This is a genomic window from Bacteroides sp. 519, from assembly GCF_010500955.1.
Classification (GTDB): Bacteria; Bacteroidota; Bacteroidia; order Bacteroidales; family Bacteroidaceae; genus Bacteroides.
On sequence record NZ_QVMJ01000017.1, the window covers coordinates 1 to 57671 of the forward strand.

50 protein-coding genes (1 of these 50 running past the window's edge) are annotated in these 57671 nt (G+C 39.4%); 27 read left to right on the top strand and 23 right to left on the bottom strand.

Annotation, left to right across the window (positions count from 1 at the left end; translation table 11 throughout):
• Positions 1-256 precede the first annotated feature (256 nt).
• The 8 genes from D0T85_RS14575 (at position 257) to D0T85_RS14610 (ending at position 11015) form a co-directional block, all read left to right on the top strand.
• Positions 257-2089 carry a hypothetical protein gene (locus D0T85_RS14575; protein ID WP_163214258.1) on the top strand — a complete coding sequence of 611 codons (1833 nt, stop codon included), beginning with the start codon at positions 257-259 and terminating at the stop codon, positions 2087-2089.
• Positions 2086-2790, top strand: a complete 705-nt coding sequence (locus tag D0T85_RS14580; protein ID WP_163214259.1) for a hypothetical protein — start codon at positions 2086-2088, stop codon at positions 2788-2790. Before D0T85_RS14575 ends, D0T85_RS14580 begins: the two co-directional genes overlap by 4 nt.
• A gap of 220 nt (positions 2791-3010) precedes the next feature.
• Positions 3011-7321 (top strand): CusA/CzcA family heavy metal efflux RND transporter, encoded by a 4311-nt coding sequence (locus D0T85_RS14585; protein WP_163214260.1) that lies wholly within the window; start codon positions 3011-3013, stop codon positions 7319-7321.
• Positions 7322-7328: 7 nt separating this feature from the next.
• Positions 7329-8216: an efflux RND transporter periplasmic adaptor subunit gene (locus D0T85_RS14590; RefSeq protein WP_163214261.1), complete on the top strand. Its 888-nt coding sequence runs from the start codon at positions 7329-7331 to the stop codon at positions 8214-8216.
• Between the two features lie 62 nt (positions 8217-8278).
• On the top strand, positions 8279-8587 hold the full coding sequence (locus D0T85_RS14595; protein WP_163214262.1) for a hypothetical protein: 309 nt from the start codon (positions 8279-8281) through the stop codon (positions 8585-8587).
• The gene (locus D0T85_RS14600; RefSeq protein WP_163214263.1) at positions 8542-9162 is read left to right on the top strand and encodes a nucleotidyl transferase AbiEii/AbiGii toxin family protein; all 621 of its coding nucleotides are present in this window, start codon (positions 8542-8544) and stop codon (positions 9160-9162) included. The genes D0T85_RS14595 and D0T85_RS14600 overlap by 46 nt, the downstream gene beginning before the upstream one ends.
• Positions 9163-9168: 6 nt before the next feature.
• Positions 9169-10230 (top strand): sensor histidine kinase, encoded by a 1062-nt coding sequence (locus D0T85_RS14605; RefSeq protein ID WP_163214264.1) that lies wholly within the window; start codon positions 9169-9171, stop codon positions 10228-10230.
• On the top strand, positions 10227-11015 hold the full coding sequence (locus D0T85_RS14610; RefSeq protein ID WP_163214265.1) for a LytTR family DNA-binding domain-containing protein: 789 nt from the start codon (positions 10227-10229) through the stop codon (positions 11013-11015). The genes D0T85_RS14605 and D0T85_RS14610 overlap by 4 nt, the downstream gene beginning before the upstream one ends.
• A 96-nt stretch (positions 11016-11111) precedes the next feature.
• Here the strand turns inward: D0T85_RS14610 and D0T85_RS14615 are convergent, their stop codons facing one another.
• Positions 11112-12176, bottom strand: a complete 1065-nt coding sequence (locus D0T85_RS14615) for a winged helix DNA-binding domain-containing protein (RefSeq protein WP_163214266.1) — start codon at positions 12174-12176, stop codon at positions 11112-11114.
• A 116-nt stretch (positions 12177-12292) separates the two neighbouring features.
• On the opposite strand from D0T85_RS14615, the gene D0T85_RS14620 reads away from it, so the two are divergent.
• Complete coding sequence (locus tag D0T85_RS14620; RefSeq protein WP_203558491.1) at positions 12293-13852, top strand: ATP-binding protein; 1560 nt, start codon at positions 12293-12295, stop codon at positions 13850-13852.
• A gap of 6 nt (positions 13853-13858) precedes the next feature.
• Here the strand turns inward: D0T85_RS14620 and xpt are convergent, their stop codons facing one another.
• From xpt to D0T85_RS14640, 4 genes are read right to left on the bottom strand one after another with little or no spacing between them, the layout of a single operon-like run.
• On the bottom strand, positions 13859-14428 hold the full coding sequence (gene xpt, locus D0T85_RS14625) for a xanthine phosphoribosyltransferase (protein WP_163214267.1): 570 nt from the start codon (positions 14426-14428) through the stop codon (positions 13859-13861).
• Positions 14429-14441: 13 nt separating this feature from the next.
• On the bottom strand, positions 14442-15836 hold the full coding sequence (locus D0T85_RS14630) for a nucleobase:cation symporter-2 family protein (RefSeq protein ID WP_163214268.1): 1395 nt from the start codon (positions 15834-15836) through the stop codon (positions 14442-14444).
• 59 nt (positions 15837-15895) lie between these two features.
• Positions 15896-16552: a hypothetical protein gene (locus D0T85_RS14635; protein ID WP_163214269.1), complete on the bottom strand. Its 657-nt coding sequence runs from the start codon at positions 16550-16552 to the stop codon at positions 15896-15898.
• 16 nt (positions 16553-16568) lie between these two features.
• Positions 16569-17279, bottom strand: a complete 711-nt coding sequence (locus D0T85_RS14640; protein WP_163214270.1) for a hypothetical protein — start codon at positions 17277-17279, stop codon at positions 16569-16571.
• A gap of 504 nt (positions 17280-17783) precedes the next feature.
• Between D0T85_RS14640 and D0T85_RS14645 the strand changes: the two genes are divergently transcribed.
• The 5 genes from D0T85_RS14645 to D0T85_RS14665 are packed head-to-tail and all read left to right on the top strand — an operon-like array spanning position 17784 to position 20857.
• Positions 17784-18089, top strand: a complete 306-nt coding sequence (locus D0T85_RS14645) for a helix-turn-helix transcriptional regulator (RefSeq protein WP_163214271.1) — start codon at positions 17784-17786, stop codon at positions 18087-18089.
• A 10-nt stretch (positions 18090-18099) separates the two neighbouring features.
• Positions 18100-18528 (top strand): nitrophenyl compound nitroreductase subunit ArsF family protein, encoded by a 429-nt coding sequence (locus tag D0T85_RS14650; RefSeq protein WP_163214272.1) that lies wholly within the window; start codon positions 18100-18102, stop codon positions 18526-18528.
• Positions 18528-19226 (top strand): aromatic aminobenezylarsenical efflux permease ArsG family transporter, encoded by a 699-nt coding sequence (locus tag D0T85_RS14655; protein WP_163214308.1) that lies wholly within the window; start codon positions 18528-18530, stop codon positions 19224-19226. The genes D0T85_RS14650 and D0T85_RS14655 overlap by 1 nt, the downstream gene beginning before the upstream one ends.
• Before the next feature lie 21 nt (positions 19227-19247).
• Positions 19248-19481, top strand: coding sequence for a thioredoxin family protein (locus tag D0T85_RS14660; protein WP_163214273.1), 234 nt, complete (start codon positions 19248-19250; stop codon positions 19479-19481).
• A gap of 26 nt (positions 19482-19507) precedes the next feature.
• Complete coding sequence (locus D0T85_RS14665; RefSeq protein WP_163214274.1) at positions 19508-20857, top strand: permease; 1350 nt, start codon at positions 19508-19510, stop codon at positions 20855-20857.
• Between the two features lie 58 nt (positions 20858-20915).
• On the opposite strand, the gene D0T85_RS14670 is transcribed toward D0T85_RS14665, so the two are convergent.
• Genes D0T85_RS14670 through D0T85_RS14685 form a run of 4 tightly spaced genes read right to left on the bottom strand, consistent with a single transcriptional unit; the run spans position 20916 to position 24239 of the window.
• Entirely contained in the window at positions 20916-21908 is a 993-nt protein-coding gene (locus tag D0T85_RS14670; RefSeq protein WP_163214275.1) for an ABC transporter ATP-binding protein, read from the bottom strand.
• Positions 21901-23247 carry a cell envelope integrity protein CreD gene (gene creD, locus D0T85_RS14675; RefSeq protein ID WP_163214276.1) on the bottom strand — a complete coding sequence of 449 codons (1347 nt, stop codon included), beginning with the start codon at positions 23245-23247 and terminating at the stop codon, positions 21901-21903. Before creD ends, D0T85_RS14670 begins: the two co-directional genes overlap by 8 nt.
• Positions 23248-23306: 59 nt before the next feature.
• Positions 23307-23612, bottom strand: a complete 306-nt coding sequence (locus D0T85_RS14680) for a transcriptional regulator (RefSeq protein WP_163214277.1) — start codon at positions 23610-23612, stop codon at positions 23307-23309.
• Positions 23613-24239, bottom strand: a complete 627-nt coding sequence (locus D0T85_RS14685; RefSeq protein ID WP_163214278.1) for a hypothetical protein — start codon at positions 24237-24239, stop codon at positions 23613-23615.
• A gap of 401 nt (positions 24240-24640) precedes the next feature.
• Between D0T85_RS14685 and D0T85_RS14690 the strand changes: the two genes are divergently transcribed.
• Positions 24641-25717: a nitronate monooxygenase family protein gene (locus D0T85_RS14690; protein WP_163214279.1), complete on the top strand. Its 1077-nt coding sequence runs from the start codon at positions 24641-24643 to the stop codon at positions 25715-25717.
• Positions 25717-26451, top strand: coding sequence for a 1-acyl-sn-glycerol-3-phosphate acyltransferase (locus D0T85_RS14695; RefSeq protein WP_163214280.1), 735 nt, complete (start codon positions 25717-25719; stop codon positions 26449-26451). The genes D0T85_RS14690 and D0T85_RS14695 overlap by 1 nt, the downstream gene beginning before the upstream one ends.
• Positions 26452-26570: 119 nt before the next feature.
• On the opposite strand, the gene D0T85_RS14700 is transcribed toward D0T85_RS14695, so the two are convergent.
• The 3 genes from D0T85_RS14700 to D0T85_RS14710 form a co-directional block, all read right to left on the bottom strand.
• On the bottom strand, positions 26571-27779 hold the full coding sequence (locus tag D0T85_RS14700) for an MFS transporter (protein ID WP_163214281.1): 1209 nt from the start codon (positions 27777-27779) through the stop codon (positions 26571-26573).
• A 64-nt stretch (positions 27780-27843) separates the two neighbouring features.
• Entirely contained in the window at positions 27844-29040 is a 1197-nt protein-coding gene (locus D0T85_RS14705; RefSeq protein WP_163214282.1) for a glycoside hydrolase family 88 protein, read from the bottom strand.
• A gap of 14 nt (positions 29041-29054) precedes the next feature.
• Complete coding sequence (locus D0T85_RS14710) at positions 29055-30668, bottom strand: glycoside hydrolase 43 family protein (RefSeq protein ID WP_163214283.1); 1614 nt, start codon at positions 30666-30668, stop codon at positions 29055-29057.
• A 462-nt stretch (positions 30669-31130) separates the two neighbouring features.
• On the opposite strand from D0T85_RS14710, the gene D0T85_RS14715 reads away from it, so the two are divergent.
• Entirely contained in the window at positions 31131-34895 is a 3765-nt protein-coding gene (locus D0T85_RS14715) for a TIM-barrel domain-containing protein (RefSeq protein WP_239060734.1), read from the top strand.
• A gap of 184 nt (positions 34896-35079) precedes the next feature.
• Here the strand turns inward: D0T85_RS14715 and D0T85_RS14720 are convergent, their stop codons facing one another.
• The 3 genes from D0T85_RS14720 to D0T85_RS14730 form a co-directional block, all read right to left on the bottom strand.
• On the bottom strand, positions 35080-35835 hold the full coding sequence (locus D0T85_RS14720) for a LytTR family DNA-binding domain-containing protein (protein ID WP_163214285.1): 756 nt from the start codon (positions 35833-35835) through the stop codon (positions 35080-35082).
• Between the two features lie 134 nt (positions 35836-35969).
• Positions 35970-38588: a sensor histidine kinase gene (locus D0T85_RS14725; protein WP_163214286.1), complete on the bottom strand. Its 2619-nt coding sequence runs from the start codon at positions 38586-38588 to the stop codon at positions 35970-35972.
• 245 nt (positions 38589-38833) lie between these two features.
• A complete protein-coding gene (locus D0T85_RS14730) occupies positions 38834-39847 on the bottom strand; it encodes an N-acetylmuramoyl-L-alanine amidase (protein ID WP_163214287.1) in 1014 nt (337 codons plus the stop codon).
• 172 nt (positions 39848-40019) lie between these two features.
• On the opposite strand from D0T85_RS14730, the gene D0T85_RS14735 reads away from it, so the two are divergent.
• The 7 genes from D0T85_RS14735 (at position 40020) to D0T85_RS14765 (ending at position 43623) form a co-directional block, all read left to right on the top strand.
• Entirely contained in the window at positions 40020-40541 is a 522-nt protein-coding gene (locus D0T85_RS14735) for an RNA polymerase sigma factor (RefSeq protein ID WP_163214288.1), read from the top strand.
• Positions 40538-40948 (top strand): hypothetical protein, encoded by a 411-nt coding sequence (locus D0T85_RS14740; protein ID WP_163214289.1) that lies wholly within the window; start codon positions 40538-40540, stop codon positions 40946-40948. The genes D0T85_RS14735 and D0T85_RS14740 overlap by 4 nt, the downstream gene beginning before the upstream one ends.
• 42 nt (positions 40949-40990) lie before the next feature.
• Complete coding sequence (locus tag D0T85_RS14745; protein WP_163214290.1) at positions 40991-41440, top strand: DUF6108 family protein; 450 nt, start codon at positions 40991-40993, stop codon at positions 41438-41440.
• A 26-nt stretch (positions 41441-41466) separates the two neighbouring features.
• Positions 41467-42357, top strand: coding sequence for an outer membrane beta-barrel protein (locus D0T85_RS14750; protein WP_163214291.1), 891 nt, complete (start codon positions 41467-41469; stop codon positions 42355-42357).
• A 135-nt stretch (positions 42358-42492) separates the two neighbouring features.
• The gene (locus D0T85_RS14755) at positions 42493-42837 is read left to right on the top strand and encodes a hypothetical protein (protein ID WP_163214292.1); all 345 of its coding nucleotides are present in this window, start codon (positions 42493-42495) and stop codon (positions 42835-42837) included.
• A gap of 18 nt (positions 42838-42855) precedes the next feature.
• Positions 42856-43155, top strand: coding sequence for a Txe/YoeB family addiction module toxin (locus D0T85_RS14760; RefSeq protein WP_239060733.1), 300 nt, complete (start codon positions 42856-42858; stop codon positions 43153-43155).
• A complete protein-coding gene (locus D0T85_RS14765; RefSeq protein ID WP_163214293.1) occupies positions 43156-43623 on the top strand; it encodes a nucleoside deaminase in 468 nt (155 codons plus the stop codon). It abuts the gene before it with no gap.
• Positions 43624-43693: 70 nt separating this feature from the next.
• On the opposite strand, the gene D0T85_RS14770 is transcribed toward D0T85_RS14765, so the two are convergent.
• The 3 genes from D0T85_RS14770 to D0T85_RS22540 form a co-directional block, all read right to left on the bottom strand.
• The gene (locus D0T85_RS14770) at positions 43694-45307 is read right to left on the bottom strand and encodes an OmpP1/FadL family transporter (RefSeq protein ID WP_163214294.1); all 1614 of its coding nucleotides are present in this window, start codon (positions 45305-45307) and stop codon (positions 43694-43696) included.
• 45 nt (positions 45308-45352) lie between these two features.
• Entirely contained in the window at positions 45353-46813 is a 1461-nt protein-coding gene (locus D0T85_RS14775) for a hypothetical protein (RefSeq protein ID WP_163214295.1), read from the bottom strand.
• A 324-nt stretch (positions 46814-47137) separates the two neighbouring features.
• Positions 47138-47302, bottom strand: coding sequence for a hypothetical protein (locus tag D0T85_RS22540; RefSeq protein ID WP_203558492.1), 165 nt, complete (start codon positions 47300-47302; stop codon positions 47138-47140).
• 383 nt (positions 47303-47685) lie between these two features.
• On the opposite strand from D0T85_RS22540, the gene prmA reads away from it, so the two are divergent.
• Positions 47686-48531, top strand: coding sequence for a 50S ribosomal protein L11 methyltransferase (gene prmA / locus D0T85_RS14780; protein WP_163214296.1), 846 nt, complete (start codon positions 47686-47688; stop codon positions 48529-48531).
• Positions 48532-48702: 171 nt separating this feature from the next.
• Here prmA and D0T85_RS14785 read toward each other — a convergent pair whose 3' ends face one another.
• From D0T85_RS14785 to D0T85_RS14795, 3 genes are all read right to left on the bottom strand, one after another.
• Positions 48703-49560 (bottom strand): glycoside hydrolase family 25 protein, encoded by an 858-nt coding sequence (locus tag D0T85_RS14785; RefSeq protein WP_163214297.1) that lies wholly within the window; start codon positions 49558-49560, stop codon positions 48703-48705.
• Between the two features lie 96 nt (positions 49561-49656).
• Positions 49657-51300: a diphosphate--fructose-6-phosphate 1-phosphotransferase gene (locus tag D0T85_RS14790; RefSeq protein ID WP_163214298.1), complete on the bottom strand. Its 1644-nt coding sequence runs from the start codon at positions 51298-51300 to the stop codon at positions 49657-49659.
• A gap of 166 nt (positions 51301-51466) precedes the next feature.
• A complete protein-coding gene (locus tag D0T85_RS14795; protein WP_163214299.1) occupies positions 51467-55507 on the bottom strand; it encodes a hybrid sensor histidine kinase/response regulator transcription factor in 4041 nt (1346 codons plus the stop codon).
• Between the two features lie 200 nt (positions 55508-55707).
• On the opposite strand from D0T85_RS14795, the gene D0T85_RS14800 reads away from it, so the two are divergent.
• Positions 55708-55974, top strand: coding sequence for a hypothetical protein (locus tag D0T85_RS14800; RefSeq protein ID WP_163214300.1), 267 nt, complete (start codon positions 55708-55710; stop codon positions 55972-55974).
• The gene (locus D0T85_RS14805) at positions 55971-56372 is read left to right on the top strand and encodes a type II toxin-antitoxin system VapC family toxin (RefSeq protein ID WP_163214301.1); all 402 of its coding nucleotides are present in this window, start codon (positions 55971-55973) and stop codon (positions 56370-56372) included. The genes D0T85_RS14800 and D0T85_RS14805 overlap by 4 nt, the downstream gene beginning before the upstream one ends.
• 373 nt (positions 56373-56745) lie before the next feature.
• Here the strand turns inward: D0T85_RS14805 and D0T85_RS14810 are convergent, their stop codons facing one another.
• Both D0T85_RS14810 and D0T85_RS14815 read right to left on the bottom strand, forming a co-directional pair.
• Positions 56746-57378 (bottom strand): RloB family protein, encoded by a 633-nt coding sequence (locus D0T85_RS14810; protein ID WP_163214302.1) that lies wholly within the window; start codon positions 57376-57378, stop codon positions 56746-56748.
• Between the two features lie 2 nt (positions 57379-57380).
• Positions 57381-57671, bottom strand: the 3' portion of a protein-coding gene (locus D0T85_RS14815) for an ATP/GTP-binding protein (protein WP_163214303.1). The gene runs 933 nt beyond the window's last position; only the last 291 of its 1224 coding nucleotides appear in the window; its start codon lies beyond the right edge, outside the window; the stop codon is at positions 57381-57383.

Here is a 57671-nt window from a genome sequence, read left to right on the forward strand (position 1 = left end):
GGCACAATTGAGAGACTATTCTTTTCCGTATTAACTACGAATATACAACACTCGGAGAAATAACGGATCATTAATGATGCAAATATACGAGACACAGAGGCACAGAGATTTAGTTCAACCTGTGTAAGAGTTTAATTTAAAACTCTGTGCCTCTGTACCTCTGTGTTCCAAAAAACAATAAACTTATTGCAAGTTGGTACTTATTATATTAAAATACTTTTCTATTTTTGCAGATAAACGCAAAAACCACAATCGTATGAAAAAAAGACTTAGTTATTTAGTAGCTTATATTCCGCTTTTACTACTCTTTGCGGGATGTGAGTTCGACAGTGACAAAACCTACTTTATTGATGTTGACAAGCCGCACGAAAACGCGGAAATGTACATCAACCTGAATGGCATTGAACCGGGAAGCACTATTTTTGTGGTTAACGGCAATTGTTTTTCTTTCAACATAGATACAAAAGGAAAGAAGATTCTCAAAATTATTATTACACATAACGACAATAATTGGGAAGTATATACTACCGAAAATGGAAGAGGGGAATTTTGTATACCTAACTACAGCATGGATGGAAAAGAAACACCATTAACTATGGAGATAGCAGTATCTTCGGGAAGTGGCAGTTTAGCCGATTTAATGGGATATGAAGGTTACCTTGGCAAAGTAGAATACAAAGTTAGATACATTACTGATTTTCAGGAATTCATTAATATAAACCACCGCAAAAACGAAGAAGGATTTCTTGAACTTTACTGGAACGACTTGAAAAAAGAAGGTATGAATGTAAAAGAATACATCATAAAAAACTCTTCCGATGTTGTATTGGGCACCACAGAAGGTACTTCTTTTGTTGATAAAAGCTTCTTTATTGGCGGACGAGACTATCATATAGAAGTAAAACTCAACAATTCTTCATCTTATTACACCTATACGTCTGTTTATGCGTATACACAATCGGAAGTCCAAACAAAGCGAAATAACAAATTTATTACTGTATCCTGGCAACAACCAGAGTATAGAGGCAGGTATCTTGTTAAATGGAGCGATGATCAGGGAGAGCATTCGTCGGAATTGCTTCCTTACGAAACATTAAGTTATGATATTCCATTTAACCTATTCGGCAGCAACATATCCGGAACGGTGAATTATGTCCCTTATGAAAATGAGGAGATGTACTTTACCTATACAAATTTCTATTATAACGATTATCAAACCGAAATAGGTTCTTTTATTAACCACGCCTATAATAAAAAGGATAATATATTTTACCTATACAACGGAGATATACGTGGAATAAACCTACATGATATGTCGGTAGCCGCTACCCGGAATCACGACAATGAAGGCTTTTATGCTATGAGTACTTCACCTGTTAACAGCAAAACAGCAGTCGCCGGATACAATCGTATTTTTATCTTCCCCGATAAATCATTATCAGGACCGGTTGTTATCCAAAACGAAGCATCAAAAAACGGATTGCATTTAACATCAAAAGATCATCTGGCACTATACACCAGAGAAGACTATTACGATGACGAAAAGGGCTATACTTACCGCAACATGATTCGTATATATAATGTCCTCACAGGAGAGGAGTTATATACTTTCTATACAAACAATTCGTCCGATATAGAACATATCACAAGTACTTATAATGGAGAATATCTGGTACTGGCTTCTAAAAATGGTATCGAAATATATCAGTTAACCACAACCAAAGCCATTCTGGTTTACAAGGATAACAAATACTACAAAGGAGCCCAAAGTTTACCTAACCAACCGGAGAATATTTTATTAAAAGAGGATGATTATGTTATTGTTTGCCGGGCTAGTGATTGCACACGGTTAACACAGAGCAAAGCATATCCAAATATGACTCTGGGAAATGTTGATCCGGTTACTGGTGTAACGTTTTTATACACAAAAAACTATACCCAAAGTAACAACATTGTTTTTTTAGATACCAATACGCTCAACGAGGTTTACAACCATTCATACAACACATTTGATGACTACTATTTATACAATGGTATCCTAATAAAATCTAATGGTAATTACTACAACATTAACGACGAAATTAAATGAAAAAGATTATAATAGCCATTTTATTCTTTACACTAACAATTAGTGTAAATGCTCAATTTTCAATTGGATACTCAGTAGGTTACGGAACATACGACATGGGTGATATGAAAGATATGCTTAAAGATATGCAAAAGGTACCTATTCAAACTCCAGATTTTCAAACAACAGAACTCCAACTGTATATTGTTGATAAATTCCCCGGATATATCACCCATCAAATTGAAGCGGGATACAAGCTCAAGCGTCACGAGTTTGGGTTGAAATTCATGTATATGACTACAGGTGGTAAACTATCTTTGGCCGATTATTCGGGCGAATACAATATCAAAGCAATAATGAACGGTTTTAAGCAAGAGGCCTTCTATCGCTATTACTTATTATCAGATAATCAGCCTTTTAATTTCTATCTGGATGTGGTTCCCGGCATTGTTATCAATAACTTTAAACTGAAAGAAAATATTAAGTTATATGATGGTGATAGTGCCTCGGATAATATAAATATGCATGGCGTTAACTTTTCTGTTACTCCTGCAATAGGGGCAAGCTACAGAATCAATTCCCTGTTAGCAGTCAGGGCATCGGCTGGTTATGAGATCAACTTCCCGAATGCCGAACTGGAAAAAGATGACTATAAACTATACTACAAAAGTAACTGGAGTGGATTACGGTTATCGGCAGGGGTTAGTTTGTATTTTAAATAGAGGAGGTAAAGGAGGTAAAGTGAGGTAAAGTAGTTGAGTAGTGGGATGCCTACTTTACCTCCTCTACCTCACTTTACCTCCTTTACCTCACTTTACAACTAGATGTTTCACCCTTGCAAATTTCTGCTTCACCTTTCATTTATTCCGCTTCACCCGTTTTAATCTTTTCCAGCCATAAACTCTTTTTACCTTTGCTTACATACTATAATACTTATAATGTATGTTTAAAGCAATTGTACGTTTCTCGCTCCGTAAGAAACTATTTGTAGGTTTAATGACCCTTGCTTTGCTGGTAGGAGGCATATATGCCATGCTTACATTGCCCATTGATGCAGTGCCCGATATAACCAACAATCAGGTACAGATAGTTACCGTATCCCCTACCCTTGCCCCACAGGAAGTTGAACAACTGATAACCTTTCCTATAGAGGTAGCCATGAGCAACATTATGAATGTGGTGGAAATACGTTCTGTATCGCGCTTCGGACTTTCTGTAGTGACAGTGGTTTTCAAGGAAAATGTACCCACACTAGATGCCCGCCAACTTATTAATGAGCAGATACAGACTGTTGCCGGAGAAATACCACCCGAGTTGGGATCTCCCGAATTAATGCCTATCACTACCGGATTGGGCGAAATATACCAGTATGTGCTTACCGTTGCTCCCGGTTACGAGGATAAATATGATGCTATGGAACTACGCACCATACAAGACTGGATTGTAAAACGGCAACTATCCGGCATTCCCGGTATTGTAGAGATTAACAGCTTTGGCGGATATATGAAACAATACGAGGTAGCGGTAGACCCGGATGCGCTTTATTCGCTCAATATAACCATAGGCGAAGTTTTCGAAGCACTTCACCGCAATAACGAGAATACCGGAGGTAGTTATATTGAGAAAGGAAACAGGGCATATTATATCCGTTCCGAGGGGATGATTACCCAAATATCGGATATTGAACAGATAGTAGTAACCAACCGCAATGGGATACCTGTACATATAAACGATGTGGGAACTGTTCGCTTTGGTGCCCCCAAACGGTTCGGCGCCATGACCATGGATGGCAAAGGCGAATGTGTAGGCGGTATTGCCATGATGCTGAAAGGTGCCAATGCCAATATCGTTACCCGCGAACTGGAATCACGGGTAGAAAAAGTACAGGCCATGTTGCCCGAGGGTGTACGTATTGAACCGTATCTTAACCGTTCGGAACTGGTTAACCGCAATATATCAACAGTTATTTTCAATCTGGTAGAAGGAGCCCTCATTGTATTCCTTGTATTGATAATCTTCCTCGGAAACTTCCGTGCAGGACTGATTGTAGCATCTGTTATCCCCCTCTCCATGCTCTTTGGGTTTATTATGATGCGGATATTCAATGTATCGGCCAACTTGATGAGTCTGGGAGCAATAGACTTTGGTATTGTTGTAGATGGTTCCATTGTTATTGTAGAAGGCATACTAGCACATCTTTACTCTAAAAAGTTCAAAGGGAAAACACTCACCAAAGAGCAGATGGATCAGGAAGTAGAAGCAGGAGCCGCTGGTGTAGTACGTTCGGCTACATTCGCCGTGTTTATTATACTAATTGTATTTTTCCCTATCCTTACGCTTACTGGGATTGAGGGCAAATATTTCACCCCAATGGCCCAAACACTGGTGTTCTGTATTATAGGTGCGCTGATATTGTCACTTACATACGTGCCTATGATGAGTTCGCTTTTCCTGAAACATCACATTGACTCCAAACCCACCATTGCCGATCGTTTCTTCTCAGGCCTCAACAGGATTTACCAACGTGTATTAAACTTCTGCATACGCTTTAAATGGGGTACTATTGCTACAGCTTTTATTGCACTTGGTTTCTCACTTTTCCTGTTTACCCGGTTGGGGGCCGAGTTTATCCCTACACTGGACGAGGGTGACTTCGCCATGCAGATGACCCTTCCCGCGGGTAGTTCCTTGTCGAAAAGTATTGAAGTATCCAACGAAGCCGAACGGGTGCTCATGGAAAAATTCCCGGAGATTAAGCATGTGGTTGCCAAAATCGGTACGGCCGAAGTTCCTACCGATCCAATGGCAGTAGAGGATGCAGACATCATGATTGTTATGAAACCTTTTAAGGAATGGACCAGCGCATCGAGCCGTGCCGGGATGGTAGAGAAGATGAAAGAAGCACTTGACCCTATTCAGGATGTAGAGTTCAACTTCAGTCAGCCTATACAGTTACGTTTCAATGAGTTGATGACAGGTGCTAAAGCAGATATAGCAGTAAAACTTTTTGGAGAAGATACGCAGGAACTTTTCGACCGGGCAAACGAGGCTGCCGGATACATAGCCCGGATACCGGGAGCATCCGATGTATTGGTGGAGCAAACCATGGGACTTCCTCAGTTGGTTGTTACATATCATCGCGATAAGATTGCCCGCTACGGAATTAATATCGAAGAGTTAAATACCATTATACGTACTGCTTATGCAGGAGAGGCCAGCGGGGTTGTGTTTGAAAACGAACGCCGTTTCGATCTGGTAGTACGACTTGATCAGGAAAAGGTGGCCGACCTGAATCTTGACCGTTTCTTTGTACGCACCTTGGAAGGCATCCAGATTCCGGTGAGCGAGGTGGCATCTATCGACCTAGTTAGCGGACCACTGCAAATAAACCGGGATGAAACTAAAAGACGCATTGTTATCGGTGTAAATGTACGGAATGCAGATATACAAAAGGTGGTTAATGACATACAGGAAACACTAAATAAGAACATTAACCTGCAACCCGGGTATTATTTTGAGTATGGCGGACAGTTCGAGAATCTCCAGAATGCCATCAGTACCCTTACTGTGGTTATTCCGGTTGCCCTGTTACTTATACTTCTGATTCTGTTCTTTGCATTTAAAAGCATTACCTATACACTTGTTGTTTTTTCAACAGTACCATTATCGCTTATAGGAGGCATCCTTGCCTTGTGGCTGCGCGGTCTACCGTTCAGCATATCGGCAGGTGTAGGATTTATTGCACTCTTCGGGGTGGCGGTTCTTAACGGTATCCTGATGATAAACCATTTTAATGATATTCGTAAACGCACCATGTACTCACTTTCTACTAACCGGATTATCAAACAGGGTACTCCGCATTTGTTACGTCCCGTATTCCTTACCGGGCTGGTTGCATCACTGGGATTTGTTCCAATGGCCATTGCTACCTCTGCCGGAGCCGAAGTTCAGCGTCCGCTGGCTACTGTTGTTATTGGCGGACTGCTTGTTTCTACAGTGCTAACGCTACTTATTATCCCAATATTCTATCGTTTGGTTAATTCGTTCCGGGTTTGGAATCGTCCCAAACATTCGCGGGCAGTTATAACAATTGTACTTATCGCGCTAGCGCTTCCTGCCGGATTACATGCCCAGCAACCTGTTACGCTGGACGAAGCTTTGGATATTGCACGGCAAAATCATCCCAGACTAAAAACAGCCGGGGCCTCCATCCGTCAGGCCAAAGCCAGCCGTGGAGAAATTATGGAACTGGCTCCTACTTCCTTCAACTATTCGTGGGGACAGCTTAACGGTGAACTGAAAAAAGATAAAGAGATTGAAATCAATCAGAGTCTGGGCTCGTTACTCACCCCTTTTTACAAGAACACATTGGTAAACAGGCAGATACAAACTGGCGATTATTACCTGCAAATGGTTGATAAGGAGGTTGTTGCAGAGGTAAAACGTGCATGGGCATATTATCAGTTTGCATACAACATTTATTCAATGTATCAGGATTACGACAAGATGGCCGGTCAGTTAAAAAGGATTGGTGAGTTACGGTATGAGCAGGGCGACATCACTTTGCTGGAAAAGAACATGAGTACAACCATGGCAGCTGATTTACAAAACCGGTTGTATCAGGCACAGGAAGAGTTAAACGTTGCCCGTAACCGCTTTATCTGGAGTTGTTATGCTGATTCTCAGATTGTTCCGGCAGATACTACTTTAGCTTTGTTTTATACGGATGCGATGAACGAAAACATTTCATCGGCTCATACAGGCTACTTTAACAGTCAGGCAGCAGAAATGAAAGCAGCTGTAAATGTGGAGCGCAGCCGTTTCTTTCCCGAAATCTCGGTAGGTTATGTGCGGCAGAATATCCTCCCACTCAAAAATCTTAATTCGTGGATGGTGGGTGTATCTTTCCCTGTTTTCTTTATGCCGCAACAAAGTAAAGTGAAGCAGGCCAAGATAGCTGCATTCACCGCGCAAACAGAGGCAGAGGCCAATATAAAGGAACTTCAAAACCGTATGAATGAGCTACGTGCTTCCCTGCGACGGTACGATAAGAGTCTTCGATTTTATTCTACCTCGCTTGCGGAAGCGGATGAGTTGATTAAATCGGCAACGCTTCAACTGCAATACAGTGAAACGGATATTCCGGAGTTTATTCAGGCTATTAATACAGCCAGAGAAATTAAACGGGGGTATATTGAAACTGTTTATCAGTATAATGTGGCTGCGCTGGAATATGAACTTTATACTAAATAATTGAACAATGAAAAAGATAATCACTATTTTGCTGGTAGTCGCCCTCTATGCCTGTAGCAACAAACCACAGGAGTCCGAACCTATAACAGACACTCCTGCCCCGGTGCAGAAAGAAGAGCCGGTAGCAAACGATACGGATGCAACTACAGGAGCTACATCCAAACAGAATGAAGCATCCTTCAATGGTACAATTGTTACCCCACCTCAAAAGATAGCCAGTGTAACATTGACATTGGGCGGAGTGGTAAAAAACACTTCCCTCCTACCCGGCCAATATGTACAACGTGGACATATTGTTGCAACATTGGAAAACCCGGAATTTATTGAACTTCAACAATTATGGCTGGAAAGCAAAGCCCAGTCGGAGTTTCTCGAAGCCGAATACAAGCGTCAGCAGGTACTTGCCGAAGAGCAGGCAGCCTCACAAAAGAAATTTCAGCAAAGTAAAGCCGAATATCTCTCTATGAAAAGCCGTTTGGAGTCGGCCGCTGCGCAATTATCGCTTCTCGGAGTATCAGTTGATGAGCTTGAAAAAAACGGTATTCAACCTCTGTTGAAGGTAAAAGCACCTATCAGTGGATATATCAGCGATGTAAATATGAATATCGGCAAATACATCAATGCCGGCGAAGCACTCTGTGAAATTATTGATAAGAGTCAACCCATGCTGAAACTTACCACTTACGAAAAAAACATAATAGGACTTAAAACCAATATGCCGGTTGAATTTTATGTAAATGGAGTAAGCAACAAGAGTTTCAAGGCCACCATAACATCAATCGGACAAAAAGTAGATGCCGTTAGCCGTTCACTCGAAGTGTATGCCAGTATTGAAGAGAGCGATACGGAATTCCGACCGGGTATGTATGTAACGGCGCGAATAAAAAATAAGTAATTAACACTACTTATTTGTAATTTAACTGCCAAGAAGTATCTTTGTAAAGTAAAGGATCAAATATGAAACAAACCCCAGACATAAAGTCTCTATTCAGTTCTTCTCTATTTTGGGATACTGATTTGAATGATTTGGACATGCAAAAGCATAAGTCTTTTATTATAGGACGTGTACTAAATTATGGTACATGGAATGACTGGAAGCTTATCCGGAATTATTATTCTGAGGAAGTAATTAAAGAAACTGTTATTTCATTACGTGATTTATTTCCTCAATCTCTTTCGTTCATTTCAGCAGCTACACATACTCCAATAGAAGAATTCAGATGTTACAAACAAAAACAGTCCACCCCACAACACTGGAACTTTTAAAGAAATTGCAGTCAATTCCCCTCTTCAAACAATTAAGATTGGTTGGAGGGACTTCTCTTGCTTTACAAATAGGCCACCGAATTTCTGTTGATCTGGATTTATTTGGAAACTTGACAGCAGACTTGCAGGAAATAAAACAGGTATTAGAAAAAGAGCAGTTACAATTTATGCTTCTTCATAATACACCCTCTATTCATGTGTTTACAATAAATGGCATCAAAGTTGACATTGTGAACTATCCTTATCCATGGTTAGAAATGCCCTTTGTTGTAGATAATCTTTCATTAGCAAATATGAAAGATATTGCTGCTATGAAATTAAGTGCAATTACCAACAGAGGAACAAAAAAGGACTTCATTGATTTGTATTTTTTATTGCAACATTTCACTTTACAACAAATGTTGGACTTTTATATCGCCAGATTCGATGATAGTACTCTTTTTCCTGTTATTAAAAGTCTGAGTTATTTTGATGATGCTGACTCCGAACCAATGCCCAAAATGTTTATTCCAACTACTTGGGAGGAAGTAAAATTAAAACTGACAAAAGTTGTTGCCAACATTGCCGGACTTTAATATACTATGAACAAACAGAAATCAATTTGGAAAAACAGATACCTGCTCTCCGGCATCCTTATCTCGGTGGCGGTAGCTATACTTATTCACTTTCCCGAATTAATTTCCCTGTTCGACCGCTTCGAGAGTCGCCAGCTATTTCCGGATATGCAGATAAGTGAAGTAGTTAGTGAAGTACTTTTTACTTTTATTTCGCTTCTTATTCTGTTTGCTGCCAATACCGCTGTGTTCCACTTCAACAAACCAGAAGTGAAGATAAGCCGCAAACAGGTACTTTTATCGTTTCTGTTCACTGTGGTATTAAGTACATTACTGGCCAAAGGATTTGTTTATTTGCACCATGCGTTGCATTTACCTGCAATAGAATCAATGGTACATCATTACCTGCATCCTTTCCGCGATTTCCTTATCAGTTGTGTGGTTACTGGTGGATGCTATATTATATACCTTGTACACCGCCAGCAACAAGTTATTATTGAGAACCAGCAGTTACAGGCCGAAAATATCCTTGGGCAATACGAAGTCTTAAAGAATCAGCTTAACCCACACATGTTATTCAACTCGCTGAATACATTGCAATCGCTTACGCGGGAAGATACACAAAAGGCTCAGGAATATATACGGGAGCTTTCGCGGGTACTGCGCTACACATTGCAGGGAAATGAAGAAAAAACCGTAACGCTGTATGATGAGATGCAATTTCTATCGGCTTACTCCTTCTTGTTAAAGATGCGATACGAAAACAACCTGCATTTTGTGTTGCAGATAGATAAGTCACTGGAAGCATACTTTCTGCCTCCTATGTCGTTACAAGTATTGATTGAGAATGCTGTTAAACATAACGAGATCAGTGACCGGAATCCCCTTACCATCCATATTTATACCGATGATGGACCTGTGGTTTGTGTATCGAATGCCATACAACCCAGACTAACACATTCATCGGGCACAGGCATCGGGCTGGCTAATCTGGCTAAACGTTATCAGCTATTATTCGGTCAGGACATCAGTATTACAGAAGATATCAATTTTACTGTTCGTATACCTTTAATACGCCGCCCATTATGAAAGCAATTATAATAGAAGATGAAAAAGCTGCTGTTCGTAATCTGGTAGCTTTAATACACGAAATCCGTCCGGAAGCCGAAGTTATTGCCACGCTGGATAGTATTAACAGTACAATTGAATGGTTTAACTCTTCGTCTGTTATCCCCGATGTTATATTTATGGATATACATCTGGCAGACGGATCGGCCTTCGAAATCTTCGAACATATTAAAATTACCACTCCTGTTATCTTTACCACTGCTTACGATGAATATGCCCTGCGTGCCTTCAAGGTAAACAGCATTGACTACCTGCTTAAACCCATAGACCGGGAAGATATGGAAAAAGCCCTCGAACAGTTCGACGACTTATATACCGACCATGCACATACTTTCCATGATAGCACTCTTGAACAACTTATGCACTCGTTGCGGCAAAAGGAAAGTTACAAAACGCATTTCCTTATTCCCTTGCGAGGCGATAAACTTCTGCCTGTAGCTGTAAGCAGCATTTTGTTTTTCTACATACGCGATAGTCGCGTGAAAGCAGTTATGGCCGACGGTAACGAGTTACCTTTTACGCATACCATGGACGAACTGACTGATTGTCTGGACCCTTCGGTCTTTTTCCGGGTAAACCGCCAGTTTCTTATTTCGCGAGATGCAATAAAAGATATTGATTTATGGTTCAATAACCGTTTATCGATTAACTTAAAAATCACTTCTGTTGATGAGCATATAATTGTTAGCAAAACCCGGGTTAGAGAGTTCAAAGATTGGTTTTCGGGGAATTATTTATCCCGGTAGGATGAAGGCTTTCTCCCGGTAGGATAAACGGTTTGTCCCGGTAGGATAAAGGCTTCATCCTACCGGGAGAAAAGCGTTATCCTACCGGGAGAAAATTCAGGGAAAAATATTAAACTTATTATATGCTTTTACAGCCTTATCGAATGCACTGTGCACCTTCTCGGGAGTTGTTTCGAAGAAAGACAATTCGGCCTCAGCTCCTTTTTTCTTTACTACCCGTTTCCATGTCCCCACTATTTTTCCATTGTAATGTACGGTTGGGCTAAAAATACCATTTATGGTAAGTACTTTCCGGTAATAGGCCTCGTCGATAATTTCTTCCCGGTATTTATAGCTAACCACATATTCATCGAATGCAGGTAACAGTACTGTACTTTTCTTTCCGGCTGGTGTTTGGATGTTGTTTGGCATCCAATAGGTCTTTCCATTGATTTCTTCACAAACGAAATCATGTTTAATTGCTTCTATCCCTTTGCGAACATCTGTTTTTGTAAGTCCCGACCACCATAGAAAATCATCAAGTGTTGCCGGCCCGTGACTAGAGAAATACTTACGTGCTAATCGTTCCAAAGCTTCTTCTTTGGATAGAGAATAAGTTTTAGGAACACGTTGGTGCAATAAAGCATACGTTTGTTTATTTTCACGTATCTCTCCGTTGCATACAATACCTTCGAGTTCGGCACGCGAAAGAATATTTTTCACATTGTGATTCTCTACAAAGCGTAGTCCGTGGCTGGTAGTAAGATGCTCTGCAATTTCCTCCCGGGTGAGGTGTCCGTATTTGTCGAGTATTCCGGGTAGTGCCTTCAATCCTTTCTGAATAAAGTCTTCTTCCATACCACGCATTTTATCATAAGATACAAATGTGGGTTTAAGGCGTGGAGCTGATAATTCGTGCATCCAGTGAATATCCTCGGCAGCTACAAAATGCCAGGTGGGACGCAGTATGTGGGTACGAATTATTTCGCCTGTACTCACTGCCTCCTCAACCTGTTTATTGGTTACCCCCGGAAGACGTGCGCCGATTCCCCATTTAGCCATTTCGTAGTTTTGCGATTGCATAGCTCCAAGCCATGACACAATTTCGGCAGGGCGGGTAAGCTGGTTGCCAGCCAGTAACTGGTTGTAGAGACGGATTTTGAGGATGTCGGCTGTCTTCATTTGTTGTTTGTTTATTGAATGCTGTACAAATATCAGTAATATTTTCCTGAATTATTATATCTTTCCTCTATAAATCGAACATTTTTCTTTAAGTTTGTATTCTAAATTTGGAAATTATGGCCACAGATCGCAAACTTCCTATTGGGATACAGACTTTTGAGAAAATCCGAACAGAAGATTTCTTGTATGTAGACAAAACGGCTATGGTATGGAACTTGGTTCAAACCAATACCCCCTACTTCCTTAGTCGCCCCCGCCGTTTCGGTAAAAGCCTGTTGATTTCCACTTTCGAATCCTATTTCGAAGGACGTAAAGATCTTTTTGAAGGGCTTGCCATTTACAATCTGGAAAAAGAATGGAAGAAGCATCCTGTATTACATCTGGATTTAAATGCCGAAAAATACGACTCGCCCGAGCGACTGAATGCCATACTCAATCGCCACCTCGTATTGTGGGAAGACACATGGGGTAAAGAAGAACGCGAAACCACACTTTCCGATCGCTTTGCAGGCGTTATTCGCCGAGCTGCCGAGCAAACAACAGGCACCAATGTCGTTGTATTGATTGATGAATATGATAAACCCCTGTTGCAAGTGATGCCCAACGAGGCACTGATGGATGAATACCGAAAGATACTGAAATCTTTTTACGGTGTACTGAAAAGTTCAGACCGTTACCTGCGATTTGTGTTTCTGACGGGAGTAACCAAGTTTGCACAAGTAAGCGTGTTCAGCGATTTGAATCAGTTGAATGATATCAGCATGGATATGGCATACGCCTCACTTTGTGGGATAACTTCGGATGAATTAGTAAAAGTATTCGCCCCCGAAATAGAGCAAATAGGGTTGTACAATAAGTTGAGTTTTGAAGAAGCAGTAACAACTATGACAGTACAGTATGACGGTTACCATTTTTGCGAAAATTCTGTTGGCATTTTCAATCCTTTTAGTGTATTGAACGCTTTTCAGAAAAAGAAATTCGACAACTACTGGTTCCACACAGGCACTCCCACCTTTTTGGTTGATCTGCTAAAAGAAACCGATTATGACCTTCGCACCCTCATAGACGGTGTAGAAGCCGAGCAGGAATCTTTCTCCGAATACCGGGTGGAAACCAATAATCCCATCCCATTGATTTATCAAAGCGGTTACCTCACTATTAAAGCTTACGATCCTGAGTTTAAACTCTATACCCTTCGTTTTCCTAACGATGAAGTAAAATATGCTTTTATTAAATTCCTGCAACCTTCTTACTCATCAGTAGAAGACATTAACCGTGCTTTTCATATCCAGCATTTCGTGCGAGAACTTCGTTGTGGCAATGTACCTTCCTTTATGGAGCGTTTGAAAGCTTTCTTCGCCGATTTCCCCTACGAGCTGAACGACAAAACTGAGCGACATTATCAGGTTGTATTCTATATCGTATTCAAACTGATTGGCGAATTTATTGAAGCCGAAGTACACAGTGCCCGTGGACGAGCCGACGCGGTGGTAAAAACAAAGGACTATATTTATGTTTTCGAATTTAAACTAAATGGCAGCGCCCGTCAGGCAATGGAGCAAATAAACGATAAAGGATATTTGATTCCTTATACTGTGGACGGACGCAAATTGGTTAAAGTAGGGGTGGACTTTAGTGCCGAAGAAAGAAATATTAATGAATATTTGATTGACTAGGTCTTACTATTCTTCAAATAAAATCTTATTGTCTCCAAGTTCTTTTATCCGGGCAAGAGATTCTACACGTATTCCCATTTCACGCAGTTTGCGGCCACCTTCCTGAAAACATTTCTCAATAATAAAACCCATTCCATAAAGTTCGGCTCCCGATTGCTTTACCAGTTCATAGATACCCATTGCAGCGTTGCCGTTGGCTAGGAAATCATCAATAAAAACAACTTTATCATCGGATGTTAAGAAATCACCACTCACCGATACCGTATAATTTCTGTCTTTAGTAAAAGAATAAACTGTTGTCGACAGCATGTTATCCATTGTTTTGGGTATTGCCTTCTTTACAAAAACAACTGGAAGTTCAAGTAAATAGCCTAACATTATAGCCGGAGCAATACCACTGGCTTCGATTGTTATAATTTTGTTGATAGGTAAATTACCAAAACGACGCACAAATTCTACACCAATGGATTTCATCAATATGGGGTCCATCTGATGATTGATAAAGTTATCAACTTTCAGGATTCCGCCTTCATAACTTTTCCCATCTTTCAGTATTCTATTTTTTAGTAGTTTCATGTTTCTTGTTTGTTTATTCTTTGATACGGATGGCTACATTGGCTATAATAGCTACTACTCCACCTGTTGTTATCCCTGAAGAGAATATTCGGCTGATAGTATCGGGCATACGCGATAGTATATCCGGTACCAGTTCTACACCCAAACCGCAGGCAAAGCTAACTGCCAATACCAGGATGGCTTTTCTATCAATATTTTGTGATGCAATTATTCGTATTCCCGATGCTGCTACTGTTCCAAACATCAACAGGGTAGCCCCACCAAGCACAGGTTCGGGCATAATAGAAAATACTCCGCCAACAAAAGGAAAAGCACTCAGAATAATTAATAAAGCGGCAATGTAATAACCTATATAACGGCTGGCTACTCCGGTTAATTGAATTAATCCGTTGTTTTGTGCAAAGATTGAATTGGGAAATGAATTAAAAATTCCTGCAATTGCCGAGTTTATACCATCGGCCAGAATACCTCCCTGCACCCGTTTCATAAACTTAGGTCCTTCTATGGGTTCGCCCCCAATCATAGAGTTTGCTGTAATATCGCCATAGGCCTCGATTGAGGTGATAAAATAAATCAAGGCTACTGCTATAAAAGCAGAAAAGTCAAAGTCTAACCCATATTTCAAAGGTTGAGGTATGGTTATGGAACCAAAATCTCCCATTTGCGAAAAATCTACCCATCCCATTAACCAGGCAGCTACATAACCAATAATCAAACCGATAATAATGGAACTCATGCGGATATATTTATTCTTTATACTATTCAAAATTAGAATAGAGATAAGAACAAGTGCAGCCAAGCCAAGGTTTTGCATGCTTCCGAATGAACGGGCTGCATCCTGAGCGGGATCAATAGCCATAGACCCAAATCCTCCGCCACACGACACGATGGCAACTTTAACCAGCGAAAGGCCTATCATTGTAACAACAATTCCAGACACAAGTGGGGTGATAATAGACCGGGTGTATTTCAGCAGGCGGCTAACAATCATTTCAACGGGAGAGGCTGCAATACATACTCCGAAAATACAGGCCAGAATGGCTGTTTCGGCCATATCGCCACGTGAAGCAAAACTGGCTGTCAGCGCTCCAATAAAAGAAAAACTGGTTCCTTGCACACACAATAATCCGCATCCTACCGGTCCAATGCGCTTACATTGTATAAATGTGGAAATACCAGATGCCAACAGAGCCATCGAAACAAGGAATCCGGTAGTTTCGGCAGTGAAGTTTAAAGCTTTCGAAATAATGAGTGGCGGGGTGATAATAGCCACAAATATGGCCAATAAATGTTGTAATGCCGCGAATATTGATTCCTGAAAAGGTGGTTTATCTTCTATTTGATAAAGAAGATCGGTTTTACGGATGGGCTGAATGATTTTGTCAGCCTCTTTTTCTGTTATTTCCATCTATTGCAATACGTTTTTTATTTGTGCTGCAAAAGTAATTATTCTTTTTACAATATTACTTAGGGAAATAACTTTCGAATGGAATTTCCCCATACCATTGCATAACTATCGGCAAAATCCTCTAGCTGTTTTCTGTTTGCTTTACTGAAATGACGATTATAAATAAAATCCACACAATGTCCAATCTCGTGCAACAAAAGTCTTTCCAGAAAATATTGCTTCATTTTTTCACTGGTCCATTGAAGATACCAACCCTTTTTATCGTGACGCAAGTCCATACAATAAGACTTGTAAAAACTCAACTGCTTATTAGTTGGCTTCTTTTGTCCAAATCGCATTTTATTATCTTTTGGAACAGCGTAGAGTTTAATTAAATAGACTCCACTTCCGCAGATATATTCACCTTGTAGGGTTTCTCCTGTTAAGTAGTCTTTTGTTTTTACCTTGTCCAACCAAACATGAGTAATCGTTTCAACATGTTCTTTAGGAAGTTTTTCCAAGGTCTCCTTTATTTCATCTACTGTTACAGGGTAATAAAAATCTTTGGAGGTGTTCTCTATAAAAAAAACTGGTTTTTCTTCTCCTTCGGCAGGAGGAAGTAGGTCATGGTATCTTTTGAAAATTCCGTCGGTACATTTCAGTCGCATTCTTCCTCCATGAAAGTCGCTAAACCTACGGTTCTTTTTCCAAGCTGTTTCTTTACGGTTTCGTATCATTTCATTGTTTTATACACTAAAAAATTCTATACTTCAACCTCACTACATTACTCTTTAACTCTACAACAGGAATACTATCCAATATATTCATTTTTTCTTTGGGCCACTCATTACTAATGTTCAGTCCCATTAAAACTGTACTATCTTTTTTAGTACTATACACAAATTGTATGTCATAGTTGCCGGGAAGAAGGAAGTTATGAGCATCCAAAGCTTCATGTGGCCAATAGTTTTTCATCCTCGTCAAAGTCTGTGCATCCCAACCTAATATGGAATCAGCAGCATAATGTATTGTTTCAATGCGATATGTATTAAATGGATTAAAACATTCACCAGGTTTCACCCGCCGAAGTTCATCTGGTACCATAGGGTTAAACATCGGACAAAATAATCCATATTTTCTGGGCTTCCGATTGAGTACTTTAAAGTCGGTTACTGGAAGTCTAAACCCATAAGAGGAGCCATCCATGTTGCCAGGAAGGTAGATGGTACTATCTGTTTTATTAATGATTAATACATCCAACTCCGGACGCTCACCTATCCGATAGTGTGTTTTATGAGGAATCAAGACACATATAATACCCGAATCTTTCTCAATATGTTGATAGATTGCTTCACTCGTTTTTTCATCATAAGGAAGATATTCAGAATAAAAATAATTATATCCACGTGTCCCAATCAGGAATATCAAAAAGAATATTATTATGTATATGAGCTTTATTTTCATTAGTGATTATATTAATAACACCTCAATACTGCCATTTATCCTAAGTGTTCATTATTGATTATACGATTCAAACTTAAACATTTTTTTTAGAAACACAGAGATACTGAGTGATATTTTTCGATGCCGAGGTTGTATGTCAATATTCATCCATCCATAAATGATTACTATTTTTTATGCTGCAAAACGTGATTTCAAAATGCTGCATTTCACACTTTCAAAATGCAGCATTTTGATTAAACGAAATGCAGCATTTCATCAATGCGAAATGCAGCATTTTGAAATTGCAGTATAAAATCGGCCTCACAACGCTTGTGACGGGTGGTAAAGTAGAAAATTTTCCATTTATGTTGTTTTATGCACACATAAAGTTATTAAACAAACAAACAGGTACAGGAAAGATTTTTTATTATCATATACTGTCAAACCTCAAAAAAAGGAACATATCATTCGTAAATTTGCGAATTAAAAATCTATTCGTATATTTGCAAACTAATTAATAAAACAATGCAAAAGCAAGAACTTACAAAAGAACAAGAACAGATAGCACGGTTTGCTAAGGCAATGGGGCATCCCATACGGATTGCAATACTCCAAATGCTTGCAAATCAAACATGCTGTTTTCATGGCGACATGTCGGAGGTACTACCTATTGCCAAAAGTACCCTATCGCAGCATTTAAATGAATTGAAAGATGCAGGGTTGATACAAGGAGAAATTACACCTCCAACGGTTAAGTATTGTATCAACAAAAAAAACTGGGTTTTGGTAAAAGAACTATTAGGTGGATTTATAGAAAAAGTAGCATTCTAAAATAATCAATATGAAAAAAGGTATTCTATTTGGACTAGTCTTATTACTAACCGCTTGCGGTGGTAATACACAAAAAAACAACCAGGAATCATCTGGTTCACAAGAAACAAAAACGCAGCTAGTGGATGCTTCTACTGTAAATATTTACTATTTCCATGGTAAAAAACGTTGTAAAACATGTATTGCAGTAGGCGATGTTACAGAAAAGACTATAAAAGAGCTTTATGCAGATAATCCCCATGTAAAATTTATTGAAGTAAAAACCGACGAGAAACAAAATGCATCGCTTGTTGAGAAGTACGAAGTTACATGGAATGCCCTCATTATAGCCAAAGGTGATAATCATGTTGAAATAACTAAAGAAGCATTTGCCAATGCTTTGAACAATCCAGAAAAGCTTACTGGTCTTATCAAAACCGAAGTTGATAAAAGGTTATGATGGATTATTTGCAAAACCTTGCCGACGGTTCAAGTTGGCCGGTGCTAACAGCATTCATTTTGGGGTTGATGACGGCCATCAGTCCTTGCCCATTGGCCACGAATATAACAGCAACTGCTTATCTGAGTAAAGATATAGGAGCAAAACATCGTGTATTGTTCTCTGGGTTGTTCTATACACTTGGACGGATGTTTACTTATACCGTACTGGGACTTATCTTTTATTTCGGAGCAAGCCAGTTTCAGGTAGCACGGCTATTACAAAACGTTGGTGGTATATGGTTGGGAATAGCACTTATAGTTATTGGAATATTTATGTTGGATATTATCAAATGGAATATTCCGGCAATGGGAAAACTAACATCCAAATTCGAAAAGAAAGAAGGAAAGAAAAGTTACCTTGATGCATTCTTGCTTGGACTACTCTTTGCCCTTGCTTTTTGTCCATACAGTGGGATACTTTACTTTGGAGGCTTAATTCCGATAACCATTGCCAGTCCGTTAGGATTATTACTCCCTCCGGTATTTGCCATTGCTACAGGGCTTCCGGTTATAGTTATAGCATGGCTGTTGGCATATAGCGTTAGTAATATGGGGAAATTCTATAATAAGATGAACATTTTTCAGAAATGGTTTAAGCGTATAGTTGCAGCCATATTTATTATAGTTGGCATTTATTATGTGATAATAGGTATTTAGAAACAAATTAATTTATCAATTATGGAAATCATTGTATTGGGTACAGGTTGTGCCAAATGTAAAACAACCTATGAAAGAGTAAAGAAAGTAATCGAAGAAAACAATCTGGATGCAAACCTCTCTAAACAGGAGGATATTATGGAAATCATGAAATACAACGTGATGACCTTGCCCGGAATTGTTGTAAATGGCGAAGTAAAAATCAAAGGGCATGTTCCTTCCGAAAGCGAAATTCTAGAGGCTATAAGAATTTAGGAATTAGGAATTTAAAGAAAAAAAGAATGAAAGAGAATGTTGATTTTAAAATCCTACTCTGGATGATTGTTATCTTTGCTGCGGTATTTTTTCTGCCGTTGGAAAGTGAGCGGTTTATGACAGCGATTGATGCTACACTCGATTTGTCGAAATGGTATGCACAAGAACATGTTGTTATGTGCCTTCTGCCTGCCTTTTTCATTGCAGGGGTGATAGCTGTTTTTATCAGTCAGGGTGCAGTATTAAAATATTTTGGAGCCAATGCAAAAAAATGGCTTTCCTATACAGTTGCAGCTGTTTCGGGCGCTATTCTGGCAGTATGCTCCTGTACCATATTACCTCTGTTTACAAGTATCTATAAGCGTGGAGCAGGATTAGGCCCGGCTATTGCGTTTCTGTATTCGGGCCCGGCAATCAGCATACTATCCATCATTCTTACATGGCGTATTCTCGGAACCGAAATGGGGGTTGCCCGTATGATTGGTGCAATTCTCTTTTCTGTCATCATCGGTTTAATAATGGCATTTATTTACCGTAAAGAAGAAAAGGTAAAAAAGGAAGAACAAATGAATATTACTGTTCCTCCGGCTAAACGCCCGATGCAACAAACCATGTTTCACTTTTTTACATTAGTATTGATACTTGTATTTGCCAATTGGGGTGCTCCGGCAACGGATGATACAACAAGTATTTGGTATTACATATTCACGTATAAATGGTACATCACAGGGATATTGGCACTGATGTTTGCTTATTCACTTATTGCCATTCTGAAAATTAAATGGCAGTGGGTTACAGTAGGAGTTATAGTAACAGCAGGTTCGGCCATATTGGCCAATCTGTTTATATCGAATTTAAAACTGGTTCCGCTTGTACCTATGATAGTTGGAATTGCTTCACTGTCGTTTATAACATTGTTTGATAAACGTGATGCCGAAAACCGCGAATGGACACTATCGGCATGGGGATTTGCCAAACAGATAATGCCACTTTTGGCTATTGGTGTGGTAACAGCAGGTTTTCTACTTGGCTCTACCCACGACAATACTGCGATTGCAGGTGTGATACCCAATGAATGGATTGAGTGGGCAGTTGGTGGTAACTCTCTTTTATCTAATTTCTTTGCCAGCTTCACAGGAGCGTTTATGTATTTTGCCACTCTTACCGAAGTACCTATCATTCAAGGATTGATTGCCTCGGGCATGGGAAAAGGCCCTGCGTTAGCACTGCTATTGGCAGGACCGTCTCTTTCGCTTCCAAACATGCTTGTTATCCGTGGTGTAATGGGTACTAAAAAGACTGTTATTTATGTAGCATTGGTTGTTATTATGGCTACAATATCTGGTCTTATTTACGGAAACTTAATAACAATTTAAAGTTGAATATTGAAAATTGAAAGTTACGATGCTGCATGGTAACTTTCAATTTTAACTTTTAATTTTCAATTCCCAAAAGCAATTCTTCAATCGTTGTGACAGATAGAGGAGAATTATTTGAACGGTATACAATATATTCCTTTTCGCCAGCTTCAATAGTGATATCGGAATCTACTTCAGGACCGGCAAATATGCCATTACGAGCCAAAGCCTTACATGCCATTGTACAAAGACGCCCTTCGCCCAGAAGTTTAACTTGGCGGGTATATTCATTTTCTACCCTGAAAAGTCCGGTTTCCATATCGAAGGTAATTCCTTTGCGGGCAAAAAAAGTACTTAAATCGCCGTTTAGCGAAAGGTCTTCTGGGGTGCCCACAGTAAGTCCGTGCGTTTTATCCATAACCCAAAGTTTATCAGCAATCTGCAAAGCAAGTTCAAGATCGTGTGTAGAAAGAAAAATAGTTTTACCAGTATCACGACTTAAACGATGTAGCAATTGCATGATTTCAACTTTACTGGGAAAGTCGAGGAATGCCGTAGGCTCATCAAGAAAGATAACGGGCGTTTCTTGTGCCAGTGCTTTGGCAATCATTACCTTCTGCCGTTCGCCATCGCTTAGGGTTTCTACCATGCGTTGAGCAAGGTCTTCAATATGAATCTGAGCAATGGCACGCTGTACAATTTCCTTGTCTTGCTTGCTAAGTGAGCCCCAGAATCCGGTGTAGGGGCTCCGGCCAAGACCAATCAGCTCTTCGGCAGTCATATTACGAATTTCGAGACGGTCGGTAAGTACCACGCCAATAATATGAGACAGCTCACTGTCTGTATAGCTTTCCAGTTCTTTTCCTTGTATGCAGATTTTACCCGATAGTTTGGGTTGGAAAGCCGATAGTGTGCGCAACAGGGTAGATTTACCTATTCCGTTGGTTCCCAGTAAACAAGTCAACTCGCCTTCATTAATGGTTGCATGAATGTTTTCGGCTACCACTTTGGTGCCTTTTTTAGTGGGATAGCCAATGCTAAGTGACTGTATTTCGATTGTTTTATTCATTGAACCAATCTATTTTTTTAGAAAAATACATTAAAATAGCCTGTATAACAAATAGTCCAAGGCTGCCGGCAAGAAGTGCCAGGGTTTCCAGTTGTATAAGTATGTAAATATAGGTATATAATGCGGTAAGCAAACCAATCATAACAAAAGCCGGTCGCCAACTTTTCATAATACCACGAATGTAAAGGCCTATCAAACCAATTGTTAATCCGGAGGCTATGATATAAGCCAACCCAAAGACCATTTGTTCTGATAATGAAAGCAATAAAGCATAAAAAAGGCATAATGCTAAACCAATTAACAAATACTGTAACGTATGAATACGTTTCTTATCCAGAATTTCTACAAAAAATATAACTGTAAAGGTAAGTAGTATTATCAGTATGGCATATTTAGCTGTTCGCATAGATTGTTGATACTGCTCTACCGGCACTTTGAGGTTTACACCAAAATCAGAATTTTCTATCTCATTACGCGGACTGTTATTTACAAAAACCTGCGAGAAACTACGGTTTAAATTCAACACTTGCCAGTTAGCTGTGAAAGATTCGTTTGTGATTTCATGTTTTTCGGGAAGATACTTTCCTACAAAACTGGGTGTTCCCCAATCGGCCTCCATAAACACTTTGGTGGTTTTCCCTAACGGTATAAAATACATGGCTTGCGACCCTTTCAATTTTAATTCTACTTTGAAAGGAATAACCTTTTCTTTTAATTCCGGAATATCCACCACTTTACTAACCCCCGATGTAGTGGCCAGTTCTTTACCATTCAATCCGGGATCGAAATCATAGATAGAATCACCCAAAGATATTTTAATTTGTTCTCCAATACCGCGCATATCAGCAATACCTAAACAAAGTGTAGCATTGTTAAAACGAATATCATCTATATTTATTCCTTGTTTTTTCAACTCTGCCGGATTAAACGATCCCTCCATTGTGATAATAGAGTTATAAACATTCACTTCATATATATTCCTTTTCCGCGTCTCGGTAGTTAGCTTAGCATTGATGTTTAAATCATCGGGCAAAAGAGTCAGGTTCTTTACTACTGTTGTAGCAATCTCTTTCCCATTTTCTACAGATGTTTGAAGAGCAATGTATTTGAAATTCAAATAAGGCCCAACAACTGTTTGACGGCCACTCCATTTTTCGCTGACTTCGCGAATAGCGCCAGACTCTAAATCATATCTTTCATTTATCAGTTCCCGGATCATGCTCATTGGAATGAACGAAAGAAGAACCAGAATACCAATAGTGATAATCTTTAATGATTTTGAAATGCGCCGTAAGAATCCCGGTTTCCTATCGTCCGAAAAAAAGTTTTGATTTTCCATAATGTTATTGTTAGTAGTTAGTAGCTGGTAGTTAGTAGCTAGTAGCTAGTAGCTAGTAGTTAGTCTTGAAAATCTGATTTGAGAAATCGTTCCAAAGCCAGAATATGTTCTGTAAAAGCCTCCCGTCCTTTTTTTGTTGCTTTGTAAATGGTTTTAGTTTTACGTCCTACAAACGTTTTTTTGCATGAAATGTATTTTAATTCTTCCAATGCACGCGCATGACTTGCCAGGTTGCCATCGGTTAGCGACAGTTGTTCCTTAAGGGTATTGAAATCAATGCTGTCATTCACCATAAGAATTGCCATAATCCCCAACCGCACCTTGTTTTCGAACGCTCTGTTTATATGATGAAAATCTTCCAGCATCTATTTATTTTTTTCGTATAACAAATAAAATAAAACACCATAAATAATATGGAGGCCACCAAAGCCAATGGTCCAGAACAACAACCCGTTACCTTCGAAAAAGGCATCCAGTAGTCCCAGAATCAAGAATCCATATCCCAACCATGCCACATTCGAGAAAGTATATTTAGCAACATTCACCAACGAAAGCCCATAAAACAGAAGCATTACACTGGATGTTAATCCATAGTTTTGATTGCATAGTAATGCAATACAGAATAACCCACCCACAAATAGAGGTATCCCAAAATTCCAAATGATACGATAAGTAAGCTTATTAAACAGTTTTTGCTTTACTTTATTCGATTTATAATAAGATATCAGGAAAGCGGTAACAACAGAAATCAATAGAACACCACCTGCCACAGCAAGCACCAAAGTTAATTTCTGCTCTTGCGGCAGAGCAACCTGATAACTTGCCTGATTTATAAATTGTATACCTGCCACACGGCTTACTATCCATGCTCCTAGTAACGAATATATGCCCACAAGCACACCCGTTAAGCCACTTAATGAGACAAACTTTGAGGAGCGTTCCATTAGCTCCTTAATCTCATTTACCGATTGTATTGCTTTTATTTTATCCATATAAAAAGTACTTTGTGCCGCAAAGTTAAAAACAGAAATTGCAATACAAATACACAAGTGTATTTATTAACTCTTTTTAATTATATTCACGACAAAGGACAGAATAATCCTGCCGAAGTGGCCAAAGAAGATGTACTGGCAGAAATATGTATCCGGGTGTTGGAGAAGTAATGGCTATAAAACAAAAAAGGAGTCACGCCTGACTCCAATCAATTAACCTTAAAATCTAATACCATGAAAAACACAGTGCAAAGATAAGGACTATAATTAAATACGCAAAACTTCAAAGCGAAAAAATATGTTAGATAACACATTTTTAACTTTTAAGTATTCTTTTACCTACAATAAACCAATTTATTTTCATAGCTTTGCCGGCTCAACTAATATTTTTCTCAAACTAGATGAAATCATTTTTTATAGGAAATCTGGAAGTAAAGCTTCCAGTCATTCAAGGTGGAATGGGAGTAGGTGTATCTTTGTCGGGATTAGCCTCGGCCGTTGCCAACGAAGGTGGAATTGGTGTTATTTCGTGCGCAGGTCTAGGTTTAATCTACCATAAATCTCCTGGAGATTATCTAAACAAATGCATATTGGGATTAAAAGAAGAAATTGCAAAAGCCAAGAAAAAAACAAAAGGCATAATTGGAGTAAACATTATGGTTGCACTGAGCAATTATGCTGATATGGTAAAAACATCAATTGCAGAAAAAGTTGATGTTATCTTTGCTGGCGCAGGACTTCCCTTCGACTTACCTTCTTATCTGACCAGCGAAAGCAGAACCAAACTGGTTCCGATTGTATCATCGTCGCGAGCTGCCAAAATTATCTGTGATAAGTGGAAAAACAATTTCGGCTATTTGCCCGATGCTATTGTTGTAGAAGGTCCTAAAGCCGGCGGACACCTAGGATTCAAAGTAGACCAGCTTGAAGATGAACATTATGCATTGGAACAGCTTATACCCGAAGTGGTAACTATAGCCAACTCATACAAAGAAGAAAAAAACATTCCGGTAATTGCAGCAGGAGGAATCTCCACCGGAAAAGATATCCTTCGGTTTATCGAAATGGGAGCTTCGGGTGTGCAAATGGGAACAACCTTTGTTACAACTACAGAATGCGATGCATCCAACACATTTAAGGAAGTGTTTGTTAACGCAAAACAAACAGATGTAAAGATCATCCAAAGTCCTGTTGGTATGCCCGGAAGAGCTATTGATGGCGAATTTATTCAAAATGTAGAAAAAGGATTGGAGAAACCTAAAAATTGTCCTTTCCATTGTATCAAAACCTGCGACTATACAAAGAGTCCGTATTGTATTGTTCAATGCCTATATCAGGCAGCCAAAGGAAACATGAAGAAAGGGTATGCCTTTACAGGAATTAATGTTCATTTGTCTGAAAAGATATCAAGTGTAAAAGAAGTTATTTCCAAGCTGAAGGCTGAATTTTTAAAAGCAAAAGTTGAAGGAGGAATATAATGCAAAAACTACTGGCATATCCTCTTTCTGTTATCTACTATCTGCTATTTGGATTCACTTTGGTGTTTTTCCATGTAGTACAGTGGATTTGCTTCAACTTATTTGGCTATGAGGCCCACAAAAAGAGTGTAGATGTACTGTGTTTCTTTCTGGTAGCAAATACGTATGTTTTAGGTACAAGGTATAAAATGAGGAATCTGGATAAACTTCCTTCAGGAGTACCTCTTATAATTGCAGCTAATCATCAGAGTTTGTATGACATAACTACTATTGGTTGGTTTATGAGGAAAACACACCCTAAATTTGTCAGTAAGATTGAATTAGGTAAGGGTATTCCTAGTATTTCGTATAACCTGAATCATGGCGGATCGGTGCTCATTGACCGGAAAGATTCGAAGCAGGCTCTAACTGCCATAAAAGAGATGAGCCAATATATAGAAGCCAACAAACGTGCAACTGTTATATTCCCCGAAGGTACACGAAGCAAAACCGGTAAACCCAGACGTTTTGCCGAAAACGGACTAAAAATCCTCTGTAAATATGCACCATCGGCTTATGTGGTTCCTGTTACTATAAATAACTCGTGGAAAATGACTAAGTGGGGTTCTTTCCCCCTAGGCATAGGAAACAAACTTGAATTTATTATTCATGATCCTATCCCGGTAAAGGATATGCCTTTTCCTGAGCTTTTTGCAAAAACAGAACAGACAATAGTGCAGGATATTAAAGTGTAATCTTATTTAGTCTGGTATTTCACCACAGAGTTCACAGAGTTACACAGAGTTTTAAATATGCCGCATGGAAGTTTAAAACTCTGTGTAACTCTGTGAACTCTGTGGTGAAATCGTACAATTTATCGTGGTTTTACATTCGGCAAGAATATTGCAACAAATCCTAATAACGGCATATAGGCACAGAATTTATAAACAAACTCAATACCTTTGCTGTCGGCCACATTTCCTAATACCGCAGCAGCCACTCCGGCAATGCCAAAAGCCAATCCAAAGAAGAGACCGGAAATCAATCCTACCTTAGTTGGAAGCAATTCTTGTGCGTAAACAAGAATGGCAGAAAATGCAGAAGAAAGTATTAAACCGATAAGGATACTCAGGATACATGTCCAGAAAAGATTTGCATAAGGCATCAATAAGGAGAAAGGTGCTGTTCCCAGAATTGATATCCAGATAACATACTTCCGGCCGAACTTATCGCCGATAGGTCCGCCAAGTAAAGTTCCTACAGCCGATGCAAACAGAAAAGCAAACAACAAGAATTGCGATTGCTGCGTGGTTACATTGAACTTTTCTATAAGATAGAAAGTATAAAAGTTGCTCAAACTGGCTGTGTACACATATTTAGAGAATATAAGTACAAGCAGTATGCCCAACGAATAATAGATTTGGTTTTTAGTTAATCGCACCCGATGAATAACTTCCTTCTTTGGGGAAGATTGAGCAGACTTCACCATGTTGGTTTTATACCACTTGGTTATAGGCCGTTTGGTTAGTAACGATATCACTGCAATGCCAGCAAAGATCAGCATATACTGTTGTCCGTAAGGGGCTATTATTAATGCTGCCAACAAGGGGCCGATAGATCCTCCCAAGTTTCCACCTACCTGAAAGATAGATTGTCCAAGTCCGTGTTTACCGGTTGATGCATAATGAGTTAACCGGGATGCCTCGGGATGGATAATAGAAGATCCCAATCCGATAAAGCATACCGATACCACTACCATATATATACTTGTAGCATAAGCCATGATTACCAAACCCAACATAGTAGAAGTTGTACCTATACTAAGATACCAACGGTTAGGATGTTTATCGAACAGAATACCAAACAACGGCTGAAATACGGATGCACATAACTGATAAACAAATGCAATGATCCCTATCTGCCCAAACGTAAGGTACAGATTATCTCTAATTACCGGATAACTTGCTGATACTACCGACTGGAACATATCATTGAACATATGTGCCAGACTGAGAGAGAATAGAATTCCTAATGTGGTGCTTTGTACAGTTGTTGAGCGCCCTCTAACTTGAGTCTGTTTCATGCCGCAAAAGTAACAAAATATTTTGAGTAATGAGTAGTGAGCCCCACTCAAAACTCACCACTCATTACTCAAAACCACTCAATTTAAGTAATGCTTCTATGTAATAGTAATCGGCATAAATAATAGAAGCATCTATCTCCGAGCCATTGGGCCAATGACCGGTAGAGTGCAGAAGGAAAGCAGGTTTACTCTCACTCTGGTAAGCTGGAGAACTAAGGCTTTTCAGCATGCGAACGGCTGCGTTCCAGTATTCATCACCTTTTGTTCCATTAAAAAAGGCAGATGCCTCAAGTAATGCCGAAGCAACTACAGCGGCCGCCGAAGCATCTCGTGGTTCGTTAGGAATATTGGGAGCATTGAAATCCCAATAAGGAATATAATCTTCGGGTAAATCCTTAAGATACACATCTGTTATCTTTTGAAGGAAATCCAAGTACTTCGGATCTTTGGTTTCACGGTAACAAACCATATAGCCATAAATGGCCCAAGCCTGACCGCGAGCCCACATGGTATCATCGGCAAATCCCTGATGCGTAACTCCTTTTATCAAATCACCCGTAATTGTATCGTATACAGCTACATGATAGGAAGTATAATCAGGACGGAAATGATTCTCCATTGTTTTATCAGCATGAGCTACAGCAATATCATAAAGCTTTTTATCGCCCCCGTTCTTTGCAGCCCAGAAAAGCATTTCCAGGTTTATCATATTATCCATAATGGTATTATGAGGCCAGTTACGTGGTTCAACCTCACGAGGCCACGAAAGAATAGTACCTACTGTAGGGTTAAATAATGTAGCAAGTGTATCGGCAGTTGCAAGAATAACTTGTTTGTATTCGGGATTCCCAGTCAGCCGGTATCCATTGCCATAGCTGCAAAACACCAGGAAACCGAGATCGTGATCAAAAGCAGGTATGCGCGAAAGGAAACCTAGTGATTGGGTAAACTTTTCTGCTTCCTGTTTTATTCGGGGGTCTTTAGTATATTCATAATCATACCATAATATACCGGGCCAGAAACCTGCCGTCCACTCTTCTTTTGCTGCTTTACGAAGATGCCAGGTTGTTAAACTGTCCATAATGTTGCGGGGCATCATGGTGTAATCAATCCCCGAATCTCCCTTCAACTCATTTAATGTGCGGTTTACCTGTTTGGCGCAATAATTGAGTGCTTTATCCACATCCATTGTTTCACGAACCGGCTTATTGGTGCAGGCAAATAATCCTAAAAGGGTAAATCCTAAAATAATCTTCTTCATATATCTTTAATTTATTATTTCGTTATACGAAACCAGTCGGCATCCAACCATCCGCGGTTATTTGTGCCATGCGGATTTACACTGAACAAACCAACTTTTGCACCAATCCATTTTCCCTGACGGGATTTGAATACTTCACCAACATTGGTATATTTCTTTCCATCACTGCTATATGCAAACTGGCACATTCCTCCCCCGGTTACTTTAACACGCATGTAGATGTCGCAAACATAATTGGGAAACGATCCGGCTTCGTACTCTCTGTTTATAGGAAGTTCGGCAATATCTTTTATCTGCTCCGGGGTTTGTTGTTCAGCATCTTTGCACACAGCCTGTTGAAGAATAAACCGATCACCTTTTTTTGTTACTGATAAATATGTATAATCCCATCCCATAACTATTAATCCGGCTTTTGAACCGTCTTCTTTTACCGAAAAGCTTAGTTTGGTTGTTGCAGTAAACGTCTCGGCAGGGAATTTTTGCATAAACAGGTTAGGAACTTCCCAGAAGTTCACAAAGTCTTTAGAAAGTGTATAGCCATAAATACGCATGAAACCCAGATCGGAAGGAAAACCAAACAAATCCTGATAGTTAGCATGCCATTGCCACTGAAGCCCGATTGTGCGGCTATCAAACTCATCACTTTCGATGGGTGTTTCTTTCGGATAGGTTTTACCTACATTAGGCATACGATACTTGCTAACAGGTTCGCCACAACCATCACCATCCTTATCTTCGCCAATTACAGGCCAGTTATTTTCCCACTTCATCGGATTAAGGTGAATGATACGTCCGTAAGCGCCTTTATCCTGGAAATTGATAAACCAGGATTCTCCGGTATTGGTTTCTATCCAACCGCCCTGATGAGGACCATTAATGTTTGTATTTCCCTGTACCATTACAATCTTCGATTCATATGGGCCATAGATGCTCTGTGAACGCATAGCTAATTGCCATCCGGTAGCTACGCCACCAGCAGGGGCAAAAATATAGTAATAACCGTTGCGTTTGTACAGTTTGGGGCCTTCTACTGTGTGGTTTATGCCATCGTTGCCATCGAATACCATAACTGGGGTAGATATAACTTTGGTTCCTTCAGCATTCATTTCGCTGACTACAATAATACTGTTTATGCCTGCCCGACTACCTGCCCAGGCATAGGCCAGATAAACTTTGCCATCATCGTCCCACAAGGGAGTAGGGTCAATCATGCCTTTACCGGCTTTAACGAGTACTGGTTTTTCCCACTCTGTTGCCGGATCTTTGGTTTTCACCATATAGATACCATAATCCGGATCGCCCCAATAAATATAAAACTCTCCTTTATGATACCGGATACAGGGTGCCCAAACCCCACGCCCATGTTGTGGTTTATTAAAGAATTCAACAGGTTCCAGCGGATTTTTTAATGCGTGATTTATGATTTCCCAGTTCACCAGGTCTTTTGAATGAAGTATGGGTAAACCGGGAATACAGTTAAAACTGGATGCTGTAAGGTAGAAATCATCTCCTACTGCACATACATCGGGGTCGGAATAATCGGCATGAATAATAGGATTGGTGTAATACTGCTGCGCAAACGAACAGAGGTTTACCAATAAAAGTATGGGGATAATTATATTTTTCATGATGCCAAAATTAACTGGTTTTGGCATTATCAAGTAGGCTTTTTTGTTGCAGAAGCTAGGTCGTTTTGTAACTGAAGTGAATAAAAAGGGGCAAAGAAAGGATGGTAGCTTAAAAAAAAGACATAAAAAAAGGGATCACGCCTGATCCCAACCTTTGTTAACCTTAAATCTAATACTATGAAAAACACAGTACAAAGATACAGACATTATTTAAATCAGCAAATTATGCAAATAAAAAAAGGTGTTTAATAACATGATTTAAACATTGGCCAAATAAATGTTAATAACCGAAGCCTTTTATCTTGTTTTTATCCGCAACATTCTGTTTCTAAACAATTCTTCTCTACTTTTGTACTATCAATGCAGAAACATATCTGTATTGAACATATTCTAACTTAATAGTACATCATGAAAAAAACGGCTTTTAAATTAAAGGCAGCACTTTTTATGCTAGCCTGTTTCATGGCGGCCTCCTACTCTATGGCCCAGCAAAACCAAAAGATTATCAGCGCACAGCAAATCAATCCAACAACGGTTGAAGTATTACTCCCCGGAAATCAACGTATGACTTTCGACTTTTACGGAGAGAATATCTTCAGATTGTTCCAGGATAACTCGGGAGGTATTCTCAGAGATCCTGAAGCAAAACCCGAAGCGCAGATTCTGATTGATAATCCTAGAAAACCGATTACCGGATTAAATGTAACAGAAAAAGGTAACTCTATTACCATCTCGACTGCAAAAATCAGCATCGAACTAAACAAAAACAACTCGCAGATGAAGGTTACTAACCTCATTACCAACACAGTGGTACTAGAGGAGGTTGAACCAATCCTTTTTGAAAAGAATAAAGTTACTGTTACCCTCAAAGAAAATACAGACGAATATTTTTATGGTGGTGGGGTGCAGAACGGACGCTTTTCGCACAAAGGGAAAGCCATTGCTATTGAAAACCAAAACAGTTGGACCGATGGTGGGGTGGCCTCTCCTACCCCTTATTACTGGTCGGACAAAGGGTATGCTGTAATGTGGTACACATTTAAAAAAGGAAAATACGATTTCGGAGCTACCGAAAGCGGAAAAGTAAAGTTGTATCACGAAACCAATTACCTGGATATATTCTATATGGTAAGCGATGGTGCTGTAGCACTGCTGAACGATTTTTACCAACTTACCGGAAACCCTGTATTGTTGCCCAAATTTGGTTTTTATCAAGGACACCTCAATGCCTACAACCGCGATTATTGGGCAGAAGATGAAAACGGTATTCTTTTTGAAGACGGTAAACGTTACAAGGAAAGCCAAAAAGACAATGGTGGTGTTAAAGAATCACTGAACGGTGAAAAGAACAACTACCAGTTTTCGGCTCGTGCAGTAATAGACCGCTATAAAAACCATGATATGCCTTTTGGATGGATTCTTCCAAACGATGGGTATGGTGCCGGTTATGGACAGGAAGAAACATTGGATGGTAATATACAAAACCTGAAAAGCCTGGCTGATTATGCCGAAAAGAATGGTGTAAAGATTGGACTCTGGACTCAATCGGATTTGCATCCCAAGCCGGAAGTTAGTGCACTTCTACAAAGAGACATCGTAAAAGAGGTGAGAGACGCGCGCGTACGGGTATTAAAAACCGATGTGGCCTGGGTAGGCGCCGGATACTCGTTCGGGCTGAATGGTGTTGCCGATGTTGCACACATTATGCCGTATTACGGAAACAACAGCCGCCCGTTTATTATATCGCTTGATGGATGGGCAGGTACACAACGCTATGCCGGAATATGGTCGGGCGACCAAACAGGTGGTGTTTGGGAGTATATCCGCTTCCATATTCCTACTTACATTGGTTCCGGACTATCGGGTCAGCCAAATATCTGTTCGGATATGGATGGTATTTTCGGTGGTAAAAAGCCTGTTATCAACACACGCGACTTTCAATGGAAAACATTTACACCCATGCAACTGAATATGGATGGTTGGGGCGCTAACGAAAAATACCCACATGCATTGGGAGAGCCGGCTACCTCAATTAACCGTTGGTACCTGAAACTGAAATCGGAAATAATGCCTTATGCTTACAGCATTGCTAAAGAATCGGTAGATGGAATGCCTATGATCAGGGCCATGTTCCTTGAATATCCTAACGATTATACCAAAGGTAAAGCAACCCAGTACCAATTTCTTTATGGCCCCTCTTTCCTGGTGGCTCCAATCTATCAGGAAACAAAAGCCGATGATAATGGAAACGACATCCGCAATGGTATTTATCTGCCGCAAGGCACATGGATTGATTATTTCACAGGCGAAAAGTATGAAGGCAATTGTATTCTAAACAGCTTTGATGCCCCCTTGTGGAAACTTCCTGTTTTTGTGAAAAACGGTGCAATCATTCCAATGACTAATCCTAATAACAATGTAGAAGAGATTAATAAAGCACACCGCATATACGAAGTATATCCGTACGCACACAGTTCTTTCACCGAGTACGATGATGATGGCGAAACTGAAGAATACCGTATGGGCAAGGGAGCTACAACACTTATCGAAACCGATGTAGATGGTAAAAACAATGTTACTTTAACCATACACCCGGCACAGGGAGATTTTAATGGATTCGTTAAAAATAAATCGACCGAGTTCCGCGTTAATGTAACTGCCAAACCTAAAAAGGTTTCGGCCAAAACAGGTAACAGCAAAGTGAAACTTACGGAAGTTACTTCGATGGAAGATTTTCTTCGTGGAGAAGATGTGTATTTCTATCATGCTGCTCCCAACCTGAATACGTACGCAACACCGGGAAGCGAGTTTGCCAAAGAGGTAATTACAAAGAACCCACAATTGCTTGTAAAACTGGCTACAGCAGATATAACTGCGGTTCAAACAACTGTATTAATTGAAGGTTTTGAGTTTGCACCTGCAAATACACATAAAAACAAAACCGGAGCACTTACTGCCCCAACAGCACAGGTTACAGAAGATAACACCGAAGCATATATCCTGAAACCCACATGGAATACGGTAGATAATGCCGATTTTTACGAAATTGAATTTAACGGTATATTGTATACCACTATTAAAGATACGGAATTGTTATTCGACGGACTGTTGGCCGAAACTGACTACGCTTTCCGTATTCGTTCGGTAAACAAAGACGGGGTTTCTAACTGGTACGATTTTAATGCTACCACCAAATCGAATCCGCTTGAGTTTGCTATAACCGGCATAACCGGCGAAACAAGTGTTCCTAACCAAGGAGGTTCGGGCATACACAAGTTATTCGATTTCGACGAAAACTCCATGTGGCATACTCGTTATGGCAACCCAAATGCTACACCGTTCGATGTGATTATTGATTTGCACACCATCAATCAACTTGATAAGATGCATTATCTTCCTCGCGAAGGTGCACGCAACGGCACTATTCTGAAAGGTACGGTTTATTACAGCAACGACAAAGAAAACTGGACCGAAGTAACCCCGTTTGAATGGGAAAGAAAAGATGACGTGAAAATAATTGAGTTTACCAACAAACCCACTGCACGTTATATAAAACTAACCGTTACCGAAGCTGTTGGCGGATTTGGTTCGGGAAAAGAATTGTATGTATTCAAAGTGCCGGGTACCGAAAGTTATATTCCGGGCGACATTAACAATGATGGCGTTATTGATGGAAACGACCTTACATCGTACACCAACTATACCGGACTAAGAAGAGGGGACGCTGATTTTGAAGGTTATATCAGCAATGGCGACATCAACAAAAACGATTTGATTGATGCGTACGATATCTCGCTGGTTGCAACACGGTTGGAAGGTGGAATAGAGAGTGATAAAGCCGGAAAAGTTTCGGGTAAGCTTGAAATCAGTACAGCCAAACAATGGTACAACAAGGATGAGATTATTGAAGTAAAAGTAAAAGGTATTGATCTTAATGCTGTTAATGCCCTGAGCTTTGCATTGCCCTACAATGCGCAAGAGTACGAGTTTGTTGGTATTCAAACATTGAACATGCAACAAATGGAAAACCTTACCAACGATAGGTTACATACCAATGGGGTAAAAGCTTTGTATCCTACTTTTGTTAATCTGGGCGACAAAGAAACCTTAAATGGTACTAGCGATTTGTTTGTTTTGAAGTTTAAAGCAAAACAAAGAATCAAATTTAATCTGAATAGTATAGATGGTATTCTGGTGGATAAGGAACTGAATAGTATCCATCCATAAGAAACTCACTTTTGTATCTTCGGTGTGGTACTTTTGTATCTTACCGAAGATACTTTTGTATCTTGCCTAAGATACTTTTGTGCCTTGCCTAAGATACTTTTGTACCACCAGCGTGATACTTTTTTCTCAAGGGTAAAAAAACTGTGGTACTGTAAGAGATTGATATTCAATTAGGTTTTATTCTTCAAGTTAAATACTTCAGCGCTTCCATTACTTGTGCCCTTCGTTGCCGGGATATACTTATTATTGCTCCATCGTTCATCCGGATATACCCTCCTTCGGTTTTAACAAAGCTTTTAACCTCTTCCATATTTATAAGATGCGATTGATGTATCCGAAGAAAATTATAAGGTGTAAGTAACTCATCAAACTCTTTCAAGGTTTTGGATACAATGAGTTTTTCGCCATTCTTTAAATAAAATGTAGTATAATTGCTATCCGATTCGCAACGGATTATATTATTGATTTCCACAAACTCAATTCTATCAACAACTGCTAAAGCTATTTTCTTTTTCCGGTCGGGACGGATGTTATTTTGTAGCAGATTCTGCATACGCAGGTTTTGTTGCTTGCCAATAATAATATTTATTGCCTTGTTAACTGCGCTCACCAATTCTTGCGGATCAATTGGTTTTAATAAATAGTCGAGAGCACTAAAACGGATTGCTTTTATTGCATACTGATCGTAAGCAGTGATAAAAATAACCTCGGGCGATGCATTACCCAGACTTTCAAGCAAATTGAATCCCGTTTTATCTCCTAAACAAATATCTAATAAAATGATATCCGGTGATTGTTGCCCAATTACTTCCTGCGCTTCCTGCACCGAAGCACAATCAGGCAATAAAATGAGGTGCGGAAAGAACTTTTCCATCATCCGCCGCACATTTTCACGATTACCAAACTCATCGTCAACAATCAACACTGATATTTTTTCCATAATTCTTCTTATTATGTTTTGAGTGTTTCACCACAGAGTTCACAGAGTTACACAGAGTTTTAAACTTCCATGCGGCATCGTATTTAAAACTCTGTGTAACTCTGTGAACTCTGTGGTGAAATTGTACATTTGAACTAACTAACCGGGATTTGCAAAATTATTCTGCATCCGGTTTTATCTTCTTTATCCTGTCGGTTTTCTATTTCCAGTTTTATTTCCTTTCCGTTTAAAACCGATAGTAGTTTTAATTCTTCTGTAATAGCCTTTATACCAAACCCATCGGTAGATTCTTTTTGTATACCCGGTCCGTCATCTACAATTTCAACCCGAAGCGTATCGTGTTCCTGTTTTACATGTAATATAATCTCTCCACCTCCTTGGGGAGCAATGGCATGCTTCACTGCGTTTTCAACAAAAGGCTGAATTAGCATTCCGGGTATCTCAATTATATCCGCAGATACTTCCGGGTCAACCTCTATCTGATAGTTGAAAGGTATTCTTAGCTGTTCCAGTTTCAAATATAAAGAAATTTGTTCCAACTCTTCCGAAAGCGGTATTAATTTCTTTTCGGAATTGCTCAATACATTGCGCAGCAACCGGGCAAAGTGAATTAAATATTGGTTTGCTTCGTCGTTAGCGTTCTTTCCTATTAAGTTCTGAATTGAACTCAACGCATTAAAGATAAAATGAGGATTCATTTGCGAACGAATTGTTTTGAGTTCCAACTCGGTGATGTGCCGTTCGGTTTGTTCTTTTCTACGTTTGGAATCGTACCTTATCTTTATGATAATCAAAAGTAATAGTACTACGGCCAGCGTTACAAATAATCCTTTCTTAAAACCTTTATGAAAATCAGACTCGCTACGATTCATATCCGCCTTCACTATTTGTAGCATTTCATCCTCTTCTGTACCAGAGAGCCATGACTTTCCTCCGAAAGAGCGGTAAAGAATGGTTCCGTCTTCGCGCATCAGAATCGTTAAATCATTTGATCCGTAGCCATACCGGTTGAGTACTTTTTTTCCTTCCTGTGCACCTACAAAAGTATAAAGACTGTCCATATAAGTTTTATCATCGCCGGTATAATACAACGTTGGTGTTCCGGGATAAAAGAAACAACTGCTGATGTGGTTGTTTAAACCGGCATTTGTAATCTTTTTCTGTAAATACTGTGCAGAAGAACGTGTATATCCATCTCCATAAAAAAGAGTAGCTACGATATATTTTTGTTTATCAGCCATCAAAGGAAGTTTTTTCTTGATAAATTCTATATCGGTGTTCTTTATATTCTTTCCACGTTCCAATTCCTGTAAAACATTGTATTGGTGTTTTAGTTTATTTGTCAGGTTTATATCCGGGCAGTGGTTGATAAAGTCGTTATACTCAACCATATTATCCGCAAACATTTCCATACGCATCATATCCAGAAGATTATCTGCATTCATTAAATAACGCGGATAGCCAAACAGAAAATGTTTGTTGTTGTAATATCTTTGCCTATACTCCATACCATAAAAATAGTACGACGTAGATAAGGATTCGGAGAGAGACTCAGCCTGTTTATACTCCATATACTCATTGAGGAAAGGTTTAAACGAAGACGGATTATAAAAACCATCCACCAGTGGTAATAAATGAATCAAGCTATCATTGTTTGCATTAATTGTATTTCCATGCACTCCGGATAGTAAATACCGATTAGCTTTGTTGTACAAATCACGCAGTTCGAAGCTGTGTTTCCAGTACACATCTAACTGATGCACTAATACTTCATCGGCCTTTGAACAACTATGATACAACCTGTTTTGTGCACTTCCTTTTCCTGTAAAGTTAAAACCACCATCCGTATTCTTAACTCTTACTATTGAGTCGCCCGGAGATATCAACCAAGGAAAGGCACTGTAATGAAGCCGGTCGTTTTCTACATAATACTCCATGGGATGCGGAATAAACAATCGCCGGATTATTCGTTCGGTTACCGAAGAGTCTCCCGACTCGGTATAAGCCAATACCACATTAGGAGGCAGCAAAAACGATGCATCTATAACCCGTGTTTCGCTTGGATACAGATTGTGCGTAACATCTTCGGGCAACAATCCTATAACAGCCGAGTATAAAGGTTTCTGGGTTTCGAACGTAGCTTCTTGCCTAACCGAGGCAGTTATTGCTTTGCCACCATTCCAATTATTTATTAACTGGGGCATAGCCATTTGGGGGATACGGCTTGCATCTGCTATTCCCTGGGTACTGTTATACCGTTTTGCACGATGGGTATTGATTAACCCAATTGAAAACGCCAATCTGCTGTAAGTCAGATACGGTTCTTCCGAATTCTGTTCATACGTTTTTATGTGGCCCGATGCAATATCGTAAGTAGCTTTAACCATTAACGAATCGCTTGGAACCGGATGCCAACTATAAAAAGGAAAATCATTCTTGTACCGGCTGTCGTAATACAGTAACAGGTTTTCATCCGGCTGGTTCCGGCAATCGTATACACTGGTAACCGAAAAATCAAACGAAACTGTAGTTGTGCTCTTGTTGGTTACAGTAGCTTTCATTACCACTCTACGTATGTTTTCGGCACGCCATGGGGTTTCTTCTTTAATACCTGGTGCCGAGTAAGGATAGTATTCGGTATGTTCTACCAACAACCAGTCGCCAACTTGCAGCGTATGTATATCTTTATACTTCTGGGCTAAGATAAATGGTGAAAACAAACAAATTAGTAATAGCAATACAATCTTTTTCATGACTACGTAATTTTATGAACAACTTTTTTGTTCAAATGTAAGCCGAAATCTGAAAGTGTACACCAGCAAATGAGTAATGAGTAGTGAGTTGTGAGTAATGAGTAGTGAGTGATGAGTTTTGAGTTTTGAGTGATGAGTGATGAGTAGTGAGTAATGAGTTTTGAGTTTTGAGTACCATGCGGCATCGCAAAACTCATTGCTCATTACTCATTACTCACTACTCAAAACTCATTACTCACTACTCACTACTCATTACTTTTATAGTCTGCAACAAGCCCCTCGCACAACCAGTTGGCAAGGGCCTGACGATTGTCTTTCTGTATTATGCGGCGCAAGTCGGACATGTTTTGAATGTTACCCAACTCTACATACGCAGCTACAGGAGTAGAGTTTTCGAGCACATACAAACCTCGCTGACTCACCGTTCCGGTAAATCCCCGGCTGGGTTGATGGCGGGCATATTTCCGGTCAAAAGTACTCTGCAAGGTATTGGTTAGTTTTCGGCTGGCTTCGGACGAACTATGATAGAAAAACACATCCATCTTTTTATTCTTTACCTGGCTGTCGATATGAATAAAGATAGCACGCGAGTATCCTGGTCCTTTTTTGCTTTCCAACTCGTTAATTTTGTCTGTTCGCTGTTTCAAACGGGTAACCTGCGACAACGGAATTTCAGCTCCCATACAGGTTTCGCGTTTGCTGTTTATCAGAATTCTGCCATCGCGTATACCATCAACAGCATCCTGAATAATAATGTATACTTTAGCGCCCTTCATCATTAAGTTCCGGGCAAGTCGCAACGAAATATCATACGCATATTCATCTTCGTGCAAGACATGGTTTTCGAAACGGGCACATGCTCCCGGGTCGGGACCACCATGACCGGATGATATATAAAAGGTAGCTCCCTCCAACTCTGTCGAAGTAATATCAAAACTAGCGTTTGCCGATCCGAAAAGCGGTTCATATCCCTTTTTCTGTTTCGGTTCGGTAGTTTGCTTTGTGGTATTGGCTGTTGTCTGATTCTTTAATGGCGGTAAAGTATAAGCAACCCCCAGTATTAAAGCATTGTTCCGGCCCAGCCGCTTTTTGTTTATTTCAAGAAACTCTCTGTGGTAATGCACATCCGAACGGTTGTACCGGCGCAATAACGATGTAATACCATCGCCATCTTTAGGATACACTTTTTCTTGTGCATACAAATTGGATGATACGCCCGATAAGAACAAGATAATAAGTAGAATACGAATAAATAGCATCAGATATTTTTTTTCTGGTAATAACAATTAATTTGCTGAGAATGTTTGATTTTGTATTTTGTCCACCAAATATATACATTATAAATATGCATTAAAAGGATATCTTAAAGATTTTAAATTATTTTTGTTTATGATGTCACGTTTGCCTCTCTTGTTCGTCTATTGGTTATAAATGGAACTCAAACAATTCAAAATACATATTCTTCCGTTACGCAGCAGATTATACGGTTATGCACTGCGGTTAACCGAAAACGACTCTGATGCCGAGGATATAGTGCAGGAAGCCATGATTAAGCTTTGGAATATGAGGAACAAACTCGATGAATACAATAGCGTAGAGGCCTTGGCTGTAAAAATGACCCACAACCTCTGCATGGACTTGTGGCGAAGAAAACGTCCGGATACTCTTTCTGTGGAACAAATTGTTTTGCAAAGTGAAACACAAACTCCCGAAAAGCTATTGGAGCAGAAAGATGAAATAGCTATTATGAAAGAAATCATCGCCTCGCTGCCACCCTTGCAACAAACCATTATCCGGATGAAAGATATTGAAGAGTATGAGATTTGCGAAATTATGGAAATAACAGGTTGCAACAACGAGGCTATCCGTAGTAACCTGTCGCGAGCCAGAAAGAAAGTAAGAGATATGTATCTACAAGTTATTCAAGAAAAGAAAAGGAGAAGCGAAGTATGAGAATAGATGATTTAATAAACAAGTATTTTGAGGGTGAAACCTCTTGTGAGGAAGAGAGAGAGCTTCGTACGTTTTTTGCAAAGGGTGATGTTCCGGAGCACTTGCAGGTATACCGTCCGTTGTTTGCTTATATTAACGAGGAAGTTAAACTGCATAAAAAGAAAAACAGTAAAAAAAGCTTTGTCAATAAACATATACTGTATACTATTAGTGGCGTAGCGGCATGTTTGTTAGTGATTCTGGGGGGAAATACAATTCATAAACATTTTATAATGCAACCCGAGAATTATGTAATGATTGATGGTAAACGATACACCGATACCGATATGATACGCGAACATGCAAAAATAGCGTTCAATGATGTTAGTTTTACCAAAGAAGATATTTTTGATTCACTGTTTGAATAAGTTTCAGACAAAAGAACATAAGAACAAAAGAAATAAAAATATATGAAGCGAAAAATTATTCACACAATGTTGATTATCCTGTTTTTGTCGACCGGGTTAGATGTCATGGCACAGCAAGGACTAGAAATTGCTTCCGTATTTAGTAAATATGGAAGGCAAAAGGGAGTTACAATGGTGGAGTTATCCAATGAGCTGGTAGATATTTATGAGATGAAATTATATAAGAGCCTGGTATTTAAGGATGTATCATCGGCACTACCTCATATACTGAAATGCCTGGAAGCCGATAAAAAACAGGCTAAGAAGGTTAAGGAAGTAGTGGTAGGCGGAGAAATACAATCGGGCTATTACCAATTACCTCAATTACAGGAAGATGTTAACCGGTTTATTCTATTTAAAACCGGAAAGAAGGGAACAGCTACACTGATATATCTTGAAGGGGCACTCGATGCCGACGATCTGGTAACTTTGTTGTTCATGAAAAAAGAATGATTTAAAAACTCAAAAACTTAAATAGTATGAAACAATTTATTGCATTATTACTTATTCTTGCACCACTTGCAGGAATGGCTCAGGAAGTAAATCCAAAAGACACAACACTTTATGTAGGAAACAGAAAATTTGTAGTGAAAGAGAACGACGGTAAAATACGCGTTAAGGTTTTCGAGGAAATTGCTTCGGGCGATACGATTAAGAACGACCAGATATTCGAAGGTGTATATCGTGATGGACAAAGCACAGAGCAACGTATCTCGGTAAGTTTACCTTTTACCCGGAAGGCAAAAAAACGTTATAAGGGACACTTCGATCCTCACTCGGCCGGAATATACCTTGGGTATCAGCAATTGGGCGATGGCTTTATGGGATTTGGTTCTAATGATGATGTAGATTTGGTTGCCTCCAAATCATGGGAATGGGGTATCAACCTGTTCGATGGTGCATTACGCATGTCCAAACACTTCGGGGTAACAGCCGGCTTGGGCTTTGGATATACTTCTTTCCGTGTTGATGGCAACCAGGCATTTGTTGAAAACGAAAACGGCATTACGTATATAGCCGATGCACCGGAAGATGCAATCTACAAAAAAAGCCGACTACGTTATTATCATTTACGCTTGCCTGTTAGTTTGGAGTTTCAGCAAAAGTTTGGTTGGAGGGGACCCTTGTTTGTATCTGTAGGTGCCGAACTGGAAACCCGCTTCTGGACAAAATCATTAGCAAAGGTTGATGGCAAGAAACGTACCTTGGACAAAGATTTGAATGTTCGTCCGCTAGGTGTTAACTTGTTGGTGCAGGCAGGGTATTCAAACTGGGGATTCTATTGCCGCTACTCAATGAACAGCTTGTTCGAAAAAAATAAAGGACCCGAAATGTATCCGTATTCTTTGGGAATACAGTGGTACTGGTGATATTTACGATTGGACGATTTACGATTAACGATTGGAGTTAGTTTAAATAATTCTAACTTCAAGCGTAAATCGTAAATTATTTGGTGTTTCAAATGATTATATATACATTTGTGTACACATTAATGTCGACGATGTATGAAAATCATTACCACAAGAGAGTTCAGACAAGAAACAAAAGCTATGTTTGAACTGGCAGAAAAAGAAAAGGTATACGTAAAACGGGGGAAAAACAAATATATTAGCCTCGTAGTAACTGATGATCCAGAGAAGATGATGTTTACCAAAGATTGGGTGAAAGAATTTCTAGCTATCCCATCCGAGTTCCGTTGTGACCCATTTGATTATAGTCCATCTGGGGACTTATTTTATGCTGACCGCAGAAATGTAGAGCATTTAGAAAAATCCATTGAGCAGGTCCGAAATGGAAAAACTAAGAAACTATCAAAAGAGGAACAAGATGAATTTCTGGGATTGAAATAATTGGAATAAACAACAAGAATGATGGTCATCAATGAAGATATTGACTTCGAAATTGTATATTCTGAACAGTTTCAAGAGGATATTGAAGCACATAAAAAAGCTGGACAAAAAGCGATATTAAAGAAAATAGGCACTTTAATCGATGAACTTCGCAAGCATCCTTATATCGGTACAGGCAACCCTGAAGCGTTAAAGGGCAATCGAAAAGGACAATGGTCCAGAAGAATAACTCAAAAACACAGGTTGATTTACGAAGTTTCGGAACAACATGTACTAGTGATACTACTTGCTGCATATGGACATTACGATGATAAATAAATGACTAAAGAAGAACTAATGAGGAAAGCCATTGAACTTTCCATTGAGAATGTACAAAACGGCGGTGGTCCCTTTGGGGCAGTTATTGCCAAAGATGGTGAAATTATTGCAACCGGTGTAAACCGTGTTACAGACTCTTGCGACCCCACTGCCCATGCCGAGGTTAGTGCCATTCGCGCAGCAGCAACAATATTAAAAACATTCAATCTAAGCGGATGCGAGATATACACTTCGTGCGAACCTTGCCCCATGTGCTTGGGAGCCATCTATTGGGCACGCCTGGACAAAATGTATTATGGTAATAATAAAACCGATGCAAAAGAAATTGGCTTTGACGACTCTTTTATTTATGACGAGTTGGCACTGAAACCGCAGGACAGGAAACTACCATCGGAGGTTTTGCTACATAATGAAGCAATAAAGGCTTTTGAAGTGTGGGCCGGGAAAGATGATAAGATAGAGTATTAAAAAAATCCCCGAAGACTTTACAACCTCCGGGGATTCACACACATAAAAGTTATTTAGCTAGAGATTTATTTTAGAATCGCATACCAAGGGTAAATAATAACTGATGTCTGTTATTGGTAACCTTAGCAAAAGGTTGTTTTTCAAGTTCTACAGTAAACGGATAGAACTCATCTTTCGAATGATTGTACTGATATGCCATATCTGCATAAAAGAAATCACCCTTATATCCAAATCCAAACGTAAAGTTATTTATAGCTTTACCGCTGAAATACTCGGTATCGGTACGAGTTGTGTTTGTTGGCAGATTTTTATAGCTTTTTTCATTTCCATTAGTTGATGCAGTAATATAATTATATCCGGCACGAACACTAAATTCTGGCACAATACGATATTCTGCACCAAGTTTTATTGTATTAACTCCACGCAAACCTGCTTTGATACGATCATTTTCAGTCGTCATTTTTTCGCCATCATCATACTTTAATTTAGCAGTAGAATGATCGGAATATTCATATTCGGCACCTAATGCCAGTTTTGTTCCCACAGTATACCCCAGACTTAAATTGTATTTCCAAGGGGTAACCAATTTATAATCTGTTACACATTCATAGGCCTGATTGTATGTGTCCTGTTCGTACACCTCACCACTACCAAAGTCCGAGATCATTCGTGCACCATGATAATCTGTTAATTTAAAGAAAGTAGGAATATGAACGGCTGCCCCTATCCGGAGATTGTCTGTTAATCTACCAATCATCCCCAACTTAAAATTGAATCCTGTACCTTTAGTAGTAAACCAGTTTTCTAACGAGTAATCAACATAATTAGATGATTCGCTATAAATTGAGGTGCGAGAATAGTCAACATTTACAACTCCTACAGTTGCCCCCAGGTAAAAACGATCGTTAAAGTTTAATGCCATATTAAAGTCATAATTGTGCATTCCTCCACGTTCTTCTGATAAATACCGGGCATTAGGATTTGTTCCTACTCCCTGAAAAAATACATTATCTATGTACAATGCGTTTCCACTCTCATCATAAATCTGATTACCATCTTCATCTTTGTAAGGGAAACTGTTTTTTTTCGTAGTAGTTGTAATTTCATCAACATCCATCAGATAAGTATCCCAAGCCATAACAGATAACCAACCTAATTGATCATTAAAGTAGGGATTGGGGGAACCTTCAAAATAAACAATTCCCTCCGACAGATCTGCAAACTGCTTTGTTTGCGAAATATTTCCGCTATATCCGCCATTCAATAAAAAGTTCTTGTCGAAAGATTTCTGTTTATTATAATTGAATCCGAAATTAACAAAACGAACTGGGGTATAATCACCTTGCCTCAAAGCCAAAACAAATCCGGCATTATCAAACGATCCGAAAAATTTATCCGTTTCGGTTGAAGTACCTGCCATTGTTGCTTTATTACCAACATTCGAAAAACCAAACGACACATTCAGATCATTACTTCTGTAAATCCCGACCCCTGCCGGATTGGTACCTATAGTAGTAATATCACCACCAAGGGCACCCATGGCACCACCCATTCCAACATAACGTGCTGTACCGTTCAAATCACCACCCATAAAACGCTCTGCGTCATATAAACTTTGGGCATTTAATGTAGAGCAGGCAAGTATAAGACCTGCCAAAGGCATTATTTTTTTCAATATCTTCATAATTCTTCAATTTTAATAAGCATACAGTTTTAAACAGCAAACTGTTTATCTTCTACCACCCGATGAGCGTGATGAACCACCTCCACCGCCACCCGACGAACGGGATGAACTACTGCTACTGCTGCCACCACTTGAGTAGCTACTGCTTGAACGGCTGCTACTACTGCTACTTGGTGAATAGCTCTGTGATGATGATGAACTCCGACTTGGCGAATAGCTTCTGGAAGAGGAAGAACTACTGCTACTGCTGCTTCCTCGTGAGTAACTTGAACTTCTGCTACTGGATGAAGAGGAAGAACTGCTAACTCCGGTACTTCTTCTACTTGAAGCCGAACTACTACTTCCTACAGAACTCGATGAACGACTTCCACTTTGAGTAGTGCTGGGTCTTGTATAAGTAGATCTTGAGGATGAAGAGGTAGATGTTGTTCCTGTACGATTTGAGGAAGCTCCTGTACGACTAGTTGTACTGGATGGTCTTGTTCCCACAACTCTTCCTGAGCTACGTACACTTTCGCCTTGACGTACTGTGGTTTCGGAACGACGGCTGCTGGTACTTGTACCAACTCGTGTACCAGATGTAACCGGACGGCGATTGCTAGAACCATCTACTCGTGTACCTGTTGAAGTAACCGGACGGCGACTAGTTGTTGTACCACTTACGCGTGAACCTGATGTTGTTGGACGACGGCCCGAAACACTTGTTCCTCTGCCATCCAGATAAGTATATCTGCGACTGTTATTATACGTTGGTCTGCTCCAGTTTCCTGCCCAGCTTCCTCCGTGATGCCAGTGATTGTGGTAATGGTGATGATGATGGCCCCAATAGCCTCCTCCCCAATAACCTCCACCCCAGTAGCCTCCCCAACCGGAATAGCCCCAACCGGCATAATAACCGGGAGAGTACCAACTGTTCCAGCCCCAGCCAAACGAACCATAACGCCAATCCCACCAAAGGCGGTTACTGAATGTTGGGAATGCATAAGCATACAAGCCATCGGTATATACATTCCAATCCCACGAATTTAATCCGTAAACAACATCCCAGTAGTATGGGCTGCTTATGTGTATGGCATAACGCGGATTGCGGAAACGAACAATTCTTTCGGCATACTCGTAATCATCTTGAGTGCCGTCGAATCCATTCATCCACTCACCGTCGAGTTGATAATTTCCTCTTTGTTTGATAAACAGTGTATCATCCTCCATCACAAATTCATTCTGTGTTGAATCGTAACGGCGGTTATATTCGTCTACATCCCTGATATTGCCTCGTTTATCCTTAACCACAATGGTGGTTTGAGTGGTTGCGAGCTCAGTGTAAACCGATGTAGTTCTAACTTCTTTATTTTGTTCCGGTTCAGGTCTGGTTTGTTCTTTTACCTGTTCTTTTGGTTTCTCGCTCTGCTTCTTCGGAATGTAATAAAGATCATCATCAACCCTCTGTCCCATCATTAGCAATGGCAAACAAAGAGTAAACAGCGATAAAAAAACAATTCTTTTCATAATTCTTCTGGTTTTCTTGGTTATTATGTTCCACTTCATCTCGTTACAAAGATAAGCATGGTAATCACCATACAAAGGAGATTTTCCCCAAAATTTAGTAGGGATTTCCCTATTATGGTTTCTTTTTGCAACTACAACCTCTGCATTATATAACTAATTCAGTGGAGTAGATGTTCATTGCATTCCTGCAAATTATATGCCAGAAATAAGCAACTTTATCTCCTGTTTTATGCTATATAGAACTGCGAATCCGTGCTATATAGCATTGACCATCAGTGCTATATAGCAAAGCACCCCGATGCTATATAGATCAAGGGGCCAATGCTATATAGCTTGAAGGATAATGCACTGTAGGGATGCCCCTTGTGGGTATCCTGATTGGGTTAGGATACCGTTAGGATACCAGCGAACCATTATCAGGATACCCACAAGGGGTATCCCTACAGGGTTCATACGATTAAGACCATCAAGAACCATTAACATCATCATCAACAGCAGCAGTTTCTTTTTATTCTGCTTTTTCTTATGTTATGTTATGTTCTTTTCTTTTCTCTTCTTTTCTATTGTTGCAACGAAATTCAACGAGCGTTAGATTTTATACTTTTCTCTATTGGTGTATATTATGCTTAACATCAGTTAGTTATACAAATAAAGTCTACGATGAAAAGTGTTTTATTGCATAAAGAAAACGTTCGTTCCAGAACAAAACAATAACAAAACAATAACAAAACGACAACGAAATGATAATGAAACGACAATGGTTTCACACTAAAACATCGACTTTTTCACTAAAAGATGATCTTATTTTGAACACTTACTTATTGGTTTGTGAATCCGGTATTTTCGTGTAAATTTGCAAAAAAAATATAGTTATGAAATATTTGGAGTTTCAGTTCAAAACCAATCCTTGTACGGAAACGGTTAATGATATTTTGTCAGCCGTATTGGGCGAAGTAGGGTTCGACAGCTTTACCGAAAACGAGGGTGGCATCAATGCTTATATTCAGGCAGAGTTTTTTGATGAGGAAACACTGGAAAACACATTGAAATATTTTCCTTTAGAGAACACTTCTATTAGCTACACTTGGCAGGAAGCCGAAGATAAAAACTGGAACGAAGAATGGGAAAAGAATTATTTCCAGCCGATTATTATTGATGATAAATGTGTTATTCACAGCACTTTCCATCAAAACATTCCGCAGCTTGAGTATGATATTCTAATTAATCCGCAAATGTCGTTCGGTACAGGTCATCATGAAACAACAAGTCTTATTATCAGCGAGTTGTTGAAGATGGACTTGGAGAATAAATCATTGCTGGACATGGGCTGTGGAACTTCTATTCTGGCCATTCTTGCCCGGATGCGTGGTGCAAAACCAATCACTGCAATTGATATTGATACTTGGTGCGTAGAAAATTCGAAAGAGAATATCGCCCTGAATAACATTACAGATATCACTGTAGAACTAGGAAATGCAGGACTAATAAAAGAACGTGGCCCGTTTGATATTATTATTGCCAACATCAACAGAAATATCCTTTTGAATGATATGTTGCATTATGTAGAAAGCCTCAACCCCGGTGGAGAACTTTATATGAGTGGTTTTTATGTAGAGGATGTTGAGGCAATCAAAGAAAAGGCAGAAAGCCTGGGACTGGTGTTTCAATATTATAAGGAAAAGAATAAGTGGGCAGCGGTTAAATTAATATGTGACTAATGTGGCTAATGTGCCAATGTTAATGTGCCAATACGACAATGTGCCAATGTGCTAATTGGCTGCGCATTTGAATGTTTAATTAATCACATTGTCTTATTGACACATTAACCAAATTGGCATATTGGCACATTGTCGTATTGGCACATTAGCACATTGGCACATTAGCCACATTTAATTAATAAGAATTTCTTCCAGTTCCTCCAGTTCGCCATTAAATACATTCAAATCTACTCTTTCTTTTATCCCTGCAACATGGCCCTTGTCCGAATGCTGCCAAAAAGTCCATTTGCCTGTATAATATACACTATCTACATAATAATGTGCTATCCAATATGGAAAATCATCAAAGAGTGGACTATCCAGATAATCGGTTTTGAATTTATAAGAGGCATAGATAATAGGCTTAACCCCGTAATGAGATTCCATGCGGGTAAGCCAGTAAATAACCTTTCTCTGCAACTCTGTTTTGGTATTGTTTCCTAACACCTCCACATCGAGTACAGGAGGAAAATCGCCGGATTGTAATTTTACATTCTTAATAAAGAAATCGGCTTGTTTCTTAATATCTGTTTTGGGTGAAAAGAAGTGATAAGCACCCCGGATAAAGCCATGCTGGCGAGCCTGATAAAAGTTGCGGGCAAAGGTATTATCGCCAAGATCGCCGCCCTCGGTTGCTTTCATAAAAATAAACCGGATAGGGTTAGGTATCTCTTTATTCTTTGCCAATTCGTACCAGTCAATATTACCCTGATGGTGAGATATATCAATACCATGTACCGGATATCCATCGGGCAAACAAACTCCATATCCTCTTACACCCCGGCATGGTTTCCAGAAATAGGGATAAGGACGAATAAAATGATAATAGAAAGATACTGAAAAAAGGAAAATAATGCCTAGAGAGAATAAATGTTTTACCCATGCGGGTATCGACCCGAAAAAGTTTTTTCTGGTTTTTGGTTTAGTTTTACGCCTTGCTTTCGGCTTTTTGCGGTATTTAGTTTTTTGCTTAGAGTTTTGTATTGGCATAAGTAGAAAATTGAGAATTGAAAATTGAAAATTGAGAATTACCATGCAGACATTATACCGCATGGTAATTTTCAATTCTCAATTCTCAATTTTCAATTAAGCTTGTTCTAACTTCAATGTTTTTGTAGGCTGATCGCACACTTCGGTTGGACCAAAGTATTGGATTGGGCCCGGATATACATAATCAGTATTGATAGCCCAAGTATCGCGGTCGGCAGCAAACTTTTTGAATGGAGCACCATCAAGTTTTACCAAAGCTTTTTGGATTACTGGTTTCATTTCGCCGTGACGACGTTCCATATTCATCATCATAGTAATAGGCACACCACCTGCAATCCATTCTTCGGCAGGAGCAGTAGTATTACGTACAGACGACATATAACCGGTTTTACCATTAGCAATCAGTACAGAAGCTGTATAACCAAGTGAGTAGCAATAGTCGGCATCGTAGTTTGATGGGGCAGCACAACGTCCTTCGTATCCGAAGAAGTGGTGTTGAGCAGCAAACTTACCGTTGAATTTGCCTTCTGCTTTCCATTGATCAAGTTTCTTGGCAACCATTTCCGAAAGAAGTTTTTCTGTTTCGATCAATGATACCTGTACGTTTCCATGTGGGTCGCGATCGAGTGTAAGCTGACGGGCAACACTTTCGGGAAGGCTTGCATATATTTCCGAGTTTTCTTTAGACAATTTGGAAATAATGTATTCGCGTTGGTAAGATTTCTTAATGTGCGAGAATTCTTCAGCGTTCTTAGCCAGGAAGTCATTCAATTCAGCAATCAATCTCTTCATTGCCGGGATAAATTCAACCAAACCTTCAGGAATCAATACTGTACCAAAGTTGTTTCCTTTTTCTGCACGGTTGGCTACTATTTGAGCGATGTATGTTACTACATCATCTAACGACATATCTTTTGCTTCAACTTCTTCCGAAACAATACATACGTTTGGCTGAACCTGCAATGCACACTCTAAAGCGATGTGCGAAGCCGAGCGTCCCATCAGCTTAATAAAGTGCCAGTATTTACGGGCCGAGTTACAGTCGCGTTGAATGTTACCGATAACTTCCGAGTAAACTTTACATGCAGTGTCGAAACCGAAAGATGTTTCAATCATTTCGTTCTTAAGGTCACCATCAATTGTTTTAGGACAACCAATAACTTGTACGCCATATTTTTTAGCTGCATAGTATTCAGCAAGAACGCAAGCATTTGTATTTGAGTCGTCGCCACCAATAATTACCAAAGCAGAGATTCCCAGTTTCTTAAGGATTTCAAGACCTTTTTCAAACTGTTCGGTTTCTTCTAGTTTGGTACGTCCCGAACCGATAATATCAAATCCTCCTGTGTTACGGTATTCATCAATAATATCTCCGGTTAGTTCCATATAGTCGTGATTAACCAAACCACCAGGACCTAGAATGAAGCCATAAAGTTTGCTATCAGCATTTAAAGTTTTGATACCATCGAAAAGACCTGAAATCACATTATGACCACCAGGTGCCTGTCCGCCTGAAAGAATTACGCCTACATTAATTGCTGGGAAGCTTTGTCCTTCGTTTGATTCAACAAACTTAAGCAATGGCATTCCGTATGTATTTGGGAATAATTTCTTGATTTCTTCCTGATCTGCTACTGATTGTGTAGCTTCTCCTTCACTAACTTTCACTGCTCCCCTGAGTGCTTTAGGGAGTTTTGGCTGATATGCAGCCCTTGCGATTTGCAATGCACTTTTTGTCATTATTCTGTTTATTTAAAGATGTTAATTGCATTTGTTTATAAAGCACGGCAAATTTCGCATTTTTTTCCGGAATATGAAAGATGGCAATACAAAAATGAAGTTCAATGCTTTTATCTGTTGGAATATGGTTGATTTTGCAATTTGGGCATTGCAAACGGAGGTAGTACTAATTGTACTCACTCGGCGATACACCAAACTGTTTTTTAAAACTTGCCGAAAAATGTGATAATGTACTGAATCCCGTCATATCCGCCACCTCTGAGATGTTGTACTTCCCTTCGCCCAGCAACTCTGCTGCGCGATTCAGCTTATATGTTTTAAAGAATACATTTGGATTTTCTCCTGTTAATCCTTTTACCTTGTAATAGAATTTGGTGCGCGATATCTTCAATACCTCTGTCATCCGGGTAATGTTTAGTTCGGGATTTGACAGCTCATTTTCCATCAGTTCGTACAGCCCCGTCATAAATGTATTATCCTGCGGAGACAGTACATTATCAGCTATTTTCTCTGTCTTTGTTGCCTGACCAAGTAATTTTCTGGCTTTCTCGCGATTTGACAACTGCGATTTGATTAATGCCAACAAATAATTAGGGTCGAATGGCTTGGTAACATACGCATCGGCACCAGTGTCGAGTCCTGCCACCTGATCTTCCACAGTTGCTTTTGCAGTAATCAATACAACTGGGATATGGCACAATTGAATATCCTCCTTTATCATCCGGCAAAGGTCGAACCCGCTTGCACCGGGCATTACCACATCGCTCAACACCAAATCGTGGGCTTCCTCTTTCAATGCTTTATACGCATTCTCAACATCAAAGCGGCAGGTAATATTGTAATGTTGAACAAGTAGCGATTTCAGGTAGTGTACCACTTCTGTATCATCATCAACAACTAAAATAGAAGGACGGTCTTTACCGGTGTCTTTATCCTGCAAGCTATATTGTTCCTCTATTTGAAGCGGGAAAGCTTCTTCCTGATTTTTCAGCTCGTTATCTTTCTCTTCATTGGCATAGGCATTGTCACCGATAGGTAGTATATAAACAAACCTGGCTCCTTTTTCGCGTGGGTTATTGGTTGCCTTGATGTATCCATGATGAAGCCCAACCAACTGACGTGCATAATATAACCCAATGCCTGTTCCCCAGTTGTATGTTCCCTGTGATTGTTCGTTAAGCTGATAGTAACGCTCAAATATTTTTTCCAACTTCTCTTCCGGAATTCCCAGACCAGAATCGGAAACGCTTACCTTTACATACTCCATACTCACATCTTTGGCTGTTAAAGGAAAAAGACTCACTGCCTCATTGTGTGATATTACATCAAATGCTATTTCAATTTTTCCGCCAGCAGGAGTAAACTTAAGTGCATTAGTAATCAGATTACTTGTTATTTTCTCTATCTTGTCGGTGTCTAACCATGTGAGGAATGAATCTTCCAGTCCATAAGTTTTCAATACTATTCCTTTGTTAGCAGCACTTACAGCAAACACCTCTATCAACCGTTTCAACTCGGATATAATATCTGTTCGTCTAACTTTCAGCCTCAACGTATCATTTTCCAGTTTATTAAAGTCCATCAACTGATTCACCAGTTTCAGCATCCGGTTAACACTTCGCTGAACTATATATAATAACTGTTTGGGTTCTCCAGTAATGGCAGTATTGTTGCACAATTGGGTTACCGGTCCGCTGATCATTGTAAGCGGGGTACGGAATTCGTGCGAAACATTGGCAAAGAAACTCATGTTCATTTTATTGAGGCGCTGCTCCTGCTCTTTTTCTAATTCGGCCTGCACTACACGAAGTTTATGTAACCTGTTCCGGTTGTACAACCGGAGAATAACCAAGCCAATAGCCAACACCACCAAACTGTACAATGTATATGCCCACCATGTAGCCCACGGTGCCGGTTTAACACTGATGGTTATTGCATTCTCTGCTTCGACAATAGATTTGTCGTTATTTGTAATCCGTACCTTAAAAGTATATTTCCCTGCCGGAAGGTTTGAATAATATACCTCACGGTTGTTGCGTGCATCTATCCAATACTTATCGAAACCTTCCATCATATAATGGTAATGTACCCGCTCATATTCCGAATAATCGAGCGCAGTAAACGAGATGGTAAAGCTATTCTGATTGTGTTGTAACCGGATAAGCGGGTTGTAAGTAAGACTTTTATCAATACAATTGCTTTGGAACGGGCGGATGAGCTGATTGTGTATTTTCAGGTCTTCGAACAATAACGGAATATCCCGTTTAAATGTAACATCAATCGGGTCGAAGAATGTAAGCCCGTGTGTACCACCAAAAATAATCGTTCCATTATCCAACCGGCACGTAGCCCGCTCGTTAAACTGATTTCCTCCAATACCATCGGCTTTAAAATAGTTGGTAAACTTGTTTGTTGTACGGTTATATTTACTTAAGCCATACAAGGTACTTACCCATATATTGCCCTGCACATCTTCTATTATGGCCGAAACATCCGTACAGGCAGCACCTTCTATGTTTTCTATTTCTTTTGTCTTCGGGGAATAGCGCAAAATGCCGTTAGTGATAGTACCTATCCAGATATTCCTTTGAGAATCTTCATAGAAACAAACCGGAATAAACATCGTGGAAGATTTGATGTGCGGATAGACGTCAATTTCTGTAACCTCCCATGTGTCCGGGTTTATCAACTGTGGATTATATGGATAGGAACCAACCAGTATTTCGCCGGTAGAGAGCGTCATTAGCGTATTAGTGAAAGTAAACGATGGCGAATATAGTTTGATCTCTTCAAACTGTTCGGCACCTTTGCGCAATGCATAAATACCATCGCTATGAGATGCCACCCAGATGGTTCCATTACGATCTTGCGTCATCTCCGAATTAACCATTGGCAGCCAATATGTTTTTTCTTCCACCAACTTGTTATTCTTTTCGTTGTACCGGCAACGAATAACCTTGGCACTTGCACTAAGCCAAATGTTGTTTTCGTCATCTACAAAAATAGACCTTACTTGTGTAAGCAGGTATTTCTTTTCCGGGAAGAGATGTCCAGTCTCTACCGGGCGAATAACTTCCTTATCCATATCATACACAAATACACCATCAACCGAAGTGTTTATCCACAGTTGGTTATCCTGATCCATTTCCAGCGAAACAACCGATAAATTCTCGGTAAAAGTGCGCAGGTAGTTATTGTTGTTGAAGCGTTCCTTATAATCATAGTAAGTAACAAATCCCTGGTCGAGTGAGCCAATCCACAGGTTCTTTTGTGAGTCGGTAAACATAGAGGTTACTTTGAATTTGGGTGGATCAAATGGGAAACCTACTTCATTTTGATAGATAACTTTATCTTCGGCATAATTGTAAAGAAAGAAACCATCTTGTGTATAGATAAGCAGCGAGGTGGAGTTGTAAGGGTGAATATATTCAATAACCACATCTGATGACAATTTAGGATGCCGGCGTATTGCTTCCGGTTTTTCCATAAACTTCCCCAAGCGGGTATCAAGAATGAAAAGCCTGTTGGAGGAAACAAGCCACAACTCACCATTATCCCGTAAAAATGCATATTGAACATATTGCTCGTTTGTTTCATAACTACTTTTTAGCTCCAAAGTTGTTGAATCGTAGCAGCGTATCAGGTATGGATTAACCACCCAAAGATTGTTTTCTCCATCTATAAAACACTTTACAATAAAGGAATTGCGGTCTGCCAGATCGGGGATGGCTGCACAAAACCTATCCTCTTCGGGGATATATACTGCCACTTCTACGGCCAGATTCAGAAACAAACGCCCATCCTGATTTTCCAATATCTGGTATATGTACTGCCCGTTACTTTCATTAGGAATTCTTTTAAAATAATCCTGATCGGTATACCGGCAAATGCCATTAACCGTACCTATCCATAATCTATTTTGGGAATCGCATAGCATGGACCGTACCTGATTATCGGGAATACTCAATGAATCGTTGCTGTTAAAATACTGGTGATACTCTTGTGCATTATATTTGTTAAGCCCCCGGAATGTACTGACCCAAATATGGCCGAAACTATCTTCCGCAAATCCGGTAATCTGTTGATTGGAAATATCGTTTGTTATTGCATAATTAGTGTTGGTGTTATAATCTCTGTTGTTTACCTGTTCGCACGATGCGAGTACAAGTAGAAAAAGGATAAGTGTAAAGTGTATGTGTTGCTTCATAAGTACTGTTTAAGTATGCACAAATGTACATATTAAAATCAACTTTCTACAGTTTCAATTAGCCAGGAATAGTGTTTTAGGGCATCTTTTGAATAAATTCGCAAACATTTGAACAAATAGAAAAACGGTTATTGTATTTCGCTACTAAGTAAAAAACAAATATTTATTGTTATATTTGCAATTATCAAAACTTTGAAGATATGGATACCTCAATAAACTTTGAAGATAATTACTTTTCTCTGCTCAAATCTCTAAAAGATGAGACTAAGTTGCGTTTAATTAAAAAATTAACCGACTCGATGTTGGAAAAGAAAGTAGCTATAAATACAGAAGTAAATAAAGATGAGACATTGCAAAGGCTGGCTGGTGTATGGAAGAATGATGCTGAAGCCGAAAAGATAGCTGATGAGATAATTAGCAGTCGCACTTCTGGTAAAACTCGTCATATTATACCATTTGATGAATGAAACAATATTTACTTGATACAAATATTTGCATTTTCTTTCTGCAAGGAAAATACAATGTACCTACCAAACTGCAAAAAGCCGGACGCCAGAATTGTTACATATCCGAAATAACTGTGGCCGAATTACTTTATGGAGCTGCATGCAGTGCACAACCAGAAAAACATAGTGAGCAAGTGAAGTTGTTTATTGCTCAATTCGAAATTCTACCAATTTTCAGTGCATTACCATTTTATGCCCAAACAAAAGCACATTTACGCAAAAACGGACAGATGATTGATGATTTTGATATACTAATCGGTGCAACAGCTGTTTCTGCTAATTTGGTATTGGTAACTGAAAACCTGAAACATCTTAATCGCATTCCAGATATTACAATAGAAAATTGGATTAAAAGATAGAAAAAATCTTTGCCATAACTTCCTTGCTTAAACTACTCAATAAACTCATCTTATGTTGATGGTCATCAATTATATACTTGCGATGACCTGTTTGTTATTTGTTAATATACTGTTAGGCACTTTTGTATCTTCCCTGTGATACTTTTGTATCTTCCCTGTGGCACTTTTGTATCTTGCCTGTGGTACTTTTGTATCTTACCTGTGGCACTTTTGTACCACAGGCGTGATACTTTTTTCTCACAGGTAAAAAAGTGTTGGTACTGTAAGTTTTTGATTATCAGTTGCTGTTTTAAATACGATTTCTTCTTTAATGCCTTCTCTTTGGAATTTCGCGGATAAGTGACAGTTCATCTGGATTAATGACAACTCCAGATCATAAGAATCTAATCAGTTCTTCTACCAACTGAAAAACAGTCGTCGAGGACTCTTCACGTGCAGGATTCTTCTCATTAAATTGTTTCATAACAATCTTTGCATGTTGAATGGCTTTCGGTTGTTTCGGAAATAATAGATTAAACATTTTAATGCTTACACCTGTCTTCTTTGTATAAGGAAATCCAAGCAAATCACTTAACATTTTCTCATATTTTGAACGATGTAAAGAGCCTTGGTATAAATTAAAATGAAGTAAAAACCAGAATTCAAATGCCTGATTACTATATGCTACCTCAAAACCATTCTGTTGGGCCATTAAAATAGCTGCATTAAAATCTTTTTCGGGAAAATCATCTTTATCAAAAACAACCCAATGCTGATTATATGTTCGTCCTTTCCGTTTTTCTTCTTCTTTGATATGAATTGCTTTTTGCACAAGTGTCAATGTGCTCATTCCATGACCAACTGCTTTTACATGGGCAGAAGTCAAACGGAAAGCATTGAAGTAATCAGGTTCAGTATTGATTCCTTCGCATATAATAAGAAATGTCTGTTTTACCTCGCGAACTCCGCTAACACGGGTTAATTTTCTTTCTATACGTGGGTTTGTGTTTTTTCTTCTTGCTACCATAACTATTCTTCCGATGCATTAAACAAACGTGACAAATCACCAACAATAGGAATAGCACCATATTTCCCTGAGAGGTAGTCTTTTTCGAAAGAAGCATCATTACGTACTTTATATTCTGCTAATGAATACAATTCGGTTGCTCCATAGCGATCTTTCTGTGTAAACCATATCTGATCTCGCCTAAATATATTTGCACTTAACAAATTGGTGTCATGGGTAGTGAATATCAATTGAGCATTTTTAGGGTTTGTCTCTTTCGAATTGAATAAAGCTATTATTTTATTGGTAAGAAG

Coding starts and splice junctions, on each gene's coding strand:
- D0T85_RS14575 (WP_163214258.1), top strand. CDS start 257: ATGAAAAAAAGACTTAGTTATTTAGTAGCTTATATTCCGCTTTTACTA.
- D0T85_RS14580 (WP_163214259.1), top strand. CDS start 2,086: ATGAAAAAGATTATAATAGCCATTTTATTCTTTACACTAACAATTAGT.
- D0T85_RS14585 (WP_163214260.1), top strand. CDS start 3,011: ATGTTTAAAGCAATTGTACGTTTCTCGCTCCGTAAGAAACTATTTGTA.
- D0T85_RS14590 (WP_163214261.1), top strand. CDS start 7,329: ATGAAAAAGATAATCACTATTTTGCTGGTAGTCGCCCTCTATGCCTGT.
- D0T85_RS14595 (WP_163214262.1), top strand. CDS start 8,279: ATGAAACAAACCCCAGACATAAAGTCTCTATTCAGTTCTTCTCTATTT.
- D0T85_RS14600 (WP_163214263.1), top strand. CDS start 8,542: ATGTTACAAACAAAAACAGTCCACCCCACAACACTGGAACTTTTAAAG.
- D0T85_RS14605 (WP_163214264.1), top strand. CDS start 9,169: ATGAACAAACAGAAATCAATTTGGAAAAACAGATACCTGCTCTCCGGC.
- D0T85_RS14610 (WP_163214265.1), top strand. CDS start 10,227: ATGAAAGCAATTATAATAGAAGATGAAAAAGCTGCTGTTCGTAATCTG.
- D0T85_RS14615 (WP_163214266.1), bottom strand. CDS start 12,176: ATGAAGACAGCCGACATCCTCAAAATCCGTCTCTACAACCAGTTACTG.
- D0T85_RS14620 (WP_203558491.1), top strand. CDS start 12,293: ATGGCCACAGATCGCAAACTTCCTATTGGGATACAGACTTTTGAGAAA.
- xpt (WP_163214267.1), bottom strand. CDS start 14,428: ATGAAACTACTAAAAAATAGAATACTGAAAGATGGGAAAAGTTATGAA.
- D0T85_RS14630 (WP_163214268.1), bottom strand. CDS start 15,836: ATGGAAATAACAGAAAAAGAGGCTGACAAAATCATTCAGCCCATCCGT.
- D0T85_RS14635 (WP_163214269.1), bottom strand. CDS start 16,552: ATGATACGAAACCGTAAAGAAACAGCTTGGAAAAAGAACCGTAGGTTT.
- D0T85_RS14640 (WP_163214270.1), bottom strand. CDS start 17,279: ATGAAAATAAAGCTCATATACATAATAATATTCTTTTTGATATTCCTG.
- D0T85_RS14645 (WP_163214271.1), top strand. CDS start 17,784: ATGCAAAAGCAAGAACTTACAAAAGAACAAGAACAGATAGCACGGTTT.
- D0T85_RS14650 (WP_163214272.1), top strand. CDS start 18,100: ATGAAAAAAGGTATTCTATTTGGACTAGTCTTATTACTAACCGCTTGC.
- D0T85_RS14655 (WP_163214308.1), top strand. CDS start 18,528: ATGGATTATTTGCAAAACCTTGCCGACGGTTCAAGTTGGCCGGTGCTA.
- D0T85_RS14660 (WP_163214273.1), top strand. CDS start 19,248: ATGGAAATCATTGTATTGGGTACAGGTTGTGCCAAATGTAAAACAACC.
- D0T85_RS14665 (WP_163214274.1), top strand. CDS start 19,508: ATGAAAGAGAATGTTGATTTTAAAATCCTACTCTGGATGATTGTTATC.
- D0T85_RS14670 (WP_163214275.1), bottom strand. CDS start 21,908: ATGAATAAAACAATCGAAATACAGTCACTTAGCATTGGCTATCCCACT.
- creD (WP_163214276.1), bottom strand. CDS start 23,247: ATGGAAAATCAAAACTTTTTTTCGGACGATAGGAAACCGGGATTCTTA.
- D0T85_RS14680 (WP_163214277.1), bottom strand. CDS start 23,612: ATGCTGGAAGATTTTCATCATATAAACAGAGCGTTCGAAAACAAGGTG.
- D0T85_RS14685 (WP_163214278.1), bottom strand. CDS start 24,239: ATGGATAAAATAAAAGCAATACAATCGGTAAATGAGATTAAGGAGCTA.
- D0T85_RS14690 (WP_163214279.1), top strand. CDS start 24,641: ATGAAATCATTTTTTATAGGAAATCTGGAAGTAAAGCTTCCAGTCATT.
- D0T85_RS14695 (WP_163214280.1), top strand. CDS start 25,717: ATGCAAAAACTACTGGCATATCCTCTTTCTGTTATCTACTATCTGCTA.
- D0T85_RS14700 (WP_163214281.1), bottom strand. CDS start 27,779: ATGAAACAGACTCAAGTTAGAGGGCGCTCAACAACTGTACAAAGCACC.
- D0T85_RS14705 (WP_163214282.1), bottom strand. CDS start 29,040: ATGAAGAAGATTATTTTAGGATTTACCCTTTTAGGATTATTTGCCTGC.
- D0T85_RS14710 (WP_163214283.1), bottom strand. CDS start 30,668: ATGAAAAATATAATTATCCCCATACTTTTATTGGTAAACCTCTGTTCG.
- D0T85_RS14715 (WP_239060734.1), top strand. CDS start 31,131: ATGGCGGCCTCCTACTCTATGGCCCAGCAAAACCAAAAGATTATCAGC.
- D0T85_RS14720 (WP_163214285.1), bottom strand. CDS start 35,835: ATGGAAAAAATATCAGTGTTGATTGTTGACGATGAGTTTGGTAATCGT.
- D0T85_RS14725 (WP_163214286.1), bottom strand. CDS start 38,588: ATGAAAAAGATTGTATTGCTATTACTAATTTGTTTGTTTTCACCATTT.
- D0T85_RS14730 (WP_163214287.1), bottom strand. CDS start 39,847: ATGCTATTTATTCGTATTCTACTTATTATCTTGTTCTTATCGGGCGTA.
- D0T85_RS14735 (WP_163214288.1), top strand. CDS start 40,020: ATGGAACTCAAACAATTCAAAATACATATTCTTCCGTTACGCAGCAGA.
- D0T85_RS14740 (WP_163214289.1), top strand. CDS start 40,538: ATGAGAATAGATGATTTAATAAACAAGTATTTTGAGGGTGAAACCTCT.
- D0T85_RS14745 (WP_163214290.1), top strand. CDS start 40,991: ATGAAGCGAAAAATTATTCACACAATGTTGATTATCCTGTTTTTGTCG.
- D0T85_RS14750 (WP_163214291.1), top strand. CDS start 41,467: ATGAAACAATTTATTGCATTATTACTTATTCTTGCACCACTTGCAGGA.
- D0T85_RS14755 (WP_163214292.1), top strand. CDS start 42,493: ATGAAAATCATTACCACAAGAGAGTTCAGACAAGAAACAAAAGCTATG.
- D0T85_RS14760 (WP_239060733.1), top strand. CDS start 42,856: ATGATGGTCATCAATGAAGATATTGACTTCGAAATTGTATATTCTGAA.
- D0T85_RS14765 (WP_163214293.1), top strand. CDS start 43,156: ATGACTAAAGAAGAACTAATGAGGAAAGCCATTGAACTTTCCATTGAG.
- D0T85_RS14770 (WP_163214294.1), bottom strand. CDS start 45,307: ATGAAGATATTGAAAAAAATAATGCCTTTGGCAGGTCTTATACTTGCC.
- D0T85_RS14775 (WP_163214295.1), bottom strand. CDS start 46,813: ATGAAAAGAATTGTTTTTTTATCGCTGTTTACTCTTTGTTTGCCATTG.
- D0T85_RS22540 (WP_203558492.1), bottom strand. CDS start 47,302: ATGATGATGTTAATGGTTCTTGATGGTCTTAATCGTATGAACCCTGTA.
- prmA (WP_163214296.1), top strand. CDS start 47,686: ATGAAATATTTGGAGTTTCAGTTCAAAACCAATCCTTGTACGGAAACG.
- D0T85_RS14785 (WP_163214297.1), bottom strand. CDS start 49,560: ATGCCAATACAAAACTCTAAGCAAAAAACTAAATACCGCAAAAAGCCG.
- D0T85_RS14790 (WP_163214298.1), bottom strand. CDS start 51,300: ATGACAAAAAGTGCATTGCAAATCGCAAGGGCTGCATATCAGCCAAAA.
- D0T85_RS14795 (WP_163214299.1), bottom strand. CDS start 55,507: ATGAAGCAACACATACACTTTACACTTATCCTTTTTCTACTTGTACTC.
- D0T85_RS14800 (WP_163214300.1), top strand. CDS start 55,708: ATGGATACCTCAATAAACTTTGAAGATAATTACTTTTCTCTGCTCAAA.
- D0T85_RS14805 (WP_163214301.1), top strand. CDS start 55,971: ATGAAACAATATTTACTTGATACAAATATTTGCATTTTCTTTCTGCAA.
- D0T85_RS14810 (WP_163214302.1), bottom strand. CDS start 57,378: ATGGTAGCAAGAAGAAAAAACACAAACCCACGTATAGAAAGAAAATTA.